The organism is Thiomicrorhabdus hydrogeniphila (genome assembly GCF_054656895.1).
In genome coordinates this window covers 1153431-1211101 of record NZ_BAAHXL010000001.1, presented here as the reverse complement: position 1 = coordinate 1211101, position 57671 = coordinate 1153431, and the positions used below count along the sequence as shown (strand labels likewise).

The 57671-nt window shown below is 37.5% G+C and carries 59 protein-coding genes; 34 read left to right on the top strand and 25 right to left on the bottom strand.

Annotated elements, in window-relative coordinates:
• Nucleotides 1-102: 102 nt before the first annotated feature.
• The 7 genes from ACYQ0E_RS05410 to ACYQ0E_RS05380 form a co-directional block, all read right to left on the bottom strand.
• Nucleotides 103-360 (bottom strand): hypothetical protein, encoded by a 258-nt coding sequence (locus ACYQ0E_RS05410; RefSeq protein WP_460187223.1) that lies wholly within the window; start codon nt 358-360, stop codon nt 103-105.
• A 119-nt stretch (nt 361-479) separates the two neighbouring features.
• Entirely contained in the window at nt 480-998 is a 519-nt protein-coding gene (locus tag ACYQ0E_RS05405; RefSeq protein WP_460187222.1) for an efflux RND transporter periplasmic adaptor subunit, read from the bottom strand.
• Nucleotides 999-1122: 124 nt separating this feature from the next.
• Nucleotides 1123-2604 carry a TolC family protein gene (locus ACYQ0E_RS05400; protein ID WP_460187221.1) on the bottom strand — a complete coding sequence of 494 codons (1482 nt, stop codon included), beginning with the start codon at nt 2602-2604 and terminating at the stop codon, nt 1123-1125.
• A 168-nt stretch (nt 2605-2772) separates the two neighbouring features.
• Nucleotides 2773-3327: a thioredoxin family protein gene (locus ACYQ0E_RS05395; protein WP_460187220.1), complete on the bottom strand. Its 555-nt coding sequence runs from the start codon at nt 3325-3327 to the stop codon at nt 2773-2775.
• A gap of 94 nt (nt 3328-3421) precedes the next feature.
• Entirely contained in the window at nt 3422-3943 is a 522-nt protein-coding gene (locus ACYQ0E_RS05390) for a TlpA disulfide reductase family protein (protein WP_460187219.1), read from the bottom strand.
• Nucleotides 3944-3981: 38 nt separating this feature from the next.
• Nucleotides 3982-4689, bottom strand: a complete 708-nt coding sequence (hda, locus tag ACYQ0E_RS05385; protein ID WP_460187218.1) for a DnaA regulatory inactivator Hda — start codon at nt 4687-4689, stop codon at nt 3982-3984.
• An 11-nt stretch (nt 4690-4700) separates the two neighbouring features.
• Entirely contained in the window at nt 4701-5795 is a 1095-nt protein-coding gene (locus tag ACYQ0E_RS05380) for a DUF2066 domain-containing protein (RefSeq protein ID WP_460187217.1), read from the bottom strand.
• A gap of 266 nt (nt 5796-6061) precedes the next feature.
• On the opposite strand from ACYQ0E_RS05380, the gene purM reads away from it, so the two are divergent.
• The 6 genes from purM (at nt 6062) to ACYQ0E_RS05350 (ending at nt 11039) form a co-directional block, all read left to right on the top strand.
• A complete protein-coding gene (purM, locus tag ACYQ0E_RS05375; RefSeq protein WP_460187216.1) occupies nt 6062-7111 on the top strand; it encodes a phosphoribosylformylglycinamidine cyclo-ligase in 1050 nt (349 codons plus the stop codon).
• A 228-nt stretch (nt 7112-7339) separates the two neighbouring features.
• Nucleotides 7340-8005, top strand: coding sequence for a phosphoribosylglycinamide formyltransferase (gene purN / locus ACYQ0E_RS05370; protein WP_460187215.1), 666 nt, complete (start codon nt 7340-7342; stop codon nt 8003-8005).
• Between the two features lie 52 nt (nt 8006-8057).
• Nucleotides 8058-8837: a hypothetical protein gene (locus ACYQ0E_RS05365; protein WP_460187214.1), complete on the top strand. Its 780-nt coding sequence runs from the start codon at nt 8058-8060 to the stop codon at nt 8835-8837.
• Nucleotides 8838-8847: 10 nt separating this feature from the next.
• Nucleotides 8848-9471: a dCTP deaminase gene (dcd, locus tag ACYQ0E_RS05360; protein ID WP_460187213.1), complete on the top strand. Its 624-nt coding sequence runs from the start codon at nt 8848-8850 to the stop codon at nt 9469-9471.
• Nucleotides 9472-9749: 278 nt separating this feature from the next.
• The gene (locus ACYQ0E_RS05355; RefSeq protein WP_460187212.1) at nt 9750-10085 is read left to right on the top strand and encodes a hypothetical protein; all 336 of its coding nucleotides are present in this window, start codon (nt 9750-9752) and stop codon (nt 10083-10085) included.
• Nucleotides 10086-10298: 213 nt separating this feature from the next.
• Nucleotides 10299-11039 (top strand): DUF4395 domain-containing protein, encoded by a 741-nt coding sequence (locus tag ACYQ0E_RS05350; RefSeq protein WP_460187211.1) that lies wholly within the window; start codon nt 10299-10301, stop codon nt 11037-11039.
• Nucleotides 11040-11140: 101 nt separating this feature from the next.
• On the opposite strand, the gene arfB is transcribed toward ACYQ0E_RS05350, so the two are convergent.
• Both arfB and ilvA read right to left on the bottom strand, forming a co-directional pair.
• Nucleotides 11141-11554 (bottom strand): alternative ribosome rescue aminoacyl-tRNA hydrolase ArfB, encoded by a 414-nt coding sequence (arfB, locus tag ACYQ0E_RS05345; RefSeq protein ID WP_460187210.1) that lies wholly within the window; start codon nt 11552-11554, stop codon nt 11141-11143.
• A 136-nt stretch (nt 11555-11690) separates the two neighbouring features.
• A complete protein-coding gene (gene ilvA, locus ACYQ0E_RS05340) occupies nt 11691-13220 on the bottom strand; it encodes a threonine ammonia-lyase, biosynthetic (RefSeq protein ID WP_460187209.1) in 1530 nt (509 codons plus the stop codon).
• 465 nt (nt 13221-13685) lie between these two features.
• Between ilvA and ACYQ0E_RS05335 the strand changes: the two genes are divergently transcribed.
• The 10 genes from ACYQ0E_RS05335 (at nt 13686) to ACYQ0E_RS05290 (ending at nt 22529) form a co-directional block, all read left to right on the top strand.
• A complete protein-coding gene (locus tag ACYQ0E_RS05335) occupies nt 13686-15710 on the top strand; it encodes a TonB-dependent receptor domain-containing protein (protein ID WP_460187208.1) in 2025 nt (674 codons plus the stop codon).
• 175 nt (nt 15711-15885) lie between these two features.
• A complete protein-coding gene (locus ACYQ0E_RS05330) occupies nt 15886-16488 on the top strand; it encodes an SCO family protein (protein WP_460187207.1) in 603 nt (200 codons plus the stop codon).
• Between the two features lie 57 nt (nt 16489-16545).
• Nucleotides 16546-17067 (top strand): copper chaperone PCu(A)C, encoded by a 522-nt coding sequence (locus tag ACYQ0E_RS05325; RefSeq protein ID WP_460187206.1) that lies wholly within the window; start codon nt 16546-16548, stop codon nt 17065-17067.
• Nucleotides 17068-17149: 82 nt separating this feature from the next.
• Complete coding sequence (locus ACYQ0E_RS05320; protein ID WP_460187205.1) at nt 17150-17650, top strand: hypothetical protein; 501 nt, start codon at nt 17150-17152, stop codon at nt 17648-17650.
• Nucleotides 17651-17888: 238 nt separating this feature from the next.
• Complete coding sequence (gene rpiA / locus ACYQ0E_RS05315) at nt 17889-18554, top strand: ribose-5-phosphate isomerase RpiA (protein WP_460187204.1); 666 nt, start codon at nt 17889-17891, stop codon at nt 18552-18554.
• A gap of 181 nt (nt 18555-18735) precedes the next feature.
• On the top strand, nt 18736-19239 hold the full coding sequence (locus ACYQ0E_RS05310) for a peroxiredoxin family protein (RefSeq protein WP_460187203.1): 504 nt from the start codon (nt 18736-18738) through the stop codon (nt 19237-19239).
• A 115-nt stretch (nt 19240-19354) separates the two neighbouring features.
• Nucleotides 19355-19996 carry a thiamine phosphate synthase gene (gene thiE / locus ACYQ0E_RS05305; protein ID WP_460187202.1) on the top strand — a complete coding sequence of 214 codons (642 nt, stop codon included), beginning with the start codon at nt 19355-19357 and terminating at the stop codon, nt 19994-19996.
• Between the two features lie 267 nt (nt 19997-20263).
• Nucleotides 20264-21544, top strand: a complete 1281-nt coding sequence (gene hemL, locus ACYQ0E_RS05300) for a glutamate-1-semialdehyde 2,1-aminomutase (RefSeq protein WP_460187201.1) — start codon at nt 20264-20266, stop codon at nt 21542-21544.
• A 124-nt stretch (nt 21545-21668) separates the two neighbouring features.
• Nucleotides 21669-22196, top strand: a complete 528-nt coding sequence (locus ACYQ0E_RS05295) for an elongation factor P hydroxylase (protein ID WP_460187200.1) — start codon at nt 21669-21671, stop codon at nt 22194-22196.
• An 18-nt stretch (nt 22197-22214) separates the two neighbouring features.
• Nucleotides 22215-22529, top strand: a complete 315-nt coding sequence (locus tag ACYQ0E_RS05290; RefSeq protein ID WP_460187199.1) for a hypothetical protein — start codon at nt 22215-22217, stop codon at nt 22527-22529.
• A gap of 30 nt (nt 22530-22559) precedes the next feature.
• Here ACYQ0E_RS05290 and ACYQ0E_RS05285 read toward each other — a convergent pair whose 3' ends face one another.
• Both ACYQ0E_RS05285 and ACYQ0E_RS05280 read right to left on the bottom strand, forming a co-directional pair.
• Nucleotides 22560-22889 carry a DMT family transporter gene (locus ACYQ0E_RS05285; protein WP_460187198.1) on the bottom strand — a complete coding sequence of 110 codons (330 nt, stop codon included), beginning with the start codon at nt 22887-22889 and terminating at the stop codon, nt 22560-22562.
• Nucleotides 22890-22919: 30 nt separating this feature from the next.
• Entirely contained in the window at nt 22920-23900 is a 981-nt protein-coding gene (locus tag ACYQ0E_RS05280; RefSeq protein WP_460187197.1) for an integron integrase, read from the bottom strand.
• A 163-nt stretch (nt 23901-24063) separates the two neighbouring features.
• Between ACYQ0E_RS05280 and ACYQ0E_RS05275 the strand changes: the two genes are divergently transcribed.
• The 9 genes from ACYQ0E_RS05275 to ACYQ0E_RS05235 all read left to right on the top strand — a co-directional run bounded on the left by ACYQ0E_RS05275 (nt 24064) and on the right by ACYQ0E_RS05235 (nt 29131).
• Nucleotides 24064-24348, top strand: coding sequence for a hypothetical protein (locus tag ACYQ0E_RS05275; protein ID WP_460187196.1), 285 nt, complete (start codon nt 24064-24066; stop codon nt 24346-24348).
• A gap of 106 nt (nt 24349-24454) precedes the next feature.
• Nucleotides 24455-24832, top strand: a complete 378-nt coding sequence (locus ACYQ0E_RS05270; protein ID WP_460187195.1) for a hypothetical protein — start codon at nt 24455-24457, stop codon at nt 24830-24832.
• 69 nt (nt 24833-24901) lie between these two features.
• Nucleotides 24902-26119 (top strand): hypothetical protein, encoded by a 1218-nt coding sequence (locus tag ACYQ0E_RS05265; RefSeq protein ID WP_460187194.1) that lies wholly within the window; start codon nt 24902-24904, stop codon nt 26117-26119.
• Nucleotides 26120-26389: 270 nt separating this feature from the next.
• On the top strand, nt 26390-26722 hold the full coding sequence (locus ACYQ0E_RS05260; protein WP_460187193.1) for a hypothetical protein: 333 nt from the start codon (nt 26390-26392) through the stop codon (nt 26720-26722).
• A 91-nt stretch (nt 26723-26813) separates the two neighbouring features.
• Nucleotides 26814-27308, top strand: a complete 495-nt coding sequence (locus tag ACYQ0E_RS05255) for a lecithin retinol acyltransferase family protein (protein ID WP_460187192.1) — start codon at nt 26814-26816, stop codon at nt 27306-27308.
• 76 nt (nt 27309-27384) lie between these two features.
• A complete protein-coding gene (locus tag ACYQ0E_RS05250; RefSeq protein WP_460187191.1) occupies nt 27385-27819 on the top strand; it encodes a hypothetical protein in 435 nt (144 codons plus the stop codon).
• 71 nt (nt 27820-27890) lie between these two features.
• Entirely contained in the window at nt 27891-28283 is a 393-nt protein-coding gene (locus ACYQ0E_RS05245) for a hypothetical protein (RefSeq protein ID WP_460187190.1), read from the top strand.
• Nucleotides 28284-28359: 76 nt separating this feature from the next.
• Nucleotides 28360-28659: a zinc ribbon domain-containing protein gene (locus tag ACYQ0E_RS05240; protein ID WP_460187189.1), complete on the top strand. Its 300-nt coding sequence runs from the start codon at nt 28360-28362 to the stop codon at nt 28657-28659.
• A gap of 112 nt (nt 28660-28771) precedes the next feature.
• On the top strand, nt 28772-29131 hold the full coding sequence (locus tag ACYQ0E_RS05235; protein WP_460187188.1) for a hypothetical protein: 360 nt from the start codon (nt 28772-28774) through the stop codon (nt 29129-29131).
• 87 nt (nt 29132-29218) lie between these two features.
• Here ACYQ0E_RS05235 and ACYQ0E_RS05230 read toward each other — a convergent pair whose 3' ends face one another.
• Complete coding sequence (locus ACYQ0E_RS05230) at nt 29219-30013, bottom strand: AraC family transcriptional regulator (RefSeq protein ID WP_460187187.1); 795 nt, start codon at nt 30011-30013, stop codon at nt 29219-29221.
• A 101-nt stretch (nt 30014-30114) separates the two neighbouring features.
• On the opposite strand from ACYQ0E_RS05230, the gene ACYQ0E_RS05225 reads away from it, so the two are divergent.
• From ACYQ0E_RS05225 to brnA, 3 genes are all read left to right on the top strand, one after another.
• Nucleotides 30115-31785: a 2-isopropylmalate synthase gene (locus ACYQ0E_RS05225; RefSeq protein ID WP_460187186.1), complete on the top strand. Its 1671-nt coding sequence runs from the start codon at nt 30115-30117 to the stop codon at nt 31783-31785.
• A 173-nt stretch (nt 31786-31958) separates the two neighbouring features.
• The gene (locus tag ACYQ0E_RS05220; RefSeq protein WP_460187185.1) at nt 31959-32345 is read left to right on the top strand and encodes a VOC family protein; all 387 of its coding nucleotides are present in this window, start codon (nt 31959-31961) and stop codon (nt 32343-32345) included.
• Nucleotides 32346-32921: 576 nt separating this feature from the next.
• Nucleotides 32922-33167, top strand: coding sequence for a type II toxin-antitoxin system BrnA family antitoxin (gene brnA, locus ACYQ0E_RS05215; RefSeq protein ID WP_460187184.1), 246 nt, complete (start codon nt 32922-32924; stop codon nt 33165-33167).
• Nucleotides 33168-33359: 192 nt separating this feature from the next.
• Here brnA and mpl read toward each other — a convergent pair whose 3' ends face one another.
• Nucleotides 33360-34754 carry a UDP-N-acetylmuramate:L-alanyl-gamma-D-glutamyl-meso-diaminopimelate ligase gene (gene mpl / locus ACYQ0E_RS05210; RefSeq protein WP_460187183.1) on the bottom strand — a complete coding sequence of 465 codons (1395 nt, stop codon included), beginning with the start codon at nt 34752-34754 and terminating at the stop codon, nt 33360-33362.
• A gap of 48 nt (nt 34755-34802) precedes the next feature.
• Between mpl and ACYQ0E_RS05205 the strand changes: the two genes are divergently transcribed.
• A complete protein-coding gene (locus tag ACYQ0E_RS05205) occupies nt 34803-35990 on the top strand; it encodes a ribonuclease D (RefSeq protein WP_460187182.1) in 1188 nt (395 codons plus the stop codon).
• 85 nt (nt 35991-36075) lie between these two features.
• Nucleotides 36076-37365, top strand: coding sequence for a 6-phosphofructokinase (locus tag ACYQ0E_RS05200; protein WP_460187181.1), 1290 nt, complete (start codon nt 36076-36078; stop codon nt 37363-37365).
• Nucleotides 37366-37465: 100 nt separating this feature from the next.
• On the opposite strand, the gene ACYQ0E_RS05195 is transcribed toward ACYQ0E_RS05200, so the two are convergent.
• On the bottom strand, nt 37466-40390 hold the full coding sequence (locus ACYQ0E_RS05195; RefSeq protein ID WP_460187180.1) for an EAL domain-containing protein: 2925 nt from the start codon (nt 40388-40390) through the stop codon (nt 37466-37468).
• A gap of 149 nt (nt 40391-40539) precedes the next feature.
• Nucleotides 40540-41121, bottom strand: coding sequence for a hypothetical protein (locus ACYQ0E_RS05190; protein WP_460187179.1), 582 nt, complete (start codon nt 41119-41121; stop codon nt 40540-40542).
• 323 nt (nt 41122-41444) lie between these two features.
• On the opposite strand from ACYQ0E_RS05190, the gene ACYQ0E_RS05185 reads away from it, so the two are divergent.
• The 4 genes from ACYQ0E_RS05185 to ACYQ0E_RS05170 all read left to right on the top strand — a co-directional run bounded on the left by ACYQ0E_RS05185 (nt 41445) and on the right by ACYQ0E_RS05170 (nt 46859).
• Nucleotides 41445-42284, top strand: a complete 840-nt coding sequence (locus ACYQ0E_RS05185; RefSeq protein WP_460187178.1) for an MYG1 family protein — start codon at nt 41445-41447, stop codon at nt 42282-42284.
• 453 nt (nt 42285-42737) lie between these two features.
• Nucleotides 42738-43979 (top strand): L-lactate MFS transporter, encoded by a 1242-nt coding sequence (locus tag ACYQ0E_RS05180; RefSeq protein ID WP_460187177.1) that lies wholly within the window; start codon nt 42738-42740, stop codon nt 43977-43979.
• Between the two features lie 352 nt (nt 43980-44331).
• On the top strand, nt 44332-45327 hold the full coding sequence (locus ACYQ0E_RS05175) for an HlyD family secretion protein (RefSeq protein ID WP_460187176.1): 996 nt from the start codon (nt 44332-44334) through the stop codon (nt 45325-45327).
• 5 nt (nt 45328-45332) lie between these two features.
• Nucleotides 45333-46859, top strand: coding sequence for a DHA2 family efflux MFS transporter permease subunit (locus ACYQ0E_RS05170; protein ID WP_460187175.1), 1527 nt, complete (start codon nt 45333-45335; stop codon nt 46857-46859).
• A gap of 271 nt (nt 46860-47130) precedes the next feature.
• On the opposite strand, the gene ACYQ0E_RS05165 is transcribed toward ACYQ0E_RS05170, so the two are convergent.
• The 10 genes from ACYQ0E_RS05165 to ACYQ0E_RS05120 all read right to left on the bottom strand — a co-directional run bounded on the left by ACYQ0E_RS05165 (nt 47131) and on the right by ACYQ0E_RS05120 (nt 57655).
• Complete coding sequence (locus ACYQ0E_RS05165) at nt 47131-47610, bottom strand: nucleotidyl transferase AbiEii/AbiGii toxin family protein (RefSeq protein WP_460188701.1); 480 nt, start codon at nt 47608-47610, stop codon at nt 47131-47133.
• 232 nt (nt 47611-47842) lie between these two features.
• Nucleotides 47843-48049 carry a metallophosphoesterase family protein gene (locus tag ACYQ0E_RS05160; RefSeq protein ID WP_460187174.1) on the bottom strand — a complete coding sequence of 69 codons (207 nt, stop codon included), beginning with the start codon at nt 48047-48049 and terminating at the stop codon, nt 47843-47845.
• On the bottom strand, nt 47997-48509 hold the full coding sequence (locus ACYQ0E_RS05155; protein WP_460187173.1) for a metallophosphoesterase family protein: 513 nt from the start codon (nt 48507-48509) through the stop codon (nt 47997-47999). The genes ACYQ0E_RS05160 and ACYQ0E_RS05155 overlap by 53 nt, the downstream gene beginning before the upstream one ends.
• A 67-nt stretch (nt 48510-48576) precedes the next feature.
• Nucleotides 48577-49482 (bottom strand): nucleotidyl transferase AbiEii/AbiGii toxin family protein, encoded by a 906-nt coding sequence (locus tag ACYQ0E_RS05150; RefSeq protein ID WP_460187172.1) that lies wholly within the window; start codon nt 49480-49482, stop codon nt 48577-48579.
• Nucleotides 49457-50281 (bottom strand): type IV toxin-antitoxin system AbiEi family antitoxin domain-containing protein, encoded by an 825-nt coding sequence (locus ACYQ0E_RS05145; protein WP_460187171.1) that lies wholly within the window; start codon nt 50279-50281, stop codon nt 49457-49459. The genes ACYQ0E_RS05150 and ACYQ0E_RS05145 overlap by 26 nt, the downstream gene beginning before the upstream one ends.
• A gap of 287 nt (nt 50282-50568) precedes the next feature.
• Complete coding sequence (locus ACYQ0E_RS05140; RefSeq protein ID WP_460187170.1) at nt 50569-51432, bottom strand: DUF7281 domain-containing protein; 864 nt, start codon at nt 51430-51432, stop codon at nt 50569-50571.
• Nucleotides 51429-52676 carry a hypothetical protein gene (locus tag ACYQ0E_RS05135; RefSeq protein ID WP_460187169.1) on the bottom strand — a complete coding sequence of 416 codons (1248 nt, stop codon included), beginning with the start codon at nt 52674-52676 and terminating at the stop codon, nt 51429-51431. The genes ACYQ0E_RS05140 and ACYQ0E_RS05135 overlap by 4 nt, the downstream gene beginning before the upstream one ends.
• Nucleotides 52673-53305: a condensin complex protein MksE gene (locus ACYQ0E_RS05130; protein WP_460187168.1), complete on the bottom strand. Its 633-nt coding sequence runs from the start codon at nt 53303-53305 to the stop codon at nt 52673-52675. The genes ACYQ0E_RS05135 and ACYQ0E_RS05130 overlap by 4 nt, the downstream gene beginning before the upstream one ends.
• A gap of 2 nt (nt 53306-53307) precedes the next feature.
• The gene (locus ACYQ0E_RS05125) at nt 53308-56979 is read right to left on the bottom strand and encodes an ATP-binding protein (RefSeq protein WP_460187167.1); all 3672 of its coding nucleotides are present in this window, start codon (nt 56977-56979) and stop codon (nt 53308-53310) included.
• Between the two features lie 85 nt (nt 56980-57064).
• On the bottom strand, nt 57065-57655 hold the full coding sequence (locus ACYQ0E_RS05120; protein WP_460187166.1) for a LemA family protein: 591 nt from the start codon (nt 57653-57655) through the stop codon (nt 57065-57067).
• Nucleotides 57656-57671: the final 16 nt, after the last annotated feature.

The window sequence follows — 57671 nt, the reverse complement described above, 5'->3', positions numbered from 1 at the left end:
ACCTACACCCATAAAAAAGCCCAAACTCAATTGGGCTTTTTTATGTGTTCAATATTATATTTACAAAGCAATAATATCAAACACCTAGCTTGTTGAAAGCGGCTACTTTTTAAACCCTAAAGCCAGACATTCAGCTTCTGGTAACCAACCTAAACAACTGCGTACTTTTAGAGATTGGTAATTTCTAACAATCGGTAAAATCGTTAAGATTCCAAATAAAATTTGATACCAATGCCAACCAATAGCGGATGGTTGCTGAGCCCACCACAAATTATTTACACCAAAATGCTTTGTCTTAAAAATAAGATGAATAGCTAACTTCCAATATTCTAAGCCATACTTTAGACGTGTTTGTAACATGCTATTCCTTAATTAACTTATATTTAAATCAAAACCCATTTTACCAGGCCTGGTATGCCTTGTAACGGTAATGCCCTTTTGAGCATAGAACAAAATGGTTTACACACATTTTAATATACTTATTGTGCTTCTAATTCAAGCATAGGGGTATTTTCTTTATAGACCGTAGTGCCTACTGGCGCCATAATTTTAACCACTTTGCCATTAATAGGTGACTTAATATACACATATTTAGCCCATGCTTTATGCATCGCTAAAGCCGCTTTTGCAGCTTGATAATTTGCCATTGCAATATCATAACGAAGTTGTGAAGCATCTAATGCACGTTTAGATGTAACCGTTCTATCATATAAATCTTTAGCTTGATCTAGTTCAATTTTTGAATCGTCAAGTTCAAGTTTAGTTGCATTTCTTTTAGACACCAACATATTTGTTTTTGCCTGATATCGACTTCCATCCAGGTTTAACAATCTATCGCCAACTTTAACGGTTTGCCCTTCAGTCACGTACATTTTAGTCACTTGACCAGCAACTAAAGCACCAATTTTTACTGTTGAACTGTCCGCAGCATATACTGCTAAACTATTCGTTAACAATAATGCCGTTAAAATTAATCCTTGTTTCATTTTTTTAGTCACGTTATTTTCCTTAGATTTAATCATTTCTAGATTCACTCTATTTAGACTCTGTTTTTTATACTGTCTTTAAATGTTGAAAACCTGTTGAGTTAACACATTCAGGTAAAGCATTCCGTTTAGCCAATTACTTAGATTTAGCATCAGTAGATGTGGCTAAATCTACTTTTTTACCCTGTAAATAATCTAATTCTAGCCATAATAAAGCTTGTTTAAACTGCCATTCAACCGTTTCATAATTTGATTCTGACAAACGAACCATGGAATCGCCTAAATCAGTAGTGCTTTCATTTTCATATAACGCACGACTATAGTCTAAATACAAATCAGCATAATCACCAAAAATCTTATGTTGCTCTTTCTCTGCACCTAACATCTTTATTTTAAAATAAATATCAGCTACTCGAGTTCTCAACGACTGTTCTAGTTTTTGAATTTTAGCTTTTATTTTATTTAAATTAGCTTGTGCTTTACCCATGGCAGAACTTTTAGCCCCACCATCATACAAAGGCACATCAACCGAAATTTCTGCTCTCCAGTTACCTTCACGTATTTCAGGATAACTAGACAAGGACCCGACCCATGCATCAGCTCTTACCGTGGGTAAAGAGGTGTTTTTTGCATTTTTCAAAGCGTAAATTTCCGATTGCTGCGCTTGCTTTAAGGCGATTAACTGAGGATTATTTGCTAATACTTGTTTTTGCACATCCTCTAATTTAAGATTTTTGCTCGAACGTAAATCAAAACTTTTTAGATCTGGGAATTTCAATTCATCAGGTCTTGCATCAGGCAATCCAATAACATTAGCAAGTTCAATACGTGTTTGTAACTGATGTTGTTCAGCTTGTTGGCGTTTAACTAATGCTTTTTGATAACTTTGCTGACCGGCAAGTAGATCTACATCAGAGACTTGACCCACACTATGCTTATCTTTCAAATCATCATAACTTACATAGTCAATTGCCATTTGTTCATTATCTATACGATATTGAAAGTCAGCCAACAATACATTTAAGTACGCTTTTACAACATTTAAACGCTGGTTATTTTCAACCATTTTTAGTATTTCAGTTTGCTGTCCTAGTAAAAACTTGTCGGACTCTAACTGACTGTCTGAGCGATCAAAATCGTAAATAACTTTACCCACATGTAAGGCTAATAAATTAAAATCTTCATCTTTTTCGGCATAATCTCTACGCCCTAAGCGCCCTTCTAAATTTGCCTGCCAACTATTATTGACTTGATTACCTTCAACGTTTGCTTTTGCAAAATCAATATTAGCCATTTGCATTGCAATTTCAGGCGATTTATCTGCAAAAGATTTTAGTAATACGTTTAAGTCAAGAGTGGCTGGTAAGCTAGGGGCTTTTGGTTTAGCGATTGCTTGTTCAGTTGGGGATGTTTTAGTTGAATCTGTCTTTTCTGTTTCTGCTTGAGCACCAGAACAGTAGGCCATTGTGGCGGTTAAAAGCAAAGCAGCAACAGATGTTTTTTTGAACTGCGACGGTAAGTCAGTTATGGAAAAAACAGATTTAGCGTGGTTTGTTTGATTAACATGATTAAAAGCACCGTGGCTTTTATACGTTTGTTTAATAGGCTTGGAAATCAATTTTAAAACCTCAAATTGTAACTTAACACAAAAATTAAACAGGCATTCTTTAATGAATTTACAGTTCTAATATTGCCGTTTTTTCTATATTAAGCAATAGCACTACGTTTTGATTTTAGAAACATCACGCAATACTATCTAATTTAAATGATATGCAACTCGAATTAGCTATTCACCTTTTGCTTTTTTACGAGCTCTTTTATATGCGGTAAATGACTGTTTTTTGTAACTTCCGTCAATAACATAATCCGCTAACCATTTAAACTCTTCTTTTGTGCGAGTTGGACCAGTATATCTGACCATCGGCTTACCTTGTAAATCAAAAATCATCATTACAGGCGTTGCTCTTACACGATATTTTTTTTCTGCGATATCTTGTGCCGTACCCGTTTTACCATCAAAATCTGTAATTTCATTACTGCCCTCAATGTCATGCATTAACGTAATAAAATTATCTTTATATAATTTAATCACATCAGGGTCTTTCATAAAGGTTTCTTGCATACGGTGACAAAATGGACAATCGTCCATATGAAAGAAGATAAACACGCCTTTTTTACCATCTTCTTTAGCGGTTTCTAGTTCATCTTGATAATTACCAAATGTTTCATCAAAAAAGGCATTGTCTGCGGCTAAGGCTTGGTGACTGGCGATAAGTAATAGGCTAGTTAATAATAAACTTAACAAGTGGGGAATTTTAATAGAACTTCTTTTAAACATCATGATCTCGCTCTTTTATTTTTATTTTTTTAAATTCAACCGTCACTGATGCAACGTTAATCACATCGAATAACGAGTTTCATTTTTTTATATTTTTTTATTTCTTTTTTTCAGCTTCCATCGATGTATATCTTTTCATAAAAGTATCTAACATCTTCTGGTCAACCATTCCTACTCTTGCCGCTACAATATCGCCTTTTGGGGTCACCATATAGGTTGTTGGCAAGCCTTTCAAATCACCAAATGGAGTAGTTTTACCATCCACTTTATGTTTAAAACGTACAATAGGATAATTTATCATTTGGGATTTGGCAAAGTTTTTTACTTTTTCAGTATCACCCGCTTCGTAGTTTACGCCTATAACAACGGCATCTTTACCTTTATGATCTTCTTGAAACATAACTAAGTCTGGAATTTCAACTAAACAAGGCGGACACCAAGTTGCCCAAAGATTCACAATAACCCATTTGCCTTTATAATCTGACAAATGCGATACCTTACCGTCCAAGTCTACAAACTCAATATCACTAGGTTGCTCTTTAGCATAGGCAGACGTCGTTGCCACCATAAAACTCATTGCAATAAAAAGCGTCGCTAATAGTGTTTTTTGAATTTTCATATTTTTTCCTTGTTCAGTTATCGGGTAAATAGGGTTTCTTAAACTTGTTTTAACACCTGTTTAACAAAAGGTAATGTTAAACGTCTTTTTTCAACCAGTGTTGCTTGCTCTAATAGTTTTAATACAGCGAGTAATTCTTGTAAATCGGATGAAAACTGCTTAACCAAAAAATTACCGACTTCATTGGGTAAATCAAACCCCATCTTTGTACTGTGGCGTTTTAACGCTTCAATGACTTCATCTTTTTCTTCTAAGCCATACATATGTATTGGCAATACATTCATCAATGCTTTAGCCAATTCTTGAGTACGGATATCCCAGTCATTAATGGCTCTTTCACCCGAAATAATAATGGTATGTCCCTGCACACTTGATTTTGTTAGTAAGTTAGCTAAAGCGATTTCCCACTTTTCATTACCAATTAAATGATTCATATCATCCAAACATACCAGCGGGGTTTGCTCTAAACCATGCAATACATCTGGAATTAATGGCAAGCCAGTATCACTCATTGGCAGATACACGCTGGCTTTTTCTTTTTCAGTAATAAAACGACATGCGGCTTGCAGCAAATGTGTTTTACCTACACCGCTTTTACCATATAAATAAAAAGCACTACCACTGTCTTTTAATAATGCATTTTGCAAACTGTTTAAAGCAACGGCAAGTGACTCTTGTTCTGTCACAAACGTTTGAAAACAGGCATCATCTCTAAGCCCTATTTTTAGGGGCATTTGTACAAACATTTACGAACCTTTTATCTATCCGACTGATTAACAGGCTCGGTTTTTATTTGAAATTGTGGCTTAAAGTTTTCTGTTATGGCATTTAATTCAATTTCTTGAGTACCTTCAGATAAATCAATAAATTGAACTTTATTCCAATTCTTTAGCCAGTCTAAAACACTTTGAACATCACCTTGATATTCAATATCAAACGTGGCATTACCTGCTGATAAACTCACTAATTTAGCGGTTCTAATCATAGGTTGTTGTGATTTTAAGTCTTGCGCTAACTGGTTTACTTGGTCAGCATAAGAGAGATTATTGACGTTAATTAAGATGTAATTTTTACGAATATTTTTAACCGCCGCTAACTTAACATATTGTTGCATCACAGAATCAAACATCTGTTGCATTAATAATTGACGGTCAGTCCCTACATCATCCCCATTTGCAAGTGTTTTACCTGAAACATTAAAAAGGTACCACGCTAATTCGTATTGACCTTTACCTTTAGCAAGTAACTTAAAGCTCAATAAATTTTGTTGAGAACTTGTTAATAACACTTCTTGAATTCTGGCATAACCATGCTCAGGGTCTACAGGGTAAATCCAGTTATTATTATCATCTGGTACAGATACCGGTAAACCTAATGTTTTAGGATAATCTCTGTAATCAACATCCACACGGTAATCTAAAATTTCAGTATTCAGTTTAACCAACTGACCTTGTTGAACAAATGAACCCATCACTAAGGTTTTAGGTCTTTCAAAGGCAGACCAAAGCTTAATATGACGTTCTGCAAATGATTTTTTTAACCCTGCCTCATCAAAATTCAGTTCAACATTTTGTCCAACCGTTACGCCATCTTCTTGCCTAGCTTTAAAGTTATAACTTGCCAACCAACTGTTTGCATGTTGAATAAAATCTTGCCCCACCTTAGAGTCAACTAACCTTTTTTGCCCTGTTAAACGCATTAAAAGTGTACGCATCCCCTGCTGTGCCTTTTGTGATAAAAGTGCATTTTGAGTGGCATTTTTAACCCCGTCTAACTCTTCGTCATACGGCAACGTTACGCTAAAAAAGCTTTGTGGCATGACCGAACTGTTAGCCCAAGAACTAAAAGACATAACCAACAAACTTACTATTACCAATAATTGGTGAAAACTTCTCATATAAGACCCGCAAAATTTCGTTACAATATCATAATATTTTTTCGTAAACTCAGTATAGACTTTTACCCAAGATGGTCACCTTTTTTCAAGGTTTGTCCATTTTAAAATGGGATAATCGGTAAAAATTACGAAATACTACTGCTTAATAGTTATTAAGTGCTATGACCAATTAGCACTGTAACCAAATTCATTTTAAACCGATAGATGACAGATTCGAGATTATGACAACAAATAAACAATCCATTAGTTATAAAGACGCTGGTGTTGATATTGATGCAGGTAACGCATTAGTTGAAGCCATTAAACCCATTGCTAAAGCAACAACTCGCCCAGAAGTTCCTTCTTCTTTAGGTGGTTTTGGTGCTCTATTTGAATTGGACATGAGTAAGTATAAAAATCCAATTTTAGTTTCTGGTACAGATGGTGTTGGTACAAAACTACGCCTTGCAATTGATAGCGGTAAACATGACAAAGTTGGTATCGACTTAGTAGCCATGTGTGTAAACGACTTAATTGTTCAAGGTGCTGAACCATTATTCTTTTTAGATTACTACGCAACAGGTAAATTAGATCTACCCGTAGCCACTGACGTTGTAAAAGGAATTGGCGAAGGTTGCTTACAATCAGGTTGTGCATTAATTGGTGGTGAAACCGCTGAAATGCCAGGCATGTATCCTGATGGAGATTATGATCTTGCCGGTTTCTGTGTCGGTATTGTTGAAAAATCAGACCTGATTGACGGTACCAAAGTAAAAGCTGGTGACGTTATGCTTGGTTTAGCGTCAACAGGGCCACATTCAAATGGCTATTCATTAATTCGCAAAATTTTAGAAGTGAGCGACGCTGACTTACAAATGGATATGGATGGGCAACCACTGATTGATGCTTTAATGGCACCCACTAAAATTTACGTTAAATCTTTATTAGAATTAATGAAATCGGTTGATATTCATGCGGTATCTCATATTACTGGTGGCGGCTTACTAGAAAACTTACCACGTGTTATGCCTAAAAACACTTCTGCCAATATTAATACCAATAGCTGGAAACGCCCTGCTGTTTTTGATTGGATTCAAGCCAATGGTAACGTTGAATTTGAAGAAATGCACCGTACATTAAACTGCGGTATTGGTTTAGTGATTGTGGTTGATGCCGCTGAACAAGATAAAGCAATTGAAATCTTAAGCAACGCTGGCGAAACCGTATCGGTAATTGGTCAAATTGAAGCTTCTGATCAATCTGAACCAACCGTTAAATTAGTACAAGCTTAACTTAAAACAATAATCCTTAACTCTCTTTTAAAGAGTTAGGGTTAATAGTTAAAAGTAAGCAAATCTCTTTTGCTGCTTTTAACTATTAACCTTTTATATTATCAAACTACTCGCATTATTCAGCTTTTATCAATATATAACCAAGCTATCTACCAATAAGCTACTTAGCTGGTTTAAACTTTTGATTTAAACGTCTGATTTAAACATTTATTTTTAAAGTCATTCAATATGCCATCAAACCGCAACACACCTAAAAAAATTGCCGTACTTATCTCCGGCAGTGGCTCAAATTTACAAGCGATTATCAATCACCAAAAAGAACATGCTGATTTATATCAAATTGCTTTAGTCGTATCCAATCGTCCAGATGCTTATGGCATTACTCGAGCTAAAAAAGCGAATATCCCAACCCAAGTCATTGACCACAAAAAGTATGACTCTCGTGAAGCATTTGATTGTGCATTACAAACCGTAATTGATTCAGCCAATATCGACTTATTAGTACTCGCTGGTTTTATGCGAATATTAACAACCGAATTTACAGCACACTTTTTAGGAAAAATGCTCAATATCCACCCTTCTTTACTCCCCAAATATACGGGATTACACACCCATCAACGTGCTTTAGAGGCTGGCGATACAAAACACGGATTAAGCATTCATTTTGTTACTGCAGAATTGGATGGTGGCCCAGTTATCTTACAAGCCGAAGTGGATATTGAAGCAAACGATACAGAAGAGACGCTTGCGGCTAAAATCCATACTCAAGAACATATTGCTTATCCTCTAGTGGTAGAATGGTTTGTTACAGATAAACTCATATTAAAAAATAACCAGGCCTGGTTAAATCAAGTTTCTCTTAATAACCCAATATTGTTAAACACCCTTAATTAAGACTGCTTTTGATCTAGGTAATTTTCAACTGCGAAAGGCAAATGGAGATTTTATGTTCACTGAAACACTGACAACGAATGCTAAAGTACAAAAGCTAATCAAAGTAAGTCATAGATTCATAGCATCAACTGGCTTATTTTTATTCAGTCTATTATTAGTTCAGCCTGCGCATGCCACTGATTTACCAAATTTTAAAGCCGTATTTGATGTTGAAGCATTAGGTTTTACGCTTGGTCAAGCCAAACAGCGTTTTATTTGTAAAGACCACAATTGTACCTTAAGCAGTGACGCTAAACCTTCTGGTTTAGCGGCGGCTTTTTTTAAAGATTCGTCACATGAAACCATCAAGTTAACGCAAAAAAACAATCAATTAAACTGGGTGAGTTATCACAAACTTGGTATTAGTTACAAAGACAATAAAGCAAAAGAGAAAAACCTTAACCTTATTTACCAGCCAGAAACCGGCATGATTAACTGTCCAGAAAAAAACCGTCAATGGTTGATGACCGGCAAGACATTTGACAGCGTTTCTATTGCCTATGCCATTCAACATGCCGTAATAAATAAACAACCGGTAAACAACTTCACTCTGCAAGATAGTAACTTTCAAGATACCTTAATGCATGAAAACACTGACAAACAAGCCTATGTTGATTTAGAATTCTCTGACGACCCGCTTGATGCGGTTAAATATAGCTTTAGCAGTCAACACGTAAATATTGAGTTGTGGTTATTACCAAAATATAATTATTTTCCAGGTAAAATACGCATTCTAAATAAAGATGAAAAAACCATAACTCTGTCTTTAGCAGAGCCCCCTAAACTATTGTGAATAAAACATTATGAAATTAAGCGATAAAGACATCATTCAACACCTTAAAGTTGGCAAAATAGCCATTAGCCCAGAACCAGGCCCTGAAAAAATCAAAGGCATTAGTGTTGATTTACGTCTAGATAATCGCTTTAGAGTTTTTAATGATCATACCGCACCGTATATCGATTTAAGTGGTCCAAAAGACGAAGTTCAAAAAATTATGGACAGCATTATGGGAGATGAAATTTTAATCCCGGATGATAAAGCCTTCTTTTTACACCCAGGTGAACTGGCACTTGCCGCAACAATGGAATCCATTATTATTCCTGATGATTTAGTCGGCTGGCTTGATGGACGTTCTAGTTTAGCTCGTCTTGGTTTAATGGTGCATGTTACGGCCCACCGTATTGACCCAGGTTGGAACGGTCAAATTGTGTTAGAAATATTTAATAGCGGTAAACTGCCTTTAGCGCTTAAACCCGGTATGGATATTTGTGCAATCAACTTTGAAACACTTTCAAGTGCCGTGTTAAAACCCTACAACAAGCGTGCAGACGCCAAATACAAAAACCAAACAGGCCCAACCTCTAGCCGAATTAACGAAGATCAAAACATTAACGATCGTCAATTAGATTTACTGAACGAACACTAATCTACTCTTTAATATAAATAACTCTTAAATAGCATCTTATCTCATGACACATTGTCATAATGCTTTAAGAGTTAACGCATCTTACTCTCTCTATAATAATGATATGAATATGGCTATGTTCTTAGGCTAAATTCAAAGCAACCATTAACCTACAATTACAATTTAACGAGTTTATCAACGCTCAATACCGAGATAGCCACACAATGAAAGCCTTATTAAAGACCTCTCTTTTTTTTATAATTACTTTTGGAGTAACTTCACCATCTTATGCAGAAAATATGAGTGGTTTAGATACACCAAATATGAGAGGAATGATTGCTCAAATGAACAAAATGCAAGAATGTTTAATGCATATTGATGAAATCGCCTTACTAAAGTACCAAACCAAACTCAGTAACATTGGCAATGAGCTTAACGACTTATGTCGAATAGGCAAAGACAATGAAGCGCAAAACAAAGCGATTGCTTTTAGCCAAGAAATGGCTAATTCAAAGACGGCTATGCAAGCTCACTCGTGTACTAATGAAATGGAACAACGTAATTTCATGCCAATACCTCCCAACTTTATTGATTTAAAAAATCATAATATTTGCGATGTAATAAGCCCTAAATAATTATTCGTTTCTCATTAACATTGATTAAACACGTTTAAAAATCAAATTCAGTCAAGTTGCAACATATTAGATAAAACTAATTTGTTTTAGTATCAAATTTACTGAATTGACCCAAGACGAAATATTCTAGATACTCTACGGTCTAATGAATAAGGTCATATTTAATAAATCAATTAGACCAAATTGTCACCTAAGTTAAATAAGGAGCAAATCATGCTCGATGTGTTTAAAAATTTATGGTTCAGAGATGTTAATGAGCAGTCCCTTTATATTAATGACGTTGCAGTACGTATTCGTGCTGGAATTTTATTATTAATTCCTATTTTTATGGGAATAACGCTTTTTGATGCCGTTTTTGGTAGCCATTGGGTCGTAGATGGAAATACAGCAGTCGATACCTACGATACTAACTGGGATGATCAAATCATCTACCAAGTAGAAGCAACAAGACGCGTTTATGACTGGACCCTACAAACAGGTGTGCTTTTTTACGGGCTGTTTGAAATGATTGCAGGTATGTTTGTCTTTACATCAAGACTCTCACCAACCGTTTATATTGCTGCTTTTTTAGCTCGTAAAGTGCCTCCTATTTGGAAGCCTCTTGTACCAAAACGTTTTGCTTGGACTTTAGGTTCTTCGTTTATTCTAGTATGTTTGGTATTCTTTAATCCAAGCACCGTTGCAGAATGGGTCAATGCCATTGCTGGTTCAACCTTATTACCAGAAACCTACAACTTCTTACCTTATTGGATTCCGTTAACACTGGTATGGGTTTGCTTTGGTTTTATGTGGCTTGAAGCAACGCTTGGCTTTTGTGTTGGCTGTAAAATCCATTCACTATTGGTTATAGTAGGTATTCTTAAAGAAGAGTGCGTTGAGTGTAACAATATTGATTGGGATGAAATTGCCCGTAAACATAAAGAAAAACAGCTCGCTGAAAACACAGCAAGCTAATTCAAAATGTCTTTATAACGTTTTTTACAGGCCTGGTATTTACCAGGCCTGGTCATTTATAGGGTAAATATTTTAAAAAACGCTTTCGTTATAAATACGTGTTAATAATCGACCTTTCCACGCAAAGATTTAATTTGGCTTCGTTTTGACTTACCTTCTAAACGTCTGGTTTTAGACCCTTTAGTTGGCTTAGTTGCTACTCGTCTCTTTTCAACAATCGTTACCGATTTAATCAAATCAATCAATCGTTTAATCGCATCATCTCTGTTTTTTTCTTGAGTTCGAAACTTCTGCGCCTTAATCACCAAAACCCCGTCTTTACTAATACGTTTGTCTCGTAAAGTTAAAAGCTTTAATTTATACATATCTGGAAGCGATGAGGCATTTATATCAAATCTTAAATGAATTGCTGACGCCACTTTATTCACATTTTGACCACCCGCTCCTTGCGAACGAATAGCGGTTAATTCAACCTCATCATCAGGTAAAAAAAGGCGATTAGAAATACAAATCATAAAGGTAAACCTATTTTCTATACCAAAAGAAGCTTACAAGAGATAATCATGCAAAAGTAGCTCATTGTTTAAAAGATAAAAAAGCCATGACTTATGCATGGTTTAAAGTAAAAGAGATTAAACTAATGGTTTTGTTTTAATCATTAGTCGGGCGCAAAAACAGTTGATAACCTGCATTATCTTGTTCATTCACAAAAGGATAACCTAGGCTATGCAAATAGGCTTCAAAGTCTGCATGCTGTTCTGGCGGCACTTGAACCCCAACTAAAACACGACCATACGCTGCACCGTGGTTACGGTAATGAAATAAACTAATATTCCACTCTTCACTCATATGTATTAAAAAGTTTAACAGTGCACCCGGACGTTCTGGAAATTGAAAACGGTACAACAACTCATTTTGCACACCATTAGCATGGCCACCCACCATAAATCGTAAATGCAATTTAGCCATTTCATTATCGGTCATATCCTGTACGGGATAATTGGCATTTTTTAATTCGGTTAGAATCGCTTCTTTTTCAGGGCTACCACCTTCCGTTCTCACCCCAACAAAAACAACGGCATGATGACTATCAGAATAGCGGTAATTAAATTCGGTTATAGAACGTCGTTTACCTAATAATTCACAAAACTGTTTAAAACTACCTGGCGTTTCATCAATGGTAACCGCAAAAATGGCTTCACGCTTTTCACCTAATTCCGTTCTTTCAGAAATATGTCGTAGACGATCAAAGTTCATATTTGCGCCACTGATTATGGACGCCATATTCAATCCCGATACTTGATACTTTTCTACAAACTTTTTAACACCTGCAACCGCTAAAGCCCCTGCTGGCTCAGCAATAGCGCGCGTGTCTTCAAAAATATCTTTTACCGCGGCACAAATTTCATCGGTGGAAACCGTAATCATTTCATCAACACAGGTTTGCGCAATTCTAAAAGGTATTTCGCCTACTTGAGCAACGGCTACACCATCTGCAAAAATGCCTACTTCATCCAACACCACACGTTTATTGGCTTTTAATGCTTCTGTCATGCAAGCGGCTTCTTCTGGCTCTACGCCAATAATGCGTGTTTTGGGAGAAACCTGCTTTATCACAGAAGCGATGCCCGCAATTAAGCCACCGCCACCTACACATACAAAAATAACATCAAAAGGCTTACTGACTTGTCGTAACATCTCTAATGCAATGGTTCCTTGACCCGCAATAACATCTAAATCATCATAGGGATGAATATAAGTTAAACGTTGTTCCTCAACCAGTTTTTTGGCGTGTGCAGACGCTTGATCATAAGAATCACCAATTAAAACCACATTGCCTCCCATGCTTTTGACTGCATTGACCTTAATTGGAGGAGTGGTTTCTGGCATAACAATCGTGGCTTTAACGCCCAATTTAGTGGCGGCTAAAGCAACCCCTTGAGCATGGTTTCCTGCTGAAGCGGCAATAACCCCTGCCTTTTTCTCTTCATCACTTAATTGCACCATTCGGTTATAAGCACCGCGTAATTTAAATGAGAATACAGGTTGTAAATCTTCACGTTTAAACCAAATATTGTTTTGCAGTCTTTTTGATAATAGAGGGGCAATCTCAAGAGGTGTTTCTTTGGCTACATCGTAAACGGGAGCCGTTAGGACTCTTCTAAGGATTTCTTCTGGCATTAACATTCCTAAAATAAGCGGTATTTTTTAGCACGTTTTTCATTCAATATTTTCATATCAGTGATTCCATGTATAACAATTACAGAAACAACAAAGCCTGTAAAGCAAACAGAAAAAATTCAGTAAAACGATCAAAAACTGTTCATCATTATAGCACCCAGGCCTGGCAAAATTGGGGCATATTATTAGATTTTTCCATTCATATTTCAGTCTATTTATGTTTAACAAAAAGAACAAAATCTCAATATTATTAATACTATTAATCCTGTACCAACAGCCGATTTAATCAGGTTTTTAAACGTTTATTGATACATATCAACGGGTAATAGTTACTTCATAGTTTACTAAGCATTTAGCCACTATTCCTCCTTATTCTTATTACTTTATTAAAGGTTTTTTATTTTCTCAATACTTACAATACAGTTCATTCAATTTCATAAATTTTACGTAGAGGCTCACTAACCAATGTTTTCACTAAAAAAAATTCATATTGCAATGCTATCGACCTGCTTAACACCAAGCTATGCCTTTGCTACAGATTTAGAACCCATTAATGTTTCTACAACAAAAGAACAAACTCAGCAAACGACGGTGGAAGCAAATGCTTTATTGGATTCAGGAAATTCAGAAACAGGGTCGACTTTACGTCAAATACCAGGTGTTGATGCATCTCGAATGGGTGGTCACGGTGTAGACTTAGTAATTCGAGGTCAAAGTGCTTCACAATTAAACGTACTGATTGATGGTGCTAAGATCGAAGGTGGATGCCCTAACCGCATGGATCCACCAACCTCTTATGCTGAAATGAGTAGTTTTGATGAAGTTACCGTTATTAAAGGGATTAAATCGGTTACTTATGGTTCTGGTGGAACAGGTGGAACCGTTTTATTTGAACGTAATGCACCTATATTCGAAGAAGGCAAACCTTATAACGGTGAAATTAATTTAGGTACAACCAGCAATGGCGTGACTAAAGATATGAACGCAACGGTTTCAGCTGGTGGAGATAAAGGTTACATTGTTCTGCAAGGTTCAAAAAAATCAGCTGACAGCTATAAAGACGGCAATAACAATACGGTTGAATCAAGCTACGAAAGTCAACAAGGTCATGTAGATTTAGGTTGGACACCTAATGAAAACAATGAACTGCGTTTCTCTTATGAAAACACCTTAGTTGAAGACGCTCTATTTGCTGGTTCATCAATGGATTCACCCAAATCAGACGGTACAACCACTCGTTTAAACTATAAAGGCTCTAATCTGTCTGAAAACATTCAAAATATTGAAGTTGACCTCTACAATTCAGAAGTTGACCATGTTATGGATAATTACACCTTAAGGAATAATACATCTGGCACGCTGTCTGAAAACGTGACCAACGTTAAAACTCAGGGTGCAAAAATAAAAGCTACGAGCCTATTTGGTCATACTAAACTCGATTATGGTATTCAGTTTGAAGGCGTTGAAAAAATGTCTACATTATCAAACGCCACAAACAGTAAAAGCATGTGGTTCATGTGGCCTGATGTAAAAACAGAAACTAAGAGTATCTTTGCAGAATCAACTTCGTTCTTTAAAGACAACCAAAAAGTTATTTTAGGCCTTCGCTATGATTCTGTTGAAACAAAAGCTAATAAAGCCAACACAGCAACGGATACTGGAAACTTAGCAACCAACTTATATTCAGCAACTTACGCAAGTACATATAACGGTGAAACAAAGTCGGATGATGCCAATTTAAATGGTTTAATTCGCTATGAACGTACCTACAATAACAATTTAAATGTGTTTGCAGCTTTAAGCCGCACACACCGTTATCCGGATGCAACTGAACTTTATATCGTAAAAGGTGGCACAGGTTCATGGGTAGGTAATCCAAACTTAAAACCTGAACAACACAATCAGTTTGATATTGGTATTTCACAAGATCTTAAAGATTCAAACTGGTCATTATCAGCCTACTATGATGTTGTAAATGACTATATTTTGCGTGATTCTAGTAACAATCAAGCCTCTATTTCTGCTTCGAATAGAACTGTTTATTTAAATAAAGACGCAACATTATTTGGCCTTGAGGGTTCTGGTAGTGTTAAAACGACAAAACACATCACGCTTGGTGGTAGTGCAAGTTTAGCTAATGGAACAAATGAAACAGATCATCGTAATCTAAGCAACATTGCGCCGCTTTCTGGTAGTGTATATGCCCAGTATGCGGGTTCTAATTGGGATGCGGGGTCACGCTTTAACTTTGCGACTGCACAAGATGAGGTTAATGATGAATTTGGAGAGTTAACTACTGCTGCCTGGAGTACATTGGATATATTTGGTAATTATAAAATCAACAAACACATTAACTTATCCGCAGGTGTAGACAATATTTTTGACCACGCTTACCAAACCTATTTTAACCGCACAGACAATTTTGGCAGTACTTTTAAGGTCTATGAGCCTGGCCGTGTTGTATGGGCAAAACTAAATGCTAAATTTTAAGAGTTAAGTCAACCTTAGCCATAATATTTTTTATACAATGTGAACTTTGCATGATTCGGTCAAAGGTCTCACAATAAAGCCACTCGCTAATAATCCGTGGCGTTATTGTCTTTACCCAAATACAAAATAGACTTATCTATACTGCAAAATTTATACAAACTAAAATGAGATTTCAATGAACACAAAAGTCGTATTATTTATTGTTGCATTAAGTATTATTCTTGGCACCATCTGGGTTGCCCAGCCTTTTAAGCAACCTCAAAAAAATGATGCAAAAATCATCTCTTCTGACAAACCTCAAGGGGGTGATTTTGCCTTGCAAGGTATTAACGGAACAACCAAGTTAAGCGACTTTAAAGGCAAACTGGTGTTACTGTATTTTGGCTATACTTACTGCCCAGATATCTGCCCTACTAACTTAGGGAATATTTCTATGGCTTACCAACAGTTAACGCAAAAACAAAAAGATAATCTGCAAATTATTTTTGTTTCTGTTGATCCAGACCGCGACACACCAAAACGTTTACAACAATATGTAAATTATTTTGACGCCAATATGATTGGTTTAACAAGCGATGCCGCAACCATTGCTAAAGTGGCTAAAGAATATGGTGTTGTCTACGCGAAAGTAGATGATCCAAACAATGGCAGTAACTACGCTGTAGATCACTCTGCTTTTACTTATGTTGTAGATCCAAACGGAAAACTACAAAAACAACTTCCACATGCAACATCACCTGATATGTTTGTAAAAACCATTCAGGAATATGAAAAATAAATCACCATGAAAGCTTTGCACAAATCTTAGGTAAAGCTCTCAATAAAGGAATACATCATGAAAAAAACACTTAGTATTTTATCTTTAAGCCTTATTACCTCTTTTAGCAGTTTAACGGCTTTTGCTAATGAGGCTGAAGACGCCACGATTTCAGCCCCATTTGCTCGCGAAGTACCTCCTGGTGCACCAGCAAGTGCTAGCTTTATGACCATTGAAAACCACTCAAACAAAGCATTAAAAATTATGTCGGCTGAATCAACGGTTGCTAAAACTGTTGAACTACATACCCATACAAATGACAACGGTGTTATGCGTATGCGTAAAATTCCATTTATTGAAATCCCAGCTCATGGTAAAACAGAACTAAAACCTGGCGGATTACATATTATGTTAATTGGGCCACATAACCCATTAAAAATGGGTCAAGAAGTTAAGGTTAAATTAAACTTTGAAGATGGTAGCTCTAAAATGGTAGCCATGCCGGTAAAATCAATTAAAGGCATGATGATGAATCACAAAATGCCCATGAATAATCATAATAATCATGACATGAAACATGAACATATGATGGAGCATTAACAAGAGCCCATGCATTCATTTAAAGTTTCCTGTTAGAATTCACGGTCAAATTAAATTTATTAGTCAAAAATAGAAGAATGTTATGAAAACAAATATAAAGCAAGCCTCTATGGCAATCGGGTTAATTATTGCTTCTACTTTAGCCGTATCTGCCCAAGCCGCAGAAAAAACTGAAGCCGCAAAAAGAGTGTTAGACCGCAGTGGTTCTTTAACCAATAAGCCTACACTTGATTTATGTGTTGAATATTCAACCTTAAAGACTGATAAAGAGCGAAAAGAACACCTAAAAGAACTGGATTTACGCGCGCAACTTAGTGATCGAGATCACAAAAACATTCCTCAACATACGGTGGAAAAAAGCATGACCATGTGCGGTATGTATATGTCACGCGGCAAACCTATTGCCGAACAATCTCGTCAAATTGCGCCAATGACATTTAAAACCGTACACGTTTATCCTGATATGTACTATGTTTCTCAGTCGGGAATGATTGTAGAGGAATATCCTCGTACAAAAGGGTCTGTGCCTCCTGAATTAATTGTAAAACCACCAAAAAAACAGGACTCGCCAACCTTAAAATAGTAACGCCCTTCTCTATTAATTAAAGCGATTTAAAATAGCCAGACTGGTTTTACCAGGCCTGGTTATTTTTTTATTCGACGAAGATAAAACACAACAAAATTTTCATTTGTTATTTAAAAAGAACCACACAGTAAACGTTGGAAATTCTAAACAACACGTAATATCCCTATACAAGTTACACGCAATTGATTAAAATCATCGGTTACAAAAAATATAATAAATACAGGAGAGGTCTCTCATGACACAAGATGAACTAAAACAAAAAGTGGCTCAAGCCGCTATTGAATACGTTGTTCCAGATACCATTATTGGTGTAGGAACTGGATCAACTGCCAATTTTTTTATTGACGAACTTGCTAAAATAAAAAGCACTATCGAAGGTGCGGTTGCCAGTTCAGAAGCAACGGCAGAACGTTTAAAAGGTCACGGGATTCCTGTATTTGATTTAAATACAGTACCCGAAATGTCTGTTTACATTGATGGTGCTGATGAAGCAGACCCAGAACTACACCTAGTCAAAGGTGGTGGTGGCGCTTTAACGCGTGAAAAAATTGTACTTGCCGTGGCCAAACAGTTTGTTTGTATTGCCGATGACAGTAAAAAAGTCGATGTTTTAGGTAAATTTCCATTACCTATTGAAGTTATTCCAATGGCTCGTAGCTATGTGGCTCGTGAAATCGTAAAACGTTTTGGCGGCGAACCTGTATTGCGTGATGGCTTTACCACTGATAATGGCAACCTTATTTTAGACGTTCACGGTTTACAAATTACCGACCCTGTTGCTATGGAAAATGAACTAAACGGCATAGTTGGCGTTGTTACCAACGGTTTATTTGCCGCTCGTAAAGCAGATATTTTCTTATGTGGAACAGCAAATGGCGTAGAAACCATTACCGCAAAATAATGAAAAAAGTCTGACAATGAAACTTACAGCGTTGTTATTTATCAGCAACTCCGTAAGATTTAATAGCAACCCGTAAAAAAGGTCATAATTAATGGCCTTTTTTTATGCCCTAATTTAGCTATACTTATTCGCTATAATAACGGCAAAATAATCATATTACACAACCCCCTTTGAGAAAATTATGGAAAACATTGGCAGTAAAATTTTTGGAATCTTTGTTGTAGGTTTACTTGCAACCTTAGTTTACTTTACTATTTTTTCAGATGGTTTAGGCACAGCACCTGACGTAACAGTAACCAGTTCAGAAGGTAAAGCCATACATTTGAATAAACCCATGAAACCTGTTTTGGTTAATTTTTGGGCGACGTCTTGTCCTGGTTGTATCAAAGAAATGCCTGATTTAGCTAAAATGAAAAAAGCCCTAGGTGACCGTTTTGAATTAGTAGCAATATCTATGAATTACGACCCCGCTGAACAAGTGCAAAAGTTTATTAAAGCCAACCCATATCCATTTACTTTTGTTATGGATAGCGACGGTAAATTAGCCAAAGCCTTTGGTGATGTTATGCTCACACCAACCAGCTTTTTAATTGCACCTAATGGCACAATTGTTTACCAACAAGTGGGCGAAGTTCAGTTTGATAAGGTCACTAAACGCATTAAAGAGATGAGCCCACAACTATAACTTATTCAAAAAAGTAAGTTACAAACAAAATAGATAACCACTTTTGGCTAATTTTTTACTTCACAAATAAAAAATTAGCCTGCCATTCACGCAAAATCATCATTAAACCCCTTTTATGAAAACATCTAATTCAATGACGCCTATTGCAGGTTTATATGTCATTACAGACACCCAGTTAATGAACCATCACACCCTTATTAACATGGTTGAACAAGCTCTAAAAGGCGGAGCTAAATGGGTTCAATTTAGAGATAAAACAAGCGATATCGCCACCAAAACTAAACTAGCAAGCCTTTTAAAAACACTTTGTGAAAATTACCAGGCCTGGTTAATTATTAATGACGATATCCAACTCGCTAAAAATGTAAATGCTCACGGCGTGCATATTGGTAAAGACGATGCGGATATTTCTATTGCCAGAAAAATATTGGGGCCACAAGCTATTATTGGCGTGAGTTGTTATAACGACTTAAATCGTGCTAAAAAAATGCAAAATTTCGGAGCAAACTATGTCGCCTTTGGGCGTTTCTTTGCATCCAAAACCAAACCCAATGCACCGCAAGCGAATATAGAAACATTAACCTTAGCTAAACAACAACTTAATATACCCATTGTGGCCATTGGTGGAATCCATGCAAATAATGCCCAGCAACTTATTAATGCTGGTGCGGATTCTCTAGCGGTTATTCAGGGCGTATTTGCTCAACAAAATATTCAACAACAAAGCCATGCTATTCAAAACCTATTTACTTTATAGCTGTTTCTACCCTGCTTTTAAGCTGAACTTTAAACTTAACTTTAAACTTAACTTTAAGCCTTAATTTTAACCATTAACCACAGTCACCTTTTACCCCTCGATTTATTAACCTGTTATCAAAAAACAGAAATTAACGACAACACAACAATTTAGACAGCTTTAGCCAATTTTACTCACTTATTTTTACCAATAAATCGGCTATAATAGCCAATCAATTTCTAAGCGATCTAATCAATCACTAAACACCGATAGACAAAAGGAATCTCCATGAGTAAGTCACACATGTTATTTGAAGCCGCCCAAAAACACATTCCTGGTGGCGTAAATTCACCTGTAAGAGCGTTTAAAGGCGTGGGTGGAGATCCTGTCTTTTTTAAAGAAGCCAAAGGCGCCTATTTAATTGATGCCGATGATCGTCAATACATTGATTATGTGGGATCTTGGGGGCCAGCTATTTTAGGCCACGCTAATCCAGAAGTCGTTAAAGTAGTGCAAGAGCAAGCCGCAAAAGGCTTAAGTTTTGGCGCCCCCACAGAAATCGAAACCTCTATGGCTGATTTAGTTTGCGATTTAATTCCATCAATGGATATGGTCCGTATGGTGAGTTCGGGTACAGAAGCCACCATGACCGCCATTCGTTTAGCGCGTGGTTATACAGGACGTGACAAAATTGTAAAATTTGAAGGTTGTTACCACGGTCACTCAGACTCGTTATTAGTAAAAGCCGGATCAGGCGCTTTAACCCTTGGTGTCCCCTCTTCACCAGGTGTACCAGAAGCATTAGCCGAACTGACCTTAACCTTAACCCACAATGATTCTGACGAAGTACGTAAAGTATTTGCTGAAATTGGTGATCAAATCGCCTGTATTATCGTAGAACCTGTTGCCGGTAATATGAACTGCATTCCTCCAGAAGAAGGTTTTTTACAAACGCTGCGTGAAGTGTGTGATGAATCGGGCGCGGTACTGATTTTTGATGAAGTTATGTGTGGTTTCCGCGTTGGTTTACAAGGCGCACAAGGGTTATACAATGTGCAACCAGATTTAACCACCTACGGTAAAGTGATTGGTGGCGGAATGCCAGTAGGTGCTTTTGGTGGTAAAAAAGCCGTAATGCAACACATTGCGCCTTTAGGGCCTGTTTATCAAGCGGGTACATTATCTGGTAACCCTTTAGCAATGGCCGCAGGCTTAAAAACATTACAAATGATTCAAGAAGATGGCTTTTTTGAAAACCTAACCGCTAAAACAGCCAAACTATTAGCTGGTTTACAAGCCGCTGCTGATGAAAACAATATTCCATTTACCACCAACCAAGTCGGTGGTATGTTTGGTATTTTCTTTACCGAAGAAAAAAATATTCGCCGTTTTTCCCAAGTAGCAAAAGGCGATATGGAACGTTTTAAAACCTTTTATCACGGTATGTTAAACGAAGGTGTTTATTTAGCCCCTTCTGCGTTTGAAGCGGGTTTTGTATCAGCACAACATTCCGATGAAGATATAGAAAACACCATTGAAGCTGCACGTAAAGTAATGGCTTGCTTATAAGCATTTTTAATTTTACCAGGCCTGGTAAATTGTATTTTTACCAGGCCTGGTACACCTTATGATTAACATTACAGCTTAACCAAAATACTTTTCTTTCCGTCTTCTCTTCAAAAAACATTCAACTATGCAACACACCCCAGAAACCCTAGTAAATCTCTTTAATCAAATCTTTATACCAAGCTATAACACGCAGTTAATTTGTTGCGAAGAAGAACCCATCTACCGCCCTGCTGATGAAACACATCCACACCATAGAATTATTTTTGCACACGGATTTTTTGCCAGTGCCTTGCATGAAATTAGTCATTGGTGCGTAGCAGGTAAAGAGCGTCGATTATTAGAAGATTTTGGATACTGGTACGAACCCGATGGCCGTTCAGAAGAACGTCAAGCTGAGTTTGAAAAAGTTGAAGTCAAACCACAAGCGTTAGAATGGATATTCTCAAAATCAGCCGATTTTGAGTTTCATTTTAGTGCCGACAATATCAGCCTAAACAATCAACCCTCACCGGCATTTAAACAAGCCGTTTACCAACAAGTTCAATACTTTTTAAAAAACGGTTTACCTACAAGAGCTAAAATGTGGTCTGATAGTTTATTAACGCACTACCGTTCAAGTAAACCTCTATCTATTACAGAATTTGAGCTGTAAGCCAAAAGGATAAAAATCATGAAAAAGAAAAGCGGACTACTATTATTATTGTCTTGGGTTGCAGGTGTGGTCGGCTTATTTTTAGGACTAACCATAGAACCATTATGGTTTGCCCGTTTTGGTAGTTTAATGGTACTGCTCACCGCCATGAGTGAATATTCTTTAATGCACAATGAACTAAATATTTTGTACGAACAGCTAGAAAACAACAACACGATTAGAGAAATTGACGACATCACCCCATCACGCTGGCATCAAAAGAAAGTACATCTAACCCACATTACACTGGTAATAGGCACATTAATTTGGGGCTTTGGTGATTTACTCATTTAAATCATTATTTATTACAAACACCGCTTAAAACTAATGAGCCGAAGTTTTAGAAAACACCTGAATCACAACCACCCCCAACAAAATCAGTCCCATTCCTATCCAAGCGGCCGTATCGGGTACTTGCTTAAAAAAGATCATGCCAATAATCGCCAATAAAATAATGCCTAGCCCTGCCCAAATGGCATAAGTAATCCCAATAGGTAACTGTTTTAACGTCAGTCCTAAAAAATAAAACGCCAAACCATAACCCAACACCACAATCACGCTAGGCCAAAAATTGGTAAACCCTTCGCTTAATTTTAAAAAACTGGTGGCAACCACCTCAAAAATAATCGCCAAACCCAAAAATACATAAACCATATTTATTTCCTTACTCTAAACGACTAACTGCTACAAACAATCAAACGGACTCACCACACCCTGCCCACCCTGCTTGAGCACATGAGTGTAAATCATTGTGGTCTGCAAACTTGCATGCCCAAGTAACAACTGAATGGTTCTAATATCCGTACCTGTCTGCAACAAATGTGTAGCAAACGAATGGCGAAAAGTATGTGCACTCACTTTTTTAACAATCTCACACCGCTTAACCGCACGCTTGATTGCCTTATTAACCAACGACTGATCTACATGATGGCGGCTCGTCACCCCAGAACGCGGATCTTGCGCCAAACTTCGGCTAGGAAACAGATATTGCCAAGCCAACTCTCTATCCGCATTAGGGTATTTTTTAGCCAATGCATAAGGCAAGTAAACCGAACCATACCCCAGCTCCAAATCCTGTTGATGCAGAGTTTGCACCTTTTGCAGTTGCACCTCTAGCAAAGGCATTAAATTGTTCGCCAAAGGTGTCACTCGGTCTTTTTTGCCCTTGCCATTACGCACCGTAATTTGCTTAAAACCAAAATCAATATCCTGCACTCTTAACCTTACTGCCTCAGTAATACGCAAACCACCCGCATACAATAACTTAGCAATCAAACCCGTTGTGCCATCCATTACCGACAAAACCTGACCAACCTCCTCTTTAGTCAACACCACAGGAATACGAGGCTCCTTACGAGACCGACTCGCTTTTACATCAGTAAAAGGCGCTTTTAACACCTTGCTATAACAATAAACCAACGCATTTAACGCCTGATTTTGCGTAGAAGGCGCCACATTTTGTACCAACGCCAAATCCGTTAAAAACAACTCCACCTTTTGTGCCGAATCCAATAACATCGCCTCACGACTCTCAAAAGCATGAAACTTAACAAACCGCTTGACCCAATCGCAATAACTATTCTCAGTAGAATACGCATATCCCTCGCGACGTAACTGACTACGCATTTCAACTAGCAAGCTTGGTTTTTTTCGTGTATTATTCATAAAAGTGCTTTTTTATAATGACAGGTTATAAAGATAATACTATATAAACTGTCAAAGCAACAAGCCTAGAAAAAACAAAGGCAAAACAGCCCAAAAAGCACCGCAATACAATATAACAAGGCAAAAGTGCCTTATACTAAATGTTATAAATCATGGATGGACTATGGGAAATGATAAATCTTTATTTGTATGGGTAACATGGGGACTTTATGTTTTAGGTATACTCACTGCCTTTCTTACAGAGGGAGATGCGCTGTTTCTAGCAGCACCTACACCTATATGGTTTATCTTAGGTATGTTTATCTTAGGGCTAATTTCACTTATTTTGGGAATTGAGAAAACACCTCGTCGTGGTAGTTACATAACAACAGGGCTTGTAGTTATGGTGTCTACAACTTTGATATTTTTATTCTGGGCTTATGTTGTGGGTATGAGCAGAAATTGGTAAAGATAAAAAATTATAACTAGTGGGTCAAGTTGACGCATTCCGCAGTGCTTCGCTCTGCTACATTCTCAACTTACCCAAAACGTTATACGTCATAAAGGTTTCAAGCATGAATGAAGTTTTTGAAAAAAGTTTTCGAGGTCTAACTCGTGAATTTTATTTAAGACATTTTTTAATTGGTTTTTTAGTCGGCTTTGCTTTTATTTTTGTAAATACAAAAGGCTTTGCAAAATTTGAATTTTTCATCATTTTATACGGCCTTATCAGTACGGCATTATATCCTTACTCAAGGTATGGACTTGAAAGCGGAATGAACAAACTATTTGGAAGTGATGGTAGCGATTCAACCGTTTTACTTGATGCTGGATTTGTTATTGCAGAAAAAATAATAGCCGTGCTTATGAGTTGGTTTTTAGCATTAATTATTGCTCCATTTGCATTAATCCAAATTTATAAATTGAACAATACACCGCGTCAAGACGTATAACAAAGCACTCAAGCGGACTGCGCTAACGCGCAGCTCGCTTAGTTTTATCGTTAGGAGGTGCTCAGATTTATGCATATTCCAAGTGAAAGAGTCTACAACGAAATGCGTTCAGAAGAAGCTTCTTTATGGGTCGTGCCAGCCAATGGAGGAGAGGAAATTGCAATTCTTGTTAAAGCTCCAACTCCTTCAGTTAAAGCTCTAATAGAAAATTGTGGCACAGAATTGATCTTTGGTCTGCATGGTCATTATATGTGTCTGGGCATTCGTATTTTTGACATACCTGAATCTCCACTATTTATATCAGGTGTAGTTCGTCATAACGAAGAGCATAGGGCAATATTAAAGATCCTAGAGGATAAGGTATCTCCAATATTTCTGTTTAATGAAATGGATATATGTCTAGCATGGAGTAATATCGCCATTGGCTCGGAAGAAGTCTTGAATTTTATAGGAGACATTGAAAATCTCTATGTTGGCGACTTCGATGAACACTGCTCACATGTTTTGGATTGCTTCTGTTACTCAACGGATAACACACAAACGTACTCAAATGCCTTAGAAATTCCATTTATTAATATTAAGTTGTCTATCGAGCCGTGGAGGTCTAATAACAATCACTTTTATAGTGTTCGAGAAAGTCACGCAGTTTTAATTAGTGATAGAGATGAGGGAGAGGTTTTTGAAAGAGCTATTTGGGCATCTCTTGAATCTGTCTTTCCTCTTACTTTGTATAAGTCTCCAGAAGTTAAAATCGGTGACAAGACACGAGAATTGACGGATGTTCTTGCCTTTCATCAATACGGAAGCTTTTTGATTGAAGCAAAAGACCTTTCTGTTCTTAAGGCGGGTGCAGGCCGGAGTCTTGATAGAAGAACGAAAGGGGTTCAGAAGCAAGTAAAGAAAGCAATTGGACAGCTTATTGGTTCTTGCAAAGCTCTTAAAAGAGGAGAAAAAATATATGCTGCCTCTGGAGCAGAGATCAGTGTAGAAAGAGAAAATCCTCCTCATTGTATTGTGCTAATTACAGAGCTTAATCACTCGGGAGACTGGTCAGAAATAGTAGCGGAACTGATAAAGGCTATTGAGTCCACTGGGGCATTCTTTCATTTATTGGACTTTAGGGAGTTAATAGCCCTATTGAAAGGAAGCTCAGGCAGGGCTGAGCTGCTTGATTATAATTTAATAGAACGATGTAAGTCGTTCATTCAATGTAGAAGTGTTCACATTCGAAGCCAGCCAGCTCCTAACAAGTCAATGCAGCCGACCGCAGGTGCGTCGGCTGATTGAGGCGTTAAAGCTCATTGGTTTTAGAAACTACCAGGCCTGGTTATTATTTGTATTCTTATCATTGGTAGTGTTTTAAGGTTACAGTTATACCTACACATATGAGGAGTGGTATATGTTCAGGGATAACTGTAACCCTGTTAGAAGCAAGTGAATAGGTCAAGGTGTGGAGTTTTCATTCTTCTGAGCTATCTACTTTAACAAGGCACTCAAGCGGACTTCGCTAACGCTCAGCTCGCTTAGTTTTATCGTTATACGTAAAAAGGAAGAGTCATGAGTGAATCAATTATTATTGCTTTAATAGGTGTGTGTGGTGCAGTGATTGGTTCGGTTGCAACCCTTGCGGGTAATTTTTTCATTCATTGGCTAAAGAATAGAGATGAAAAAAATAAAGAAAAGCCTGCAAGGGAATTGCTTACGGAAATGTTAAATCACAAGGAACATCCGTGGCGTAATCTGGACATATTAATGCATGTGATCGGTGCCAATGAAGAAACCACTAAACGGCTACTTCTTGAGATAGGTGCTAGAGCATCAGAGGACGGACAGAATATATGGGCATTAAAATCACGCAAACCATTAAATACTGTGGAAAATAATGCATAACAAAGCACTCAAGCGGACTGCGCTAAAGCGCAGCTCGCTTAGTTTTATCGTTAAACATTAAGTTAAAACGAAAATACGGAAACCATAACAAGTGAAAGAATTGAAAGTTAAGCCTGGGGATGTTGTAGTTACCAATTTTGGAATGTATCAACATTGGTCTTTAGTAACTGACCGCATGTGTGAATTAGGTAACTATATGCTTATATCCGCAACTAAAAGAAATGGTACCGTTCAAGAAGAAGCATGGCATACCGTCACGGGTGGCAAGGAAACGTATGTTGCTCAAGTCGAAGGAGAGCTTCCTTTAACTCAAGTTTTAGCTAACGCTAGATCTCAAATTGGTACATGGGTTTATTCTGTAACTGATAAAAATTGCGAACATTTCGTTAAATGGGCATCAGGAATTCAAGTGTCATCAACCCAAGTTAAAGCAGGGGTAGCAGGCGCTTTAACTGGAGTAGCAGCGGTTGCAGCATTGTCTGAAAACCCCAAACTAATTAAATTCTTAGGCGGTGCTCTTGTTATCGGTGGTTTGGCAGTTTATGCCGCCAAAGCACTTGAAAAGCCATCTAATGAAATTGCTTAACAATTCACTAAACCCGACCGCGCTAACGCGCGGCCAGTTAGCTTAAACGTTATGTTTTCACATATAGGAGTTAGATTTGGCGATTTATGGTGTTGGTTCTAAATGGAATGAAAAAGAGCTGAAAAAACGTTTTTTTGATGAGGGGAAGTTTATTCTTGGATGGAATGAAAATAGTGCTGAAGACTTATATTCATTCATTTCTACGCTTAAAGTTGGAGATATCTTATATATAAAAAGTAATGCTCCTGGTTCAAGAAAAATAAAAGTAAAAGGTATCGGAATAGTTTCTAAAAATCTTTTATCTTGCATCTCATCAAATGAGTTAGGTTCTGAGTCCTATAAAAAATGGGAAAGCTTATTTGTAAGAGTAAATTGGCTATGTAAGGGTGAATTTCCAATAGAAATTCCTAAAGAACAAGGCAAACTAACAAATATCAGAGCCGCAACTATTTATGAGGAACATCTTCCGTATGTACAAGAACAAATCATTAACGCAATCACCCAAACATAACAATTCACTCAACCCGACCGCACTAACGTGCGGCCGGTTAGCTTAAGCATTAGCCAAACGAGAACCTTCACATGAAAAGACGTCCACACTTTTATATTGTCGCTTTAATTATTTCTTTTTTTACATCTTTAGCATTGGCAGATGACCAAAAAATGAACATTTTAGAAGTATATGATCAGTTTGTAATGGCAAATAAAGCCACTAATTTATGCTCTAAACCAACAGAAGTACAAACTAAGAACCATTTTAAGAACACTCTTCTAGTTACTATGAAAGCAATGCAAAAAGTAAAAGAACTAAAACCAAGTTATTCAAGAGAGCAAATCATTGATGTTATGAAAAAGAGAAGTGACATGCTTTCTCAAAAAATAAATACTAAGGTTGAAAGTGATGGGTGTAATAATCCAATAATTCAAGACCTTATTAAGAGACATGAAATACAGTCAAACTTGAAATTTGGCTAACAAAGCACTAAAGCGGACTGCGCTAACGCGCAGCTCGCTTAGTTTTATCGTTAAACGTAAAAAATAAGGAATACGCATGGCTCTTATTGAATGCCACGAATGTGGAAAACAAATTTCAGATTCTGCTAGTTTATGCCCAAATTGTGGAGCACCTGTACGTGCAAATCAATATAAAAAAGGTAATAAAGTACCTTACACTGACCAAGAAGTGGCCGTTTTACTGAGCAAAAAGAAGAAAACTAGTCACCTTCTACACCTTGTTTTATCTTTATTTACATTCGGAATTTGGATAGTCATGTGGGTTTTAATTTCTATTAGTAATTCATCTGTAAATGCAAAAATAGATAAACAAATAAAGAACGGTAAAAAGGTTTGAATGCTGTCAATCAGTGGTTTAACGTTATGCCGTTTAACAACGCACTCAAGCCGACTGCGCTAACGCGCAGCGGCTTAGCTTAATCGTTAGCTTCAAAACTTTCGGAGATAAAATGAAAGAAATTATTCAAAAAACCTTTGGTGGTCTCACTACTCAGTATTATTTTAGAAACCTCTTTTTTGGTTTGTTTGTAACAGCGTTATTTGTATATATGGAAATGAATGCAAGTCGTTCTACAGAATGGGCATTTGCGCCTTATGTTTTATTGAGTACGCTGTTGTACCCTTACTCAAGATTTGTTTATGAAAGCATAGTAGATTTCGTAATGGGTGAGAACGTATTTTTTGTAAATGCAATTTTAGCCGTGATTGTAAAAGTAATCACAATTTTTGTTTGCTGGGTCTTTGCAATATTCATTGCACCAATAGGTCTTGCATATCTATATTATTTTCACAGTAAATCAACAAGCTAACAAAGCACTCAACCCGACCGCGCTAACGCGCGGCGGGTTAGCTTAAACGTTATAAAGCATGAGAACTCATATATCGAGGCAGTGTCTTTACCCGTGGTCTTTCATAAAGTCAGATGGCCTTTGTCCAAAAAACGCCTTAAAAGCTGCGCTGTAAGCACTGTGACTGCTGTAGCCATAACTTAGGGAAATTTCAGTTATGGGGAGTCCTTCGTTAAGCGCTTCCAGAGAATAGAGCAAACGGGCTTGTTGTCGCCATTTGCCAAAAGAAATACCTGTTAATTGTACAAATTGTCGTTCAAAGGTTTTGGCTGAAATATGCAGTTCACTTGCCCATTCGGCGATTGGGCGTGCATCGGTTAAATGGTGTGTAAGGTATTCGCAGACGTTGTGATAACGCGCCTCTTTGGGCCAAGGCAATAATAAGTTTAGTGTGTGATGCCGTTTTAACTCTTCCAATAATAAATTTACTAATAAATTTGCGTGTCTATCTGCTCCATAGTCAATGGGCAGTAAGGTGACAGCTTGTATTAATTCTTTGAGTAATGGCGTTACGTTAATAACAACAGTTCCATTAGGTAGCGTTGAATTAACAGTGTGCGCTTTGATTAATACACTGCGCACTTGAGTACGGCTGCGCATGATCACAGAATGCTCTTCACCAACTGCCAGCCATACCGCTCGATTAGGTGGTACCAACCAACGCCCAGCCTGAGTTTCAATCAGCAGCGTGCCTGAAATGGCATACATCAACTGCCCGCTGTTGCTGTGCTTGTGCGAGGCAATAAAGTGCCCTTTTGGATAATCTACGGCTATACCATGTAGCGGCAGATTAGATGTTTCAAACAGGTTGAGCTTGTGTATATCGGCTGCGGATTTACCCATATTTGTCTTTTTTACTATACAAATTGCTCCATTATAGATATCAAGACAGCCAATGAAAACCTAAAATGCAGATTGATTTTTAATTTTTAGGGAGTTTATCCATGTTGCTTGACCCAAGTTGTAAGTATATTTCACACTCACCAGTTCAGTTAGTCGATCGTCAGTGGCCTGATCAGACGCTTAGTAAAGCGCCGATCTGGTTGTCTACCGATTTAAGAGATGGCAACCAAGCATTATTTGAGCCAATGAACCTGAATAGAAAACATAAATTTTTTAAGACTTTGGTGCAGGTTGGATTTAAAGAAATAGAGGTAGGGTTTCCAGCGGGTTCGCAAATCGATTTTAATTTTTGTCGCCAGTTAATTGAGCAAAATCTGATTCCAGAAGATGTCGTCCCTATGGTCATGACGCAGTTACGTCATGACCTTATTGATCGTACTTTGGAAAGTATGAGCGGTGCACGACGTGTCATCGTGCATTTATATAATGCAGTGGCACCAGCTTGGCGTGAGATTGTTTTTGGATTATCGGTAGAACAGGTTGAGCAGTTAGTTCGTGATAATGTTCGCTACTTGAAAAGGCGCGTTGCGGATTTTCCAGAGACTGAATGGGTGTTGCAGTACTCACCAGAAACGTTTTGTATGGCTGAGTTAGAGGTGTCTTTACGGATGTGCCATGCTGCGATGGATGAATGGCTAGAAAACGATACTCAAACCATGATCATCAACTTGCCAACCACCGTAGAAGTCAGCACGGCGAATGTGTTTGCTGATCAAATCGAGTGGATGCACCGTCATTTACAGCGACGCCAGCAAGTGATTCTATCTGTGCATCCGCACAACGACCGTGGTACAGGAATCGCTTGTGCAGAGCAAGCCTTATTAGCAGGGGCTGATCGAGTGGAAGGCTGTTTGTTTGGTAATGGCGAACGCAGCGGAAACTTGGATTTGGCTACCATTGCTTTGAATATGTACACTCAAGGCATTTCTCCTGGTTTGGATTTTTCCGACATCTTAGGCTTGGCATTAACGGTTGAAGAATGCACGGCAATTGCTTTGCACCCTCGTCATCCTTATGCGGGTGATTTGGTATTCACTGCATTTTCTGGCTCGCATCAAGATGCCATAGCCAAGGGCTTTAAGCGACAACAAGCCTGTGCACCGTGGGGCGTTCCTTACTTGCCAATTGACCCAAAAGACTTAGGGCGCACTTACGAGGGAGTCGTACGCGTTAACAGCCAATCAGGTAAAGGAGGTATTGCATTTTTGCTGGAGCAAGATTATGGCATACAGATGCCACGCCGTATGCAGGTGGAGTTCAGTTCAATCGTACAAAAGCAAGCTGACAGTGCAGAGGCTGAACTATCCAGCCAGCAACTGTGGAAATTGTTTAGCCGCACCTATTTAAAGCCCGAGCAAGCCTCTGGTGCATACGGTTATCAGCGACACTCCTTATTTAAAACTTCATCAGGACAAGAAATTGTCTTAGACTTAACATCTGTTCAAGGCAAACATAGGCAAGTAAAAGGACAAGGTAACGGCCCCATCGCAGCAACACTGGATGCGCTAGGACAGCAGGCAACGGTGTTGTCGTATGAAGAGCGAAATCTAGGGCAAGGTAATGATGCCGAAGCGATTGCGTTAATCGAGCTAACTACAAGTGGTTTATCCGGCTCGTATTTTGGCGTAGGCATTCATACCAATAGCACAACTGCCTCTATTTTTGCTGTGTTAAGTGCATTAGCAAGAATAGCTGGTTTTCAATGTAAATAAATTTGGTGTATATAAAATAAACCTGTTTGTTGCTCCTTAACCTCAAGAGGGGCTTTGGCTATACAGATGTGCACTATGCTTTATAACAAGTTGCTGCACTCGGAAAAATTACTCGCTGCGCTCCCAATTTCCCGGTGAGCAAGGCGTTACATGTCACCAAGACTGGAGGTATCGTGCAAGTAGATAGAGTTGACCATTTAGTTTTAACTGTTAAAGATATTGATAAAACAGTAAATTTTTACGAATCTGTAATGGGCATGAAAAAGGTGGTTTTCGGTGAAGGCCGTATTGCACTATCTTTTGGTTCTCAAAAAATCAATTTACATCAGTTAGGCGAGGAGTTTGAACCAAAAGCAGAGAATGTTAAATCAGGTAGCGCTGACTTATGCTTTATAATAAACGAGCCCATTGAGCAGGCTATAAAAAATCTTTCAGAATGTCATATTCCTATCATTGAAGGCCCAGTTAGCCGCACCGGCGCTAAAGGTAAAATTATTTCAGCATATTTTAGAGATCCAGATGGCAACTTAATTGAGGTCTCTAATTACTCCAGCATGTAACAAATCAATTAAAGTACAGCCTTCGGCTGGACGCGCTTACGCGCGCCCTTTATTGAGGCGTTAAGTGTCTTGAAAATAAAAAGGATGTAAATGACAAAAAAATATGTAAGGCATTCTGATGGTTCTGAATCGGAGCTCTTGTCAGAAGAAGAACGTCAAAAGACAGTGATGATTCTGAGAAAATTCTTTTGTTTTTGATTGGCGCTGGAATTTCAGGATGGTTCTTATACGATTACACAGCATCATATGACTTTGGTAAATTTTTGAGAATGGCTATTGTTGTAATACCAAGTGTTTTAGTTGGAGTTTTTTTAGCATATTTACACTTGGTTATAAAAACAATATTAGGTATTGCTTTTGGGTTAGGGTTCATCTTTGCTATAGGTTATTTTCTTTATAGCATTATGTAATTTCAAGAATACTATAAACACACTTAACAAAGCACTCAAGGGGACTGCGCTAAAGCGCATCTCTTGTCGTTTTATCGTTAACCTACTTTAATATAGGGCGTGCAAAAATCTGAAAATATTCGTATTATTTCAGTTAGACGTTCAAGAAAAAATAAGGTGGAGTTATATGAAAGCTTCTGAATTTGATAAAAACTTTGATGAAGATAGTGATGTTTTGGAACATTTGGATTTATCTAAAGCAAAGCGTTCTTTGCAAGAGACCAAAAGGGTTAATGTTGATTTTCCAACATGGATGCTAGAGTCTTTAGACCGAGAAGCGAGTCGTGTAGGTGTTACTAGACAATCCATTATTAAAGTATGGTTAGCGGATAAACTTGAAAACCTTCATCCTGTTATTGATAAACAAGGCTAACATAGCACTCAAGCGGACTATGCTAACACGCAGCTCGCTTGGTTTAATCGTTATAAACCAAATTAAGCATTAAAATAATTTTACCCAATGTCACCTATTCTCACTTAGGTGGTTTTATCATCCAAACCACCCACCCTACTACTAATAGTAAAATGGCTATTTCTAATAATGCCCACATAGTGGTTATTGACCTTAACTTTGTTGTAATGCGTTAAACAGCTTTTGGTGAATGCCACCGAAGCTGCCGTTACTCATCATTACAACGGTGTCGCCGGGTTGTAATTCATTTACTAACTCTTCTAACAAGGCTTCATAGCTATTTTGTATATGAATGGGTTGGCTAAATTCCTCAGTGGGTAATTGCCAGTTCCAATCGTCATCAATAAACGCATAAACTTCATCGGCTTCTTTAAACGCTAAGGGTAAAGTGGCTTTATGAATGCCCATGCGCATAGTATTGGAGCGTGGTTCAAACACGGCAATTAATCTTCCAGATTTACCAGGCCTGGTAGATTTTGATAATTGGTTTTTAGCCCCTTTTAAAGTGGTTTCAATGGCGGTTGGATGATGAGCAAAATCGTCGTAAATTTTAATGCCCTGCTTTTGACCTGATTGCACTTCACCAATTAATGTCATTCTACGGCGAATCCCCGTAAATTTAGATAAACCCTCAACCGCAATGCGAGCGGGTACGCCACAATGTACGGCGGCGGCTACGGCACTTAGTGCATTTCTTACATTGTGTAAACCGGTTAATAGCCAAACTACACGCCCTAAACAACTGCCTTGAAACATTACTTCAAATTCAGAGCCGTCTTGTTCATAAAGTTTATAACTCCATTCGGCACTTGATCCTTGCTTTTCAATTGGTGTCCAGCAACCTTGTGTGATGACTTCATCTAAATTGGCTTCATCATTAGGCATAACAATTAACCCATTGCCAGGCACGGTGCGTACTAAGTGATGAAACTGCTTTTGAATGTCTTTGACCGAATCAAAAATATCGGCATGGTCAAACTCTAAATTATTTAATACACACGTTCTTGGGTGGTAATGCACAAACTTTGAACGTTTATCAAAAAAGGCGGTGTCGTATTCATCGGCTTCTACAACAAAAAACGGCGAATCGCCTAAACGAGCCGATACACCAAAGTTTTCTGGCACGCCACCAATTAAAAAACCTGGATTCAGTTTGGCAAACTCTAAAATCCACGCTACCATCGAAGCGGTTGAGGTTTTACCATGTGTACCCGCCACGGCGACCACCCAGCGATCTTTTAGAATATGTTCTGCTAGCCATTGCGGGCCAGAGGTATACACTTGTTGCGCATTTAAGGTGGCTTCTACGGCAATGTGTCCTCGGCTTTTGGCATTACCTACCACAACCGCGTCGGGCTCGTGTTGTAAAAACTCGATTGAGTCGTCATCCATTACGCCAATGCCAGCTTGTTCTAATTGCGTACTCATTGGCGGATAAATCGCCTTATCAGACCCCGTTACCTCGTGCCCCATGGCTTTAGCAATTTGGGCAATTCCGCCCATAAAGGTTCCGGCAATGCCTAATATGTGTATTTTTTGCGGTTTCACTGATTTATCCTTGCTCTAATAGTAACTAACTTTTAAACTTGACTGACTATGACAAATCAAGCCTATATATCGATTCTGACTGAATCACACCTAAATGACTACTGCCAACAGATTCTAGCAAATTCCGCCATCACATGGATTGCGATTGATACAGAATTTGTTCGCGTAGATACTTATTTTCCTGAATTAAGCTTGGTACAAGTTCAAGATGCCTTGGGCCAAGCGGCGATTATTGACCCTATCGCCATTAAACAAAGTGCGGAAAGCGACCAACCTCTTAATGCGCTTGTGCAATTATTAGCCGATACAAGCGTCGTTAAGGTATTTCATTCCGCTCGCCAAGATATTGAGGTGTTGTACCAATTACAAAACCAAATGCCTACGGCGATTTTTGATACCCAAATTGCCGCTATTTTTAAAAAACATGGCGATATTGCAGGGTTTGCACGTGTTATTGAGAACGAACTCAATACCAAACTAGAAAAAAGCCAAACCCGTACAAACTGGCACCATCGCCCTTTGACTGAACTGCAAATTGAGTATGCCTTAGACGATGTGCGTTATCTTGCACCATTGTATGAAAAATACTTGGCTGAACTCAGTAAAGATGAACTGCAAGCGGTTAAAGATGACAGCACAGCATTATTAGATGAATCACTTTATAATCCTAACCCAGAAAAAGCGGGCGATAAAGTCAAAGGTACTAAAGGGTTACGTGGTAAAGGTTTAGCCATTGTAAATACCCTTGCGCAATGGCGTGAGTTATATGCCATTGAACATAATCGCCCTAAAAAATGGGTTATGAGTGATGAAGTGATTGTGCATATTGCTAAAAGACCACCGCAAACCGTTCAAGCCTTATATAAAGTGCCTAATATCAAAGCGTCTTCAGTTAAAGGTTTTGGCGAACAGTGGATAGAGCTGATTGATGCCGTTTTTGAGGCGGGTGCCGATAGTTTTCCTAAACCTGAGCCCAAACAACCAAAAGAAACACCCCAAGAAGAGGTTCTTTTACATTTGGCCAATGCGCATATTTTGCAAGTTGCTATTGATTACAATATGGTCGCCAGTCATTTAATTAATAAAAGCGATTTATTACAATTAATTAGAAACCCTAATTTACCTATATTAACGGGATGGCGACAAGAACTGATTGGCAAATCTTTACAAGCACTTTTAACAGGCCTGGTAAAATTAGAAATACAAAACCAACGCGTGGTAATTGTTCATAAATAATTAGCAATACTCAGTTTCACTCTTTTTATAATTTAATTTTCTTATTCAAAAATTAAAATAACCCAAATAATTCAGGAATATGACCGTGAATGCAGTTCAAGCGCAACAGGCCAATAACGTACTTTATGCACAAGCAGGCGGCGTAACCGCTGTGATTAACGCCAGTGCGGCGGCAGTAATAGAAACCATAAAAAAACACCCCAACGTATTTGGTAAAACCTACGCCGCTATTAACGGTATTAAAGGTGTACTTGAAGAAGCGTTGATTGATTTATCAAATATTGATGACGATGCCATAGAGCAACTCAAATACCAACCGGGCGCCGCATTTAAAGCTTGCCGATTTGACCTTGACCCACTTGAACATAATCCTAAACAATATCAACGTGTTTTAGAGGTTTTTAAAACTTATGATATAGGTTACTTTCTTTACAATGGCGGTAATGGTTCAATGGTTACGGCACAAAAAGTAGCGGATTACTGTTGTGAAAATGGTCATAAAGTCATTTGTATTGGTGTGGCAAAAACCATAGATAATGATTTAGATATATCACACTGTAGCCCAGGTTTTGGCAGTGCCGCAAAATACATTGCCACCAGTTTTATAGAGGCAACTTTAGACATACACTCTATGTATGAAACCTCAACCAAGTTTTATGTTATGGAACTGATGGGACGAAATACAGGTTGGCTAACCATTTCTGCAGGCCTGGTAAAAGAGGTTATGTCCGATGCACCACTTATCGTGTTACCCGCTGAACGCAAATTTAATCAGCAAGCTTTTTTAGACCGAGTGGATACATTAATTGCCAAAAAAGGCTATTGTGTTTGTGCGGTGTCTGAGGGATTAATGCATAAAAATGGTGACTACCTTTCTATTGCCAATATTGAACATACCATTGAAAAGGATTATGTACAACTTGGTGGGGTTGCTTCAACTATATCTCATTTAGTTGGTCAGCATTTAAACAGTAAAACCCATTGCTCTATTCCTGATTACTGTCAGCGTTCAGCCAGTCATTTAGTGTCAGAAGTCGATTGGGAGCTTGCTTATCAAGCTGGTGAAGCCGCTGTTAATGCTGCATTAAAAGGCGAACATGGGGTTTTACCCATTGTTAAACTTGTTTCAGAAGCCCCGTTTAAATTTGAATTTATAAACGTGCCGTTAATTGATGTTGCAAACTTAGAAAAAACAGTACCAGATCATTTTTTAACAGAAGATGGAATGGATATTACTCAAGCCGCATTAGACTATTTAAAACCATTGATTCAAGGCGAGAAAAAACCACCCTTTAAAAATGGTTTACCAGACATAAGCCCTCTTACATTTAATACGGTTAAAACTCAACTACCTAAATTTATTGCCCTGAAATAAACAGGTATTTTAATAGCAATCATTTTGTTATTTAGGAATTTAATGCTGGTTAGAAACACAAGGTAATTTCAATTTAATTTAAGTTTAAATTAAGCTTAATTTACAACCAGCGTTTTACTAATAAGGGCACGTCTTCAGAGGGAATTGGTTTAGAGAAAAAGTAACCTTGAATATAATTACAACCATTTTGTTGTAAAAAATCTCTTTGTTCACTGGTTTCTACCCCTTCTGCCAAAACTTCTAAGCCTAAACTTCCAGCCATCGTAATAATGGTTTTGGTAATAATACAGTCCTCTTCATCTAAAGGTAAATCTTTAATAAAAGAGCGATCTATTTTTAACTTAGTTACAGGCAAACGTTTTAAATACGCTAATGATGAATAACCAGTACCAAAATCATCAATGGCAATTTTAACACCCAACCCACCCAGTTCTAGCAACAGTGAATTAATCACCTCAAGGTTTTTCATAATATCACTTTCGGTTAATTCTAAAACAAGCCATTCGGCTTTAAACTGACTGAGATTTAGGCACTCTTTTAAATAGTTTATAAAGTCTGGTTTTTGTAATTGTTTGGCCGCTAAATTAATAGATAACAGACCTAGATTCATTCCCTGTTGATGCCATTGTTGCCATTGCTGCATAGCCATTTTCATGACTAATCTATCTAATTCAACAATCAGGCCGGTTTCTTCGGCTAAAGGTATAAACGTATTTGGCACAACCAAGCCTAAAGCTGGGTGTAACCAACGTACTAAAGCTTCCATACCAATAATCTTATTGGTTTTTGCGTTAATTTGTGGCTGGTAATGAACAACAAATTCATTATTACTAATGGCTTTTCTTAAACTTGCTTGCATGGCAATATGTTCAAAAGCGGCTAAAGTCATATCTCGGGTATAAAATTGAAAATTATCTCTACCCAGTTCTTTAGCTTTATACATTGCTGCATCTGCACATTTTAAAAGTGCATCTGGTGTTTCACCATCTTTAGGATAAACGCTAATCCCTAAACTACTTGAAAGATAAAAAACCTGCTCTTTGACAAAAACGGGTTGCTTTGAAATATCAATTATTTTTTTGGCTAAAATTGAAATATCATTTAAATGATCAACCTCATTCATAATAATTGTGAACTCATCACCGCCTATTCTGGCTAAGGTATCTGATTCTCGAATACTAGAATGTAGGTTTTTAGCTACCTCTTTCAATACACAATCACCAACCTCATGCCCCATGGAATCATTAATCTGTTTAAATTGATCTAAATCTAAAAACAACAAAGCAAATTTTTGTCTATGACGTTTAGTTTGTTGAATAGCATGTTCTAGCCTATATTCAAGCATGGCTCTATTAGGAAGGCCGGTTAAAGCATCGTGATACGCTTGAAAGTGTAATCGTTCGCGCTGACTAATCAAAAGTTGTTCGTTCTTACGTAGTTGCGTAATATCTTCGTAAGTACCTAATACACCAAAAATTTCTCCATTTGCATCTTCTAATGGCACTTTTGAAGTTAAAAGAGTAACAACCTCACCATTTTTTCTTACTTGAGTTTCTTCAAATTTTAAAAGTGGTTGGCCACTACTTACAACGGCCATGTCTTCTTTTTGGTATGCTTCAGCATCATTAGTTGACCACATCAAATCATAATCTGTTTTACCAATAAGTTCTTCTACTGAGTCTAAACTGGCATCTTCTAAGAAGAGTTTATTTGCCCCTAAAAAACGAGACTCTACATCTTTCCAAAAAATTCTTACAGGAACCGTATCGACTATTTTTTGAAGTAAGTTTAATTGAACTTTAGAAGCTTCTTGTGCGGCATGTAATTCTGAAATATCGGCATCAAAAATGGCATAACACATTATGCCGTTGTATGTGACTCGCTGAATAGTTGCGTGTACAGGATAAGTAGAGCCATCTTTACGATTGTGTACAGATAAGGTGCTCATTCTATTTACTTTGTCACCAGAGGCTTTATAAGCCTGAACCATCTCCTCTGTGAGCTGTGGATTAAGATCAAAAACCGTAAATTCCATAATCTCTTCATTGCTATACCCGGTATTTAAAGAGGCGCTTTCGTTAGCGTATAAATACTGGTCAGTCTCAAAATCCACAATATACAGTTCTTGATGAGCCACCCTAATTAAATCTGCAAGTTCATTACTTTGATTTTGTAAATTCACTCTGTTAGTTACATCCAATGCAGAGCCAACGACTTTTATAGGGGTTCCTTTTTCATCATAAATCGCTTGAGCATAAACCTCTAAATACACAATACTGTTGTCGTTTTTAGTAACCGAAAATTTATTTTTAATCGTGCCACGCTCTCCAGTTTGAATGGCTTCATTAATCATAGATTGTGCTAAGTGTTGTCCTTCTTCAGAAATTTTAGAGTAGAAAGATTCCATTGATGGTTGATAGGTTGCTGGATCTTCGCCTAAGATGTGATACATCTGTTCTGACAATTTGAGAGAACCATCTTGTAAATAAATTTCCCAACTTCCAATTTTGGCAATACGCTGTGTTTTTGCTAATAATTGCTCACTAATTCTTAAATCTTGGTTTTTAAGAAATAACCCCTCAGACTTTGCCTGCAGGGTCTGAATAATTTCATCAGGCGTATCAGTTTCAACTAAAACAATTAAATTAAAATCACCAAAAACTCTTTTCTTTGGTTGTGCAGTAACTTGAAACCAACGATCAGTTTGGTCTTTACAATGAATTTGAAGTGATAAGGAGGTAAAGTCTTTTTTGTGCTCACAAGCCGACTCCATAGAATCAAGCCATGTCTGAATAACGTATTTTCGGTAGGATTCTTTAGGATAGGCTTTTTCACACCAAACTCTATCATTTGGTATGTCATCAACGGTATAACCAATGGTTTTAATAAATGCTGGATTTACATAAACGATTTCATCATTTAAGTCGCTACTCTCTTCATGCGAAGAAACACGATTAACGACCACGGGGTTTGGCATTAACTTAACAACAGAAATTATCTGTTCTAAGTCAGCTGAATCAGGCATTTAAACTCACTTTATTAAATTCATTACTAAAAATGATGAAATTCACATTGCTTTAAGTATATCGCCATTTGTATTTATCGTCACTAATTTTAAAAACAAAAAAAGCCCGAAAAATCGGGCTTTTAAATACAATTTAATACTTTATATGGTTATTTAGTATTGGAATGCATCGCGGTGAATTTAGCAATTAAAGCTGTTGGCTTGTGTTTTTTATTTTGTTTGTTTAAAACAAACACAACTGTTTCACCTTTTGGACCCGCACCAATGTCTGTAAACATAAAGGTTGGTTCACCCATTTTACGTACAAAATCCATATCATCTTTATTATCAAATACATAAATACGGTTATTTGCATACATTTCGCCATAAAAATTATCGTAACTGGCTTTACCATCCCAAAGCATAGCGGCAGGGGTATTTGCACCTTTTTTCTTATCGTCTTTTGGTAAACCAAATACAACCGTTTCACCATTTGGTCCTGCGCCAATACGCGTTAATCTAAAAGACGTTTCGCCCACTGCTTTATAGCCTTCAAACGTTGGAAGATCGTAAAAAATATTAATACGCCCTTCATCATGTGATTCAAACAACATAATAGAAGATGCCGCAACTTCTGCCGTTTTACTGGCAACCGGTTTAACTTCTGCCTGTTTTGTTTCAGATGCGTTACAACCTGTTAAGGCCATTGACGCGGTTAAAGTAGTGATTGCAAATAATGAATATAAACGCATAATTTTTTCCTAAAATGAAATCTCATAAAATGGTGTTTGTTCAATTTATGGTTACATTAATGATTACCAAAAAATGACTAAAGTCTGAACAAACTCAAAACTTAAGCCCATTCTATAAACCCTTTTTAAAAGTTAAGTAACAAATAGATGACAGTTTTATGACTTACCCTATACTTACAAAGTTTTAGATGGCCACAGGGCATACCAGGCCTACCAAAAACAAAAAAATTATGTAGTTCGTCAACGACATTAAAAGCCTTTAGGCCTTAAATACGCTAAAATACACCTCAATTAAATCTATTCCCCTATTTAAAGGAACATTCATGCTTGTAACTCATTCGGGTCGTTTTCATGCCGACGAAGTCTTTGCCATATCAATGGTCTTAATGGTTGAAGAACGTCAAATTACACGTTCAAGAGATGAAAAGGTTATTAAGCAAGCCAGTATCGTGTTGGATGTGGGTGCGGAATATGACCCAGAAACTTTACGTTTTGATCACCATCAAAACAGTTTTACCGAAGAGCGTGAAAACGGAATCCCATTTGCCACAGCGGGTTTAATTTGGCGTCATTATGCAAAACGTATTTTTGAGGTAAAGGGGTTAAAAGGCGATTATGAAATTGGCTTTGCCACACAATGGGTAGATGACAAACTGATTGCCGATATTGATGCGGTAGATAATGGCATGTATTTAGATGATCCACGCCCTTCTGTTTCTCAAGTCATTGCTATGATGAACGAATCATCAGACGAACCTGAAAAACAAGAAGTTGCCTTTAACAAAGCCATTGGTTTTACAACAGAAATATTAAATAACTTTATTAAAGCGGCCATAAAAGAAGCCGAGGTAGTGGTTGAGCTTGAAGAGTACGCTAAAACCGTTGAAAACGGAATTTTGGTATTAGATAAAAACCTACCATTTAAAGATTTTATTAGTTCACACCCAGAAATAAAACGTGTGGTTTATCCAAGAACCAAAGAACAATTTGGCGTTTACTGCAATGGCCAAGAAAATCATTTGCCACAACGCTTTAGAGGGTTACGCGATACCGAATTAAATGAAGTAACGGGTTTAACTGATACAATCTTCTGCCATAAATCCGGCTTTATGGCGGTTAGTTTAAGCCAAGAAAGTGCATTATTTATGGCAAAAAGCCAATAACAATTGAAATTTAAAAGCAAATTATCAGGCCTGGTATACCCTGTGGCCATACCGCCTTGTGAGCATAGGGTAATTTGCTTTTTTTAAAAGAAAAGTACAGACCTCAAATTAAACTTATCCCCCTCTCCTTTAAATTTCTATAACGACTTTACCCCTTATAACGTCATTAAAATCTTTACACTGATTTACTGTGTAATATCGCATATTATGTTCAAACTGTTGTCTAATAAACAATCTTTTAGCCAACCAATACACTGTTAGAGATTAAGAGACCTTTGCACGAGACCATGAACACATAAAAACAGCCATAATTCTCTATCTTCAAGCTAAAGAATTCTATCTTGTTTTTCTTGTGCCCCTGTCTCATGCAAAGGTCTCATTAAAATAATATAAAAGCTTTTTGCTTAAATTTGATTATTGTTTTCTAAGCCTAATTTAAAGGAGTTTTACCCAATGAAAAAAAACAGATGGCTTATGGCATTAGCCGCCGTAGGAGTGCATATATGCATTGGTTCAGTCTATGCCTGGAGCGTATATGTAAACCCAATTAAAGCTGAAATGAATTGGACATTAACCGATGTCACCATCGCTTTTAGTATTGCTATTTTCTTTTTAGGTTTATCTGCGGCGTTAATGGGTAAATTTGTTGAAAAAAATGGCCCACGTGTTTCTGCCATTATTGCCGCTGTGCTGTTTGGTTTAGGTACCGCTGGTTCTGGTTTGGCAATACTTATGGAATCTAAAATGCTTTTATACTTCTTTTACGGCGTTTTAGGCGGTTGTGGTTTAGGTATTGGTTATATTTCTCCCGTATCAACCTTGGTTAAATGGTTTCCAGATAAACGTGGTTTAGCCACTGGTTTAGCCATTATGGGCTTTGGATTTGCTTCGGCTATTTGGGGGCCAACCATTAAAGTGCTTATATCAGAAATAGGTATTGCCTCAACCTTTATTACTTTAGGCATTACCTTTTTTGTCATTATGTTTAGTTCGGCTTTATATTTACAAAAACCGGAGGAAGGTTATTTACCAGAAGGCTTTAAGAAAAAAATCGAATCAGGCCATAAAACCCTTAAAACAGACCTAGCCATGTTAGGTTTAAATGAAGCCGTAAAAACACCCCGTTTTTACGGTTTATGGTTAATGTTATTTATTAATGTAACTTGTGGTATTGCCATTATTGGAGTTGCTTCACCTTTATTACAAGAGCAATTAGGTGTAACCGCATTGGTTGCGGCAGCGGCGGTTGGTTTAATGGGTGTATTTAATGGTGCCGGTAGAATATTTTGGGCATCATTATCAGATTACTTAACCCGACCCATCGTTTACATTATTTTCTTTGCCACACAGGCGGTTGCGTTTTATGTGTTGCCATCTATAACTGAAATTATTCTTTTTCAAGTTATTTTGTATTTCATTATGTCTTGTTACGGTGGTGGATTTGCTTCAATACCCGCTTATATTGGCGATATTTTTGGCACCAAAGAACTTGGCGCTATACACGGTTACATACTAACCGCTTGGGCAGCCGCTGGTTTAGTTGGGCCTTTAATTATTTCTATGGTTAAAGATGCAACCGGTTCTTATGCTGAAACACTTTATGTGTTCTCTGGCTTTTTTGTTATTGCGTTAATCATCTCTATTGCCATGCTTATCAACATTAAAAGTATTGAGAAAAAACAGAACTTGGCTTAATAAATTTAATGTAAACGCATAAATGGGCTCAATTATCGCTCATTAATAACTTTACAAAAAACTTCTAAGTGTAAGAAATGCAATGTTTCTTACACTTAACCCCTCACTTTTCACAATAAAAATTCACAAAGCCATTCAATATTGCAACATTCAACAGTACATACAGACTCATTTTTTAAAACTTAGCTACAATTGAGTAAACAGCTTCGCATAATCAGCAGAACCTTTGGGCTTATTTATTTTCTCGTAGTCATCCATTTTACAAAGCTCTTAATACAACCCTTTGCTTTTTTTTGGGTTTTATTAATCATTCTGCAAATTAAATCTACAAAAAATAAGTAGGATTTTGTCTATGAATTGGTTAAAAAAGATTTTAATTTTAATAATCTTAATCGCACTCGGTTTGGCCGTCTTTTTTTGGTGGCAGTATCAAGCCCGTTACCCTTCTACCGATGATGCCTATGTAGATGCAAATCGCGTTTATATTAGCCCTCAAGTACAAGGTGCTATTCAACAAGTTAAAGTAAAACCTTTTGAACAGGTTACAAAAGGTCAACTCTTACTGCGAATAGACCCAGATCAATTTAATCTAGATTTACACCAAGCTCAGGCTCAATTAAGCCTAGCTCAAACACAAGCCGTTTCGGCTAAAGCCGAAATTAATAATGTGCAATCGCAACAAAAAGAACTGCAAAGTGAATATGACTACTTATCTATAGATAACAAACGCATTAAAACCATGACTCAAAAAGGATTATCGTCACAGCAAGCCGAAGATGAAAGCCGATATAAACTGAAAGAAGCTAAATCTAAATTAGAAGCCGCAGAATCGACTATTAAAGCCTCAAAAGCCAAACTTGCAGAAGCACAGGCACAAATTACCTCTGCCAATGTAGCCGTTAATTTAGCCAAACTAAACCTACAACGAACCTACATTACAGCACCCAATAATGGCGTATTGGGTGACTTTAATATTCAACCTGGTCAATATGTTAATACGGGCGAAAAATTGTTTCCAATGATTCAAGATGATAATTATTGGTTAATCGCTAATTTTAAAGAAACGGATTTACCTAGAATAAAAGATGGCCAGCCAGCGAAGATTGTTTTAGATTTAGCACCCAATTTGGTGTTAACGGGAAAAGTTGAATCTATTAGCCCTGCTAGCGGATCAGCGTTTTCAATGATTCCATCACAAAATGCAACAGGTAACTGGGTTAAAGTCACACAGCGTTTTCCAATTAGAATTCATATTGATTTACCTAAAAATGATGACCAAGCCTTACATGCTTTACGTGTAGGAGCAAGTGCCACCATAACTTTAGACACCCAATCTAAAGCGAATTAATCAATATGAGTGAGTCACAAGCGCACACACCTGACATAAGTATTGCTAAATCAGGTGTGCCCCGAGGCTTGATTTCGATAACGGTTATGTTAACCACCATAATGGTTATTTTGGATATGACTATCGTCAATGTGGCTCTGCCCGATATGATGGGAGCCCTAGGCGCAAATTCCGATCAAATTACCTGGGTGTTAACCAGCTATATCGTCATTGAAGCCATAATGATTCCTCTAACGGGTTTTTGGGTCAAAATGTTTGGGCGTAAGCGCTTAATGCTAATCAGCATTATTGGTTTTTTAGTTGCCTCTGCCTTATGCGGACAAGCCGACTCTTTAGTTGAAATGGTTATATTTCGTTTAATTCAAGGTTTTTTTGGCGCCTCTGTTGTACCGCTATCACAATCGATCATGATTGATACTTTTCCAAAAGAAGAACGCGGTAAAGCCATGGCCTTGTGGGGAGTAGGTATTATGCTTGCACCCGTTTTAGGACCAACGCTAGGCGGTTATATTACCGACCACCTAGATTGGCGCTGGGTGTTTTATATAAACCTACCTGTAGGCGCTTTAAATTTGATGATGGCATGGGCTTTACTTAATTATGAGCCCGGGCAAAAAGTAAAAGCCGACTGGTTAGGCGCTGGTCTTTTAGCTCTAGGAATTGGATGCTTACAATTTATGCTAGACCGAGGCAATGATGACAATTGGTTTGATTCTATGACTATTCAAGCCATTACCTTAATCAGTTTTGTAGCTCTAATTAGTTTTGTATGGCGTTCCTGGAACAGAGCAGACAGTGTTGTTAATTTAGCCTTACTTAAAGACCGAAACTTAGCCACAGCCAGTTTTATGATGTTTATATTTGGTTTTGGATTATTTGGCACGATTGCCCTACAACCCCTAATGCTAGAAAACCTATTTAACTATGATGCACAAACCGCAGGCCTAGTCATGGCACCACGAGGCATTGCATCAGCCATTGGCATGTTTGCCATTTCACGTTTTATTAACCGCGTAGATCTACGCTGGATTATCGCAACTGGCCTATGTTTTGCCTCAACCGGAACCTATTTATTTAGCATTCAAAACCTAAACTCAGCCGAAATTAATTTTATTATCCCCGCAATCGTACAAGGTTTTGGAATGGGTATGATATTTGTCCCCCTATCTACCTTAGCTTACGAAACCTTACAAAAATCTCAAACTAGCCAAGCGGCGGGGATTTACAATGTAGCAAGAACCATTGGCAGTTCCGTTGGTATATCAGTAGCAATAACAATACTAAATCACAGTAATCACCAAAGCCAAGTAGGACTAGGCAGTCAAATACAAGTCAATAACCCAGAAGTCATTAACTGGCTAGCCACTCAAAACCTAACCGTAAACATGCCCAACGCAATCATAGCCCTAAACAATGAAGTAAATCGGCAAGCCATGATGGTCGCCTTTAATGACACCTTTTGGACAGTCATGCTCAGCTTTATTGTATTGGCTCCACTATTATTCCTAATTAAAAAAAGAAACCTCAAATAAATACAACGCTAAAAAAATAGAACATACAGTACATAAACTAAAGCTGAAATAAAGAATAGGAATTGATTTTAGCTACTTTTAGACATAGAAAAACAACCACTTAGAATACTCTAAGTAGTTGCTAGAATGTGGTAGCGGGGGCTCGATTCAGTCATTTCTTGACAGTAACAATAAATCAAAAATAATCATTTTAAATCAATGAGTTAAGAGATTAAATTCAGAACCTATAGATAATTAAATTTCTAGCTAAGCTAGAAATCTTCACTCAGAACTATTTAAAATTTAACTTTTCAGCAAGGGCTAAAAAGTAATCTTTTGACCATATTTCTAGTGGAGATCTATCAACAATAAATCGTTCAATATCTTGCTTTGCATTATCAAAATCCACCACTTCTACCCGCTTTTTCAATAAACCCATAAAGGCTTCTCTATTAAGTGGTGTATTAATATCATTGCTTTGTAAAGCACGCTCATTAAAGTGGTCCAAATTTATGGCAATCCATTTTCTAAACATTGATGCGTGCATTTTTCCAGCAAATAAATCAGGCAAGCTAAAACATTTTACAAAGAATGAAAAGGGTTCAATTAACAATTTTTCTTCAGTCTCAAAATCCAGTGGTGGCAAGGTATTCACTTCAAACTTAATTTTGACCGCTTGTTTTCCATCTAACTTTATATCAAAAACCTGCGTACTATTTTTTAAAAACGCTGACTCAATCTGAGTGTCTATACCCTTTTGTTTCTGGGTAATCTCTACCTCATCAATACCTAATGCCAGAAACTCGGCTTCAACGGCTTTAACAAATCGTCCATAAAAAATTAACTATTTCAATTAGCAAACCTCTAAAATCGAGACCTAATTTAATTATTCTTTTTAGAATACCAATCTTTAGTAAGTAATAATTGAGCTTTAAAAAGCTAGTATTTGAGCATCTATGCCTTATTTTTTGAATTAATTATATAGCTATGAAGTGTCTAGTAAATTAGTGGCGATTCAAATCAATAATCTGAGGTTGATTAACAGGTTTGTATTCTTCATTCATAATGGCACTATTAGCTGCTACATAATTAGCTTCATGAGATAGTCCATACGCATCATGAATATGCCCAAAAAGGTGAGCCTTGATTTCAAGTTCATCAATTCGCTGAGCTAAAAATGGGCAGCCTACAGACACGCCCGTTGGCAACATGTCTAGCACCCCCCATTGAGGGGCCATGAGTAATCAAAACATCGGTATTTTCAGGAATCTTTGCCCACAATTCATAACCTTCGGTACCGTAAAGCTGAAATCCCCAGTTAAAAAATTCAGGTGTATATGGACTTCCCCAAAAGTTTATACCTTTGATTTGGATGCTTTCATTGATTAAGAGATGAACATCATCCGGTACAACAGCTTTCCTGAGTTCTTGATCAAACTCTAACTGTTCACACCACATGTCATGATTTCCAGGAACTAGAATTTTATGTTCGATAGGTAGTGACTTAAACCATTCTATAAAGCTTTCATAATCCATATATTTCATTGCATGGTGCATGAAATCTCCAGAATGGATAATCACATCAATGTCATTGCTTTCGACAAGCATTTTAATCGTTTCATCCAACGCAGAGTGAGATCCATGTGTATCACTAATATGTAAAAGCTTCATCACGTTCCTTGTAAATTAAAAATATTTTTATGCTTAGACTTGAATTTTCTGGACTGTTTTTTTTGTTCTAAATACTTTGTAAAAATTGTTCTAACTGATTTGCAGCTTTTAGGTGAGTCTCTTCTGGCATTTGAGCCAAGTTGTGTATCTTCCATTTAATTGCAGGAAGGTTTACCACCTCTGGGTACACAAACTGTCCCCAATCTGCATTGCGCCTTTTAACACTCAATAAAAACGCTTTGTCCACTTCAGTTAAAGATTTATGTATTTCTTGAACCAGCAGGCTTCTTGCTTCTATCAATTCAGCTAAGCCGACTTTTTCTGTTGTCATATTTTCAAACTCTTTGGCAAAGATATCCGTAATATCCTTAAAGTTTGGATTCAGTAACTCATGCATTGGCCTTGGGTGGCTCATTAAGTACACTAGAAAGGTGTCTTTTAACTTTTCGGAGATGCCTTCGTGCTCCAATAGCGCTTTAACATCATATAGATCTCGCGGGTGCTGCCGATCAAGTGCTGCACAGATTTTACCAGCATATAGGTCTTCAAAACTCAGTGCTTGCACTTCACTATAACCAAATAGTTCCTCAACTTTTGGACTCACAGAGATGCTTTGTGGAGGATGTACTGTACCGCGCAACACTGGCGATGTTTCAATTTTAATTTGGACATCTCTGTTCGAGACTGTTAAACGAGTCGTTCTATTTGAATCGTTTTTTTGCACCCTGAAACCACTATTTTGAAGCTTCATTGCAATCTGAGACAAATTTGCATGAATATCCGCCAAACTTACATCACGGTTTTTAACAGGTTCGTAAGCCAAGTCGATATCAACGGATAATCTAGGTAGGTCACGTATAAACAAGTTAATCGCCGTACCACCTTTTAACGCAAAGACAGGGTGCTCTTCTAAAACAGGTAACACTCTTACCAAGAGCTGTACTTGTTTAAAATAAGGATTGTTCGAATCCAAAACCATCTCCATCATTCAAGCTATGCTCCATCTCTTTTGGAACGGTTATCTGCCATTTTTTATTTAAAGAACCTCCTTTTATAAAGGCTCTTTTTCCTTTCCCTAAATCCAGCGTTTTCCAATTCATACGCTTTGACCAACTATGATGATGGCGATCACAGAACCAACCAAACAAACGTCTTGTTTGTATCGATTCACAGCACTCTAATGTCTTTTGCATTCTATTCGGGCTTAATGTGGCTAGCCCTTCAAATACAGAATCGATTGCTTGAAGGTCCGATACGGTTTTCGCCTCACTCAGCCACTCAACCAAAGCTAACTCAGGCTGAGCTGTTTTTATCGGCCAATCCCAGCTTCCAAAAGGTATCGTCGTAAATAGTTCCAGTGGTGCTTTATTAAGCCATTTTTTGGAATGCAACGAGAATACAAAGTTGCTGTTATGCTCTTCTCTCCAAAGCTCAGGCCATTTAGGAAGTTTGTTAGCACTATAGATTTGTATTTCTCTAGAACCTAACTCTAAATAATGAGCAAAACCTTTTTCTGCAAGAGCTGTCTTGCCTCCAACATGCGAACAATACCCTATTTCTTCTAGAGAGTAGGCTATTTGTTGCCACCTTAGTTCTGCACCAGGTTTACGATAAAGCCCTCGTTTAACGGTTTGCAAGTAGCCCGCTCTTAAGTAATAATCGATATCAGGTCGTGAAAAACCTTTTTTTTCTAACCACGCACGTCCTATCACCAAGCCTTCAGGCAAGGTATTCATCAGCTCCATTTTTTTAGAATAATACTCAGAATTCATAAACAAAAGACTCTTGGTTTAAAAAAGTAAGTTTTTGCATAGATATATTATGCAAATATAACAAAAAATAAACCAACCCACCTAAATTAATTTAAACCCCAACGAGATCTAAAAATTTTTACATGACTGATTTTTGATGTAAATAGTGGAGATTCAAACACGGCAGAGAAAAACTATTGTGATAATTGCCCTAAAGACGAGGCCAGATTTACTTGAAACTACATTCATAGAATGTTCTTTGAATAGATATGTAATTTATAGCCATATATCAAAATATTTGAAATTAATTAGTTGTATTCAGGAACTTTTATTAGCTCGCTATTGCTTGCAAATAGCTTCTCTTGCATTACCGCAAGCTGAGCCTCTTTCATAAAACCCGCAAAGTCAGTAAGTTCACTTGACCCAAGAATTAGTTCTTCTAGACAATGTTGGTATTTAGGTAGTTGCTGGTAAAAGACATCTTCTCTAGACCCACTTTTAAGCTGATTTAAGCCTATACACTCAAAATCTGGAAGAATGACTGAATCGAGGTTTTTATGTCCAAGCCGACATAGTCCAGCAGGATCAAAATCGAAAAAGCCAATTCGTTCTCCAGAGAATTTTTGCAAAAACTCGATCGATGCTTTCGTTGAAAAAATTCCTGTGCCGCCTCTATAAATCAACAACGCATCATTGTTTAGCAAAGTAGTGAATTGTTTGTAGTCTTCGGCCTTTAAAAACAGTTCTAAGTTTTCGATTAAAACTACTTGTGAGCCATCTAACTGGAGTGCCTGTTCAACTTTAAACTCAATGCCGTGAAAAGCTGGAAAAGTAACACCATGAAGTTCAAAGAATTCGTTAATAGATTTCACCAAAACACGGTCATGGGTAACTGTAGTCGTTGCCATTTTTTCGCTTGGTAAGCTTTCTGCCGCATGAGCTCTCGATGAGAAATCGTATTCTGTAGAAGTACGAGGATAACCATTAATATCTAAGAAGCCTTCAATTCTGGATAAATCAGAAGTTTCAAAGACTAACTTTTTACCCTGAATTAAGCCAATCATTTCTGATTCATAGAAATCCTTCCAGACTTGGCTTAAAGCAACAGCAGTCGGTATCCCTTCCTCTAAGATCTTTTGTAGGCGTTGTAGTTGCTGCTTAGAAAGCTTCATGCCGCCCTGCCCTTTAGTATCTGGATTTTGATATCAGCGAGCACATATATATCGGAGTGAATCGATACTGTATTCTCAATCGACTTGATGGAGCAACGCCACTCACTTCCATTAAGGTCTTTGGCTAGTTCATTTAACCAACGATTTGCGTATGCAAGCCAAGCATCCTGACTTAACAGTTCTTTTAGATTGTGGCTTTGGTGCCAGAAGTCGATAACGGATATTGGATTGTTTGAATTAACAATAAGTTTAGAAAAATCAGATTTACATAATTCTAATTTGGTCCAGAATCGTTCTTCATCATTCATATCTACAGTATCAACTTCCAGAGCAATATTTTCAGAACTCTCTGTTGAATAAATCTCTACATCTGGCATTGAGATTTGTGTAACTAGATCTTTAAAGCGACTTTGATTAATGTAACGCTCATCATCAAGGCGGTAACCTGCTTTAATTTGAGGTACTGCATTTTTTACAAGTAGACTAGCAAAATCTTCAACAAACAACGATTCTGTGTTGGGCTGAAAAGCTTTCTCTTCCAATGCATTGAGAATGCGTTTAAGACGACGAGTTCTTAATTCAATCCTACGGAATGAGAGACTTAACTTTTGGATTTTCCGAATCACCAAACCCAAGTAATTTCGCAATGCACTTAGTTTTGCGTCTAGAACCACTAGGATAATTCTTTCTAACTCAGGATGATTGGTTAGCTCTTTTAACTCTCGGTAAGTTAAACGGTTCAGTTTTTCAAGAATTTCTTGAGTATGGTTCAGATAGAAATCCGTTTCAGAAATCTTGTCTTCAAGTCGTTTAATATGCCCGAATTCATTACTTACCTGAAAATCTATATCCCGTATTGAGCCTTTTAAGTTCGAGGTAAGTTGATGAATATAACGGTAGATAAACCGCTTAACGGCAAAAATCTCAGTATCGTTTTCGGTAGCTACACGGGCAAAATGCTCACAGCGGTGTTTAAATTTAGATACCCACTCACCAATATCTGGGGTTGTATTGGCTTCGTAATTTGAGGAATGAATTGCACTTCTTAACAATTCAAAGTTTTCTCCTGGAAAGAAACTATTGTGCTCTAATTCCTCAACAATGCGCGAGTTCTTGAGTAAGCCCAAGCTTTGCGATATTACATCTAACTCTATCGGGTCAGCTTCAACCAAATCAAGATTGGCTAGCAGTTCAGCATTTTTCGCGATAGCCTCACCAAGCTTTTTAATTTCCTCTGCATTCACACCACAAGTTCCTTTTGAGGACCACTGCTTTGATCTATTAGACTTGGAGCTTGGTGTTGAACAATCTCTTCAAACAATTTGATGTAATAAGCTAACTTGCCTGTGACAGTATAGTGAGTTCCAGAACCATCAGACAGCAGGAAACCTTCTTCCTCCATGGCTTTAAGAGTTGCACTGAGTTTTTCACTTAGGCTAGATTTCGAGCGAGCTGTCTTGAATAATCCATGTGAAGTTAGGGTCCTAAGTGATTCTTTAATAACTTGACTATTTTCAATTGAGGTAATCAATTCCGAATAACGGTAGATATGCTCAATATCCGCATACTGATCATCGTTATTTGCCTGAGCAATAAAGTCTAAAAATGCCAGTAAGGGATGCATTAAGTTAACAATGTATTGGAGGTGTGTTTTTAGTGCTTTAGCATCCTCTTTTGAATCTAAGTTGTCATAGGCTGCATAAAAATAAGTTTGTTGCTCATCACTGGCCAGTTGCATCCCAACATAGCCCAATGCATCCTCTGCATAATCTTGTCCAGCATGTGTGGCAAGCCAGTCAACGGCTTTTTCATCCTTGACAATACATAAAACTTCGCCACGGATAAGCTGTCTAAGCCAATTCTTTTCTTCCATTATTACCCCCCCGCGGCTTCCAAAAAGGCCTCACCAGCCGTTTTAGGTGAATCACTTTGAACCTTGATGATATTTCCTTTTTCAGTGATTTCATAAATATGCCTAAACTGACTAAGAATTTGAGGATCTGTTCTCGGTTCAGCACAGAAAAAATCGACACGTTCTTCTTTTAGGATTCGCATCAGAATTTCAATATTATCTGGATGCAGTTTTCCAATTTCATCGATTGCCCAAACCAGTTTTACATTTTGGCTCTCGCCAAAAGTATTCTTGATTGCCATGTATAGAGAAATCAAAATTAAAAAACTCAGGCCTTCACTACTGATATCTTTCAACTCTTTGTCATTACGAGCACGCCTCAACTGAATGACGCCTGTGTTTTTAACCGCCAACTCGACATCAATAAACTGTTCAAGCTTCATTCCTCGTCCATAACGTTCAATTTGTTTTAACGCCCAAGAAAGCTTTTCAAAATAAGCTTCTGGCAACTCTTCATGGGAAGGTAGGCGTTGAACTTTTCTCGCTTCATCTGCAGCTTGTCGTAAAGCACTTCTAAAGCCCAAACTTTCAATATTGGAAGAAATTCTCGCTTCGATAGATTCAATATTGGAAAAAGCGGTTCCAGACTGGTTTAGCTTGTTAGAGATGCTACGTCCTCGCTCTATAATTCGTTGACCAATGGTTTCTAACTTAGCATCCAATCCAATTACGTCTCCAGCAATTGTATGGAATTCTTGTTGTGTTGCCGTAATCAATCCATCAATGGTACGCATCACGTATTCAAGAGATTCAATTAAATCGCGCCAATTCTGTGTTGATTCAATTTCGCTTAAACCGTTCTCTATCAACATTTCTCTTAGACGCTCTGAAAGCTCTTGGTTATCACGATTTCGCAGAGCGTGCATAAATGATTTATAGCCATCTTGACCTTTTTTGTCTTGTTCAGCCAAATTTAAGTTTAAGCTTGCCACTTCTTCTCTAGCTATTTTTGATACTAAAATGGATTCATTATCAGAAGGCATTAGGTTTTCACATCTAAAATAATTTTCTAACAAGAGCTCAAAGTTTTTGGTTTCTTGGTCACTTTCATCAACTTCTTTATTTAATGCCTCTAAACGTTTTTTTAAGTTTTCCCTAACTTCTTCATGACGGTTTTCCATTTCCGATTTTTGGATATCTAACTGCTCCAGTTTTGAGGTTAACTCAGTCAGTAGTTTTTCCAATTTAGGCTTTTCACTATATTCGCTCTCAAACCAAATAGTGTATTTCTCTACTTCACTCTTAGCGCTTTGAGCGTTTTCCAGTTTATTTGTTAGCTCCTGTAGTTGCAGGGAAAGATTCGAAATCTCTTCTGCTCTAGCACCAGCATCTTTAAGATCCTTTGTTTTGGAATCGTTGATTCTCTTTAGCTCTTGCTTAGTTTCATTTGCAAGACGTTGTAACTCTCCATCTAAAAGAGTCTTTTCATCTACTCGTTGTTGTGCAATCCCATCCAATTTTTCAGTTAGATGCTTTTTAGATAGTTCTAGCTGAGCTTGTTGCTGAGTTTGTAGAGAGTTTTTCTCGACAACTAACGATTGAATTTTGTTTTCTACTAGCTGTTTTTCGTCTTCTAATTCAAGCACAAGCTTTTGCTTTTCAACCTCTAAGTTTTGTTTCATCTCAGTTTGGCGTTTCGTGACACGTTGAAGGTCAGTGTCCAATTCTCGAAGTTGTTGCTCAACATTTGCTAACACATTTCTCTGATTCTCAAACGATTGATTGAGCGTTAGTATTTCGCCTTCTTTTGCCGTTTTTGAAATGTCTAATTCACGAAGTGTTTTACCAATCTCAGCCACTTGTTTTTGCAATTCCGTTTTGTCAGAAATAAGTTGTGCAGGAAACTGGGTGAAATCAAGGTTTAACCCTAGAACATCATTATGATCGCCTGTTAGTTCAAGTTGGTATTTAAGAGGTGTTTTTAAAACTTCCTTGCGCAATACGCGAGCAGCCAATTCAGCTTTTTCTTGAGACAGAGAATTTAGCTGATAATAGAAAGTCTGTTCGAGGTGCTTTAAATCTTCAGTGTTTTCTTCCAGTGTTTGATTGTTTTCGACAATAGATGATTTAATTCTTTCTAACTCTGATAAAGCTGAATTACGCTGATTTTCAGTTGTATTTAATTGATTTTGATGCGTATTTAAACTTTGCAGTAGCTGTGTCTGATTTTGACTGTTATCATCAATCTGAATTTGTAATTTTGCTAAATCCGCTTCAATTTGCTGAGTAAGAGGTGAGATCGGCTGTTGGATTTTTAACTGGATATCAGATTTTTCATCTCTCTGCTGATTAAGTTTTTCGCTGAGTTCTTCTCTGCGAGAATCGAAGTGTGCATAGATGCTAGCTTGTTTCTCAGAGTGCTGAGAATTAAACTCACGTTCCTGTTGATCTATCAAATCCTTTTTCTGATTAAAAGCAGCGTTTAATTCTTCACGTTGTTTCAGTTCACGTTTCTCAGCTTCACTCTCAGCAATTTCATATTGCTTGGTGATATGCTGGAAATTACTTTCAAGGAGTTCTTTCTCAGCCTTAGTCGCACCTACTTGTTCCGTTAAATGAGGTAATTGTTGAACAAGTTGCTGCTTTTCATCTATTCGATTTTTTTGGTAATCATTGAACTGTTTATCGAGCGTTTCAAGACGATTAGTCGGAGTTTTTTGCTCCCCTTTAAGTTCTCCGATCTGATTGAATAGTTGCTCTAATTGGTATCGATGGGTGTCTTCTGTTTCAGACTTTTCATGTAAAAAGTTGTTCTTACGTGAAATTGCTTCTGCTAGAAGTTCTGAATAGTAATGCCAGCTCTGCAAAATTCGGCTGCCTAGAATTTCTTTTTCTTTATCCCAAGTTGTCATTAATGACGAAGCCGTTCTGATTTCATCCAGAATCGGTTTCTTTTCTTTGAAACGTTTAGCCTGACGTAACAGGTTACGTTGCTGAATAAGATAACTAGAATGGAAATTAGAACCGAAATCCTCGCTCAAAAAAGCATCCAGCCCAAGAATGCCGTCGGCAATTAAACTACGAATCGCATGAAAACTTGGCTTATTAGCTAGAATCGATACAGCAATTTTTTCAATGTTGTCTAAACTCTGGTTAGGTTCACAAAGAGAAAACTTCAACTTAGCTTCATTGATTTTTTGGCTATCTCGATCTCGGCCTGAAGTTCTCTTTCCAGATTGAATAACTTCTTTATACTGGCTCCAACTGAAGGCTGGTGAAACCTTGCGTTTCATCACAGTTTGGATATGTGATTTGATTTCTGAACAATCTATAAATTGCCCAGCCGAATTCAGAAATAAACCTTCATCAAAACTTCCTTCACAGAAGTAATAGGTCACTTCATTGCGACCTTTAGCAAAGGCAATGACTAAGAAATCCTGATTGCCTTTTTTGTACTGGTAAACCAAATAGCTTTTAGTAGATGGAAGATAATAATCGGCAAATCGATTATTCTTGCCAGAAATAGAAGCAATCTCTCTCGCAGAGGCACCAAAGAAAAGAAGTAACAACCTAAGAATACTGGTTTTCCCTGCACCGTTTGATCCTTGAATCAAAGCGCCATCATCAACTCTAAATTGATTGATTTTATGACCTCTATAAGAGTTCACCGCAATAATTGAACGTAGAAAATTCATTTATTAATGAGCCTGTAAATAATTTTTATTCGATTACTTATGAGAACACCAATTCCCATAAGTAATTATGAGTTCGATTTTGATTCTACAAATTTGGACTGTACTCAATATTTTTTGATGCTTCGCTGTCACTAAAAATATCAATCATTTTTTCTTTATTTAAAAAAGAATTAACAATATTCATTGGGAACATGGTTATAAACGCATTGAACTCTTCAACATTTGAGTTAAAAATTCGTATTGCCGCACCAACGTTTTCTTCTTGATCTGATATTTCATTAATAATACGATTAGTGACATCCTTCATCTCAAGCTGCGGGTAAGCTTCAGCGACAACATGAATGCCCCCTAAAAAAGTACCCATATTGCGCTGTAAAGATTCAACTTGCTTAACATCAATCTCTTTGGCATCAAGATGGCTAGATGCTTCTTGAAGTTGCTGTGCCATCGTACGTAGTTTAGTTACCTCTGTGATAACACTCTCTTCGTGCCCCTTGTACTGATCTAGAAGTTTGATCACTTCAGGTAGTATTTTTCCTTTTTGACGTTCTTGGGTAACGACATTAGCCCAACCACGCTTTACTGACTCTTTTAGAGAAACAATCTTATTGTAAATATAAATTAGAACAATAGCGAAGATCACAACTCCAACCATTAACATTGAACTATCTTCCATACATAACCCCTTTATT

What these genes read in the sequence shown, in the direction of transcription:
- ACYQ0E_RS05380 (WP_460187217.1), bottom strand. Translation starts at nt 5,795, where the DNA reads ATGTCTTTTAGTTCTTGGGCTAACAGTTCGGTCATGCCACAAAGCTTT.
- ACYQ0E_RS05145 (WP_460187171.1), bottom strand. Translation starts at nt 50,281, where the DNA reads ATGAATTCTGAGTATTATTCTAAAAAAATGGAGCTGATGAATACCTTG.
- ACYQ0E_RS05290 (WP_460187199.1), top strand. Translation starts at nt 22,215, where the DNA reads ATGAAAAAGAAAAGCGGACTACTATTATTATTGTCTTGGGTTGCAGGT.
- rpiA (WP_460187204.1), top strand. Translation starts at nt 17,889, where the DNA reads ATGACACAAGATGAACTAAAACAAAAAGTGGCTCAAGCCGCTATTGAA.
- ACYQ0E_RS05130 (WP_460187168.1), bottom strand. Translation starts at nt 53,305, where the DNA reads ATGGAAGAAAAGAATTGGCTTAGACAGCTTATCCGTGGCGAAGTTTTA.
- ACYQ0E_RS05260 (WP_460187193.1), top strand. Translation starts at nt 26,390, where the DNA reads ATGAGTGAATCAATTATTATTGCTTTAATAGGTGTGTGTGGTGCAGTG.
- ACYQ0E_RS05235 (WP_460187188.1), top strand. Translation starts at nt 28,772, where the DNA reads ATGAAAGAAATTATTCAAAAAACCTTTGGTGGTCTCACTACTCAGTAT.
- ACYQ0E_RS05175 (WP_460187176.1), top strand. Translation starts at nt 44,332, where the DNA reads ATGAATTGGTTAAAAAAGATTTTAATTTTAATAATCTTAATCGCACTC.
- ACYQ0E_RS05155 (WP_460187173.1), bottom strand. Translation starts at nt 48,509, where the DNA reads ATGAAGCTTTTACATATTAGTGATACACATGGATCTCACTCTGCGTTG.
- ACYQ0E_RS05295 (WP_460187200.1), top strand. Translation starts at nt 21,669, where the DNA reads ATGCAACACACCCCAGAAACCCTAGTAAATCTCTTTAATCAAATCTTT.
- ACYQ0E_RS05125 (WP_460187167.1), bottom strand. Translation starts at nt 56,979, where the DNA reads ATGAATTTTCTACGTTCAATTATTGCGGTGAACTCTTATAGAGGTCAT.
- ACYQ0E_RS05410 (WP_460187223.1), bottom strand. Translation starts at nt 360, where the DNA reads ATGTTACAAACACGTCTAAAGTATGGCTTAGAATATTGGAAGTTAGCT.
- ACYQ0E_RS05205 (WP_460187182.1), top strand. Translation starts at nt 34,803, where the DNA reads ATGACAAATCAAGCCTATATATCGATTCTGACTGAATCACACCTAAAT.
- ACYQ0E_RS05390 (WP_460187219.1), bottom strand. Translation starts at nt 3,943, where the DNA reads ATGAAAATTCAAAAAACACTATTAGCGACGCTTTTTATTGCAATGAGT.
- ACYQ0E_RS05365 (WP_460187214.1), top strand. Translation starts at nt 8,058, where the DNA reads ATGTTCACTGAAACACTGACAACGAATGCTAAAGTACAAAAGCTAATC.
- ACYQ0E_RS05240 (WP_460187189.1), top strand. Translation starts at nt 28,360, where the DNA reads ATGGCTCTTATTGAATGCCACGAATGTGGAAAACAAATTTCAGATTCT.
- ACYQ0E_RS05280 (WP_460187197.1), bottom strand. Translation starts at nt 23,900, where the DNA reads ATGAATAATACACGAAAAAAACCAAGCTTGCTAGTTGAAATGCGTAGT.
- ACYQ0E_RS05170 (WP_460187175.1), top strand. Translation starts at nt 45,333, where the DNA reads ATGAGTGAGTCACAAGCGCACACACCTGACATAAGTATTGCTAAATCA.
- ACYQ0E_RS05395 (WP_460187220.1), bottom strand. Translation starts at nt 3,327, where the DNA reads ATGATGTTTAAAAGAAGTTCTATTAAAATTCCCCACTTGTTAAGTTTA.
- ACYQ0E_RS05230 (WP_460187187.1), bottom strand. Translation starts at nt 30,013, where the DNA reads ATGGGTAAATCCGCAGCCGATATACACAAGCTCAACCTGTTTGAAACA.
- ACYQ0E_RS05350 (WP_460187211.1), top strand. Translation starts at nt 10,299, where the DNA reads ATGCTCGATGTGTTTAAAAATTTATGGTTCAGAGATGTTAATGAGCAG.
- ACYQ0E_RS05195 (WP_460187180.1), bottom strand. Translation starts at nt 40,390, where the DNA reads ATGCCTGATTCAGCTGACTTAGAACAGATAATTTCTGTTGTTAAGTTA.
- dcd (WP_460187213.1), top strand. Translation starts at nt 8,848, where the DNA reads ATGAAATTAAGCGATAAAGACATCATTCAACACCTTAAAGTTGGCAAA.
- purM (WP_460187216.1), top strand. Translation starts at nt 6,062, where the DNA reads ATGACAACAAATAAACAATCCATTAGTTATAAAGACGCTGGTGTTGAT.
- hemL (WP_460187201.1), top strand. Translation starts at nt 20,264, where the DNA reads ATGAGTAAGTCACACATGTTATTTGAAGCCGCCCAAAAACACATTCCT.
- arfB (WP_460187210.1), bottom strand. Translation starts at nt 11,554, where the DNA reads ATGATTTGTATTTCTAATCGCCTTTTTTTACCTGATGATGAGGTTGAA.
- ACYQ0E_RS05325 (WP_460187206.1), top strand. Translation starts at nt 16,546, where the DNA reads ATGAAAAAAACACTTAGTATTTTATCTTTAAGCCTTATTACCTCTTTT.
- ACYQ0E_RS05180 (WP_460187177.1), top strand. Translation starts at nt 42,738, where the DNA reads ATGAAAAAAAACAGATGGCTTATGGCATTAGCCGCCGTAGGAGTGCAT.
- ACYQ0E_RS05160 (WP_460187174.1), bottom strand. Translation starts at nt 48,049, where the DNA reads ATGTTGCCAACGGGCGTGTCTGTAGGCTGCCCATTTTTAGCTCAGCGA.
- ACYQ0E_RS05190 (WP_460187179.1), bottom strand. Translation starts at nt 41,121, where the DNA reads ATGCGTTTATATTCATTATTTGCAATCACTACTTTAACCGCGTCAATG.
- ACYQ0E_RS05275 (WP_460187196.1), top strand. Translation starts at nt 24,064, where the DNA reads ATGGGAAATGATAAATCTTTATTTGTATGGGTAACATGGGGACTTTAT.
- ACYQ0E_RS05330 (WP_460187207.1), top strand. Translation starts at nt 15,886, where the DNA reads ATGAACACAAAAGTCGTATTATTTATTGTTGCATTAAGTATTATTCTT.
- ACYQ0E_RS05285 (WP_460187198.1), bottom strand. Translation starts at nt 22,889, where the DNA reads ATGGTTTATGTATTTTTGGGTTTGGCGATTATTTTTGAGGTGGTTGCC.
- ACYQ0E_RS05310 (WP_460187203.1), top strand. Translation starts at nt 18,736, where the DNA reads ATGGAAAACATTGGCAGTAAAATTTTTGGAATCTTTGTTGTAGGTTTA.
- ACYQ0E_RS05335 (WP_460187208.1), top strand. Translation starts at nt 13,686, where the DNA reads ATGTTTTCACTAAAAAAAATTCATATTGCAATGCTATCGACCTGCTTA.
- ACYQ0E_RS05245 (WP_460187190.1), top strand. Translation starts at nt 27,891, where the DNA reads ATGAAAAGACGTCCACACTTTTATATTGTCGCTTTAATTATTTCTTTT.
- brnA (WP_460187184.1), top strand. Translation starts at nt 32,922, where the DNA reads ATGAAAGCTTCTGAATTTGATAAAAACTTTGATGAAGATAGTGATGTT.
- hda (WP_460187218.1), bottom strand. Translation starts at nt 4,689, where the DNA reads ATGTTTGTACAAATGCCCCTAAAAATAGGGCTTAGAGATGATGCCTGT.
- ACYQ0E_RS05185 (WP_460187178.1), top strand. Translation starts at nt 41,445, where the DNA reads ATGCTTGTAACTCATTCGGGTCGTTTTCATGCCGACGAAGTCTTTGCC.
- thiE (WP_460187202.1), top strand. Translation starts at nt 19,355, where the DNA reads ATGAAAACATCTAATTCAATGACGCCTATTGCAGGTTTATATGTCATT.
- ACYQ0E_RS05355 (WP_460187212.1), top strand. Translation starts at nt 9,750, where the DNA reads ATGAGTGGTTTAGATACACCAAATATGAGAGGAATGATTGCTCAAATG.
- purN (WP_460187215.1), top strand. Translation starts at nt 7,340, where the DNA reads ATGCCATCAAACCGCAACACACCTAAAAAAATTGCCGTACTTATCTCC.
- ACYQ0E_RS05320 (WP_460187205.1), top strand. Translation starts at nt 17,150, where the DNA reads ATGAAAACAAATATAAAGCAAGCCTCTATGGCAATCGGGTTAATTATT.
- ACYQ0E_RS05120 (WP_460187166.1), bottom strand. Translation starts at nt 57,655, where the DNA reads ATGGAAGATAGTTCAATGTTAATGGTTGGAGTTGTGATCTTCGCTATT.
- ACYQ0E_RS05225 (WP_460187186.1), top strand. Translation starts at nt 30,115, where the DNA reads ATGTTGCTTGACCCAAGTTGTAAGTATATTTCACACTCACCAGTTCAG.
- ACYQ0E_RS05270 (WP_460187195.1), top strand. Translation starts at nt 24,455, where the DNA reads ATGAATGAAGTTTTTGAAAAAAGTTTTCGAGGTCTAACTCGTGAATTT.
- ACYQ0E_RS05140 (WP_460187170.1), bottom strand. Translation starts at nt 51,432, where the DNA reads ATGAAGCTTTCTAAGCAGCAACTACAACGCCTACAAAAGATCTTAGAG.
- ACYQ0E_RS05265 (WP_460187194.1), top strand. Translation starts at nt 24,902, where the DNA reads ATGCATATTCCAAGTGAAAGAGTCTACAACGAAATGCGTTCAGAAGAA.
- ilvA (WP_460187209.1), bottom strand. Translation starts at nt 13,220, where the DNA reads ATGCCAGAAGAAATCCTTAGAAGAGTCCTAACGGCTCCCGTTTACGAT.